50 protein-coding genes and 1 pseudogene (2 of these 51 running past the window's edge) are annotated in these 57435 nt (G+C 60.6%); 35 read left to right on the top strand and 16 right to left on the bottom strand.

From position 1 onward, the window contains the following. The 3 genes in view from avs1a to avs1c are tightly spaced (at most 14 nt apart) and all read left to right on the top strand, a layout consistent with a single transcriptional unit that may run on beyond the window. Positions 1–787 carry the 3' portion of an AVAST type 1 anti-phage system MBL fold metallo-hydrolase Avs1a gene (gene avs1a / locus ACP7DE_RS17430; protein WP_426073293.1) on the top strand. The gene continues 377 nt to the left of window position 1, outside the view, so only the last 787 of its 1164 coding nucleotides appear in the window; its start codon lies off the left edge, out of view; its stop codon occupies positions 785–787. After that, positions 780–6611, top strand: coding sequence for an AVAST type 1 anti-phage system protease Avs1b (gene avs1b, locus ACP7DE_RS17425; protein ID WP_426073292.1), 5832 nt, complete (start codon positions 780–782; stop codon positions 6609–6611). The genes avs1a and avs1b overlap by 8 nt, the downstream gene beginning before the upstream one ends. A 14-nt stretch (positions 6612–6625) precedes the next feature. Continuing rightward, positions 6626–6889, top strand: a complete 264-nt coding sequence (gene avs1c, locus ACP7DE_RS17420; protein ID WP_426073291.1) for an AVAST type 1 anti-phage system protein Avs1c — start codon at positions 6626–6628, stop codon at positions 6887–6889. A 518-nt stretch (positions 6890–7407) separates the two neighbouring features. On the opposite strand, the gene ACP7DE_RS17415 is transcribed toward avs1c, so the two are convergent. After that, complete coding sequence (locus tag ACP7DE_RS17415) at positions 7408–8070, bottom strand: SOS response-associated peptidase (RefSeq protein WP_426073289.1); 663 nt, start codon at positions 8068–8070, stop codon at positions 7408–7410. 1929 nt (positions 8071–9999) lie between these two features. Between ACP7DE_RS17415 and ACP7DE_RS17410 the strand changes: the two genes are divergently transcribed. Both ACP7DE_RS17410 and ACP7DE_RS17405 read left to right on the top strand, forming a co-directional pair. Further along, a complete protein-coding gene (locus ACP7DE_RS17410; protein WP_426073288.1) occupies positions 10000–11733 on the top strand; it encodes an ATP-dependent nuclease in 1734 nt (577 codons plus the stop codon). After that, positions 11720–13144: a UvrD-helicase domain-containing protein gene (locus tag ACP7DE_RS17405; RefSeq protein ID WP_426073287.1), complete on the top strand. Its 1425-nt coding sequence runs from the start codon at positions 11720–11722 to the stop codon at positions 13142–13144. The genes ACP7DE_RS17410 and ACP7DE_RS17405 overlap by 14 nt, the downstream gene beginning before the upstream one ends. 152 nt (positions 13145–13296) lie before the next feature. Here ACP7DE_RS17405 and ACP7DE_RS17400 read toward each other — a convergent pair whose 3' ends face one another. Further along, positions 13297–13701 (bottom strand): hypothetical protein, encoded by a 405-nt coding sequence (locus ACP7DE_RS17400; protein WP_426073286.1) that lies wholly within the window; start codon positions 13699–13701, stop codon positions 13297–13299. Positions 13702–13979: 278 nt separating this feature from the next. On the opposite strand from ACP7DE_RS17400, the gene ACP7DE_RS17395 reads away from it, so the two are divergent. Continuing rightward, complete coding sequence (locus ACP7DE_RS17395; RefSeq protein ID WP_426073285.1) at positions 13980–14201, top strand: OB-fold nucleic acid binding domain-containing protein; 222 nt, start codon at positions 13980–13982, stop codon at positions 14199–14201. A 5-nt stretch (positions 14202–14206) separates the two neighbouring features. Here the strand turns inward: ACP7DE_RS17395 and ACP7DE_RS17390 are convergent, their stop codons facing one another. From ACP7DE_RS17390 to imuA, 5 genes are all read right to left on the bottom strand, one after another. Next, a complete protein-coding gene (locus tag ACP7DE_RS17390) occupies positions 14207–15622 on the bottom strand; it encodes a cyclic GMP-AMP synthase DncV-like nucleotidyltransferase (RefSeq protein WP_426073284.1) in 1416 nt (471 codons plus the stop codon). Positions 15623–15624: 2 nt separating this feature from the next. Beyond that, entirely contained in the window at positions 15625–16638 is a 1014-nt protein-coding gene (locus ACP7DE_RS17385) for a CBASS cGAMP-activated phospholipase (RefSeq protein WP_426073283.1), read from the bottom strand. A 290-nt stretch (positions 16639–16928) separates the two neighbouring features. Further along, positions 16929–20093 (bottom strand): error-prone DNA polymerase, encoded by a 3165-nt coding sequence (locus tag ACP7DE_RS17380; protein ID WP_426073282.1) that lies wholly within the window; start codon positions 20091–20093, stop codon positions 16929–16931. 3 nt (positions 20094–20096) lie between these two features. Beyond that, entirely contained in the window at positions 20097–21566 is a 1470-nt protein-coding gene (locus ACP7DE_RS17375; protein WP_426073281.1) for a Y-family DNA polymerase, read from the bottom strand. After that, positions 21499–22242 carry a translesion DNA synthesis-associated protein ImuA gene (gene imuA, locus ACP7DE_RS17370; protein WP_426073280.1) on the bottom strand — a complete coding sequence of 248 codons (744 nt, stop codon included), beginning with the start codon at positions 22240–22242 and terminating at the stop codon, positions 21499–21501. Before imuA ends, ACP7DE_RS17375 begins: the two co-directional genes overlap by 68 nt. Positions 22243–22413: 171 nt before the next feature. Here imuA and ACP7DE_RS17365 point away from each other — a divergent pair, with 171 nt between their 5' ends. The 3 genes from ACP7DE_RS17365 to ACP7DE_RS17355 all read left to right on the top strand — a co-directional run bounded on the left by ACP7DE_RS17365 (position 22414) and on the right by ACP7DE_RS17355 (position 23948). Then, complete coding sequence (locus tag ACP7DE_RS17365; RefSeq protein ID WP_426073279.1) at positions 22414–22632, top strand: hypothetical protein; 219 nt, start codon at positions 22414–22416, stop codon at positions 22630–22632. 150 nt (positions 22633–22782) lie between these two features. Further along, positions 22783–23757 (top strand): RtcB family protein, encoded by a 975-nt coding sequence (locus ACP7DE_RS17360; protein WP_426073278.1) that lies wholly within the window; start codon positions 22783–22785, stop codon positions 23755–23757. 11 nt (positions 23758–23768) lie between these two features. After that, positions 23769–23948: a hypothetical protein gene (locus tag ACP7DE_RS17355; RefSeq protein ID WP_426073277.1), complete on the top strand. Its 180-nt coding sequence runs from the start codon at positions 23769–23771 to the stop codon at positions 23946–23948. Here the strand turns inward: ACP7DE_RS17355 and ACP7DE_RS17350 are convergent. Continuing rightward, positions 23945–24748, bottom strand: a complete 804-nt coding sequence (locus tag ACP7DE_RS17350) for a metallophosphoesterase family protein (RefSeq protein WP_426073276.1) — start codon at positions 24746–24748, stop codon at positions 23945–23947. The genes ACP7DE_RS17355 and ACP7DE_RS17350 overlap by 4 nt on opposite strands. A 46-nt stretch (positions 24749–24794) precedes the next feature. Further along, positions 24795–25700 carry a LysR family transcriptional regulator gene (locus tag ACP7DE_RS17345; RefSeq protein ID WP_426073275.1) on the bottom strand — a complete coding sequence of 302 codons (906 nt, stop codon included), beginning with the start codon at positions 25698–25700 and terminating at the stop codon, positions 24795–24797. Positions 25701–25818: 118 nt separating this feature from the next. On the opposite strand from ACP7DE_RS17345, the gene ACP7DE_RS17340 reads away from it, so the two are divergent. Together ACP7DE_RS17340 and ACP7DE_RS17335 are read left to right on the top strand one after the other, a co-directional pair. Next, positions 25819–26685 (top strand): pirin family protein, encoded by an 867-nt coding sequence (locus ACP7DE_RS17340; RefSeq protein WP_426073274.1) that lies wholly within the window; start codon positions 25819–25821, stop codon positions 26683–26685. A 65-nt stretch (positions 26686–26750) separates the two neighbouring features. Further along, positions 26751–27452, top strand: a complete 702-nt coding sequence (locus ACP7DE_RS17335) for an isochorismatase family protein (RefSeq protein WP_426073273.1) — start codon at positions 26751–26753, stop codon at positions 27450–27452. A gap of 6 nt (positions 27453–27458) precedes the next feature. Here the strand turns inward: ACP7DE_RS17335 and ACP7DE_RS17330 are convergent, their stop codons facing one another. Beyond that, positions 27459–28220, bottom strand: coding sequence for a substrate-binding periplasmic protein (locus tag ACP7DE_RS17330; RefSeq protein WP_426073272.1), 762 nt, complete (start codon positions 28218–28220; stop codon positions 27459–27461). A gap of 219 nt (positions 28221–28439) precedes the next feature. On the opposite strand from ACP7DE_RS17330, the gene pnuC reads away from it, so the two are divergent. Together pnuC and ACP7DE_RS17320 are read left to right on the top strand one after the other, a co-directional pair. After that, positions 28440–29042 (top strand): nicotinamide riboside transporter PnuC, encoded by a 603-nt coding sequence (gene pnuC, locus ACP7DE_RS17325; protein ID WP_426073271.1) that lies wholly within the window; start codon positions 28440–28442, stop codon positions 29040–29042. Positions 29043–29373: 331 nt separating this feature from the next. Further along, positions 29374–31941 carry a TonB-dependent receptor gene (locus tag ACP7DE_RS17320; RefSeq protein WP_426073270.1) on the top strand — a complete coding sequence of 856 codons (2568 nt, stop codon included), beginning with the start codon at positions 29374–29376 and terminating at the stop codon, positions 31939–31941. Between the two features lie 19 nt (positions 31942–31960). Here ACP7DE_RS17320 and ACP7DE_RS17315 read toward each other — a convergent pair whose 3' ends face one another. Both ACP7DE_RS17315 and ACP7DE_RS17310 read right to left on the bottom strand, forming a co-directional pair. Continuing rightward, positions 31961–32767 (bottom strand): response regulator transcription factor, encoded by an 807-nt coding sequence (locus ACP7DE_RS17315; RefSeq protein WP_426073269.1) that lies wholly within the window; start codon positions 32765–32767, stop codon positions 31961–31963. A gap of 12 nt (positions 32768–32779) precedes the next feature. Then, positions 32780–32908: a hypothetical protein gene (locus tag ACP7DE_RS17310; protein WP_426073268.1), complete on the bottom strand. Its 129-nt coding sequence runs from the start codon at positions 32906–32908 to the stop codon at positions 32780–32782. A gap of 273 nt (positions 32909–33181) precedes the next feature. On the opposite strand from ACP7DE_RS17310, the gene ACP7DE_RS17305 reads away from it, so the two are divergent. The 4 genes from ACP7DE_RS17305 to ACP7DE_RS17290 all read left to right on the top strand — a co-directional run bounded on the left by ACP7DE_RS17305 (position 33182) and on the right by ACP7DE_RS17290 (position 37816). After that, a complete protein-coding gene (locus tag ACP7DE_RS17305; protein ID WP_426073389.1) occupies positions 33182–33646 on the top strand; it encodes a Csu type fimbrial protein in 465 nt (154 codons plus the stop codon). Positions 33647–33658: 12 nt separating this feature from the next. Next, complete coding sequence (locus tag ACP7DE_RS17300) at positions 33659–34387, top strand: fimbrial biogenesis chaperone (protein WP_426073267.1); 729 nt, start codon at positions 33659–33661, stop codon at positions 34385–34387. A 64-nt stretch (positions 34388–34451) separates the two neighbouring features. Next, positions 34452–36812: a fimbria/pilus outer membrane usher protein gene (locus ACP7DE_RS17295; protein ID WP_426073266.1), complete on the top strand. Its 2361-nt coding sequence runs from the start codon at positions 34452–34454 to the stop codon at positions 36810–36812. After that, positions 36812–37816: a Csu type fimbrial protein gene (locus tag ACP7DE_RS17290; protein ID WP_426073265.1), complete on the top strand. Its 1005-nt coding sequence runs from the start codon at positions 36812–36814 to the stop codon at positions 37814–37816. Before ACP7DE_RS17295 ends, ACP7DE_RS17290 begins: the two co-directional genes overlap by 1 nt. On the opposite strand, the gene ACP7DE_RS17285 is transcribed toward ACP7DE_RS17290, so the two are convergent. Continuing rightward, entirely contained in the window at positions 37813–38049 is a 237-nt protein-coding gene (locus ACP7DE_RS17285; RefSeq protein ID WP_426073264.1) for a hypothetical protein, read from the bottom strand. The two genes, ACP7DE_RS17290 and ACP7DE_RS17285, sit on opposite strands and share 4 nt — an antisense overlap. 252 nt (positions 38050–38301) lie before the next feature. Here ACP7DE_RS17285 and ACP7DE_RS17280 point away from each other — a divergent pair, with 252 nt between their 5' ends. From ACP7DE_RS17280 to ACP7DE_RS17270, 3 genes and pseudogenes are all read left to right on the top strand, one after another. Continuing rightward, positions 38302–38859: a winged helix-turn-helix transcriptional regulator gene (locus tag ACP7DE_RS17280; RefSeq protein WP_010394680.1), complete on the top strand. Its 558-nt coding sequence runs from the start codon at positions 38302–38304 to the stop codon at positions 38857–38859. A 156-nt stretch (positions 38860–39015) separates the two neighbouring features. Further along, positions 39016–39453: a CHRD domain-containing protein gene (locus ACP7DE_RS17275; RefSeq protein ID WP_426073263.1), complete on the top strand. Its 438-nt coding sequence runs from the start codon at positions 39016–39018 to the stop codon at positions 39451–39453. Positions 39454–39553: 100 nt separating this feature from the next. Continuing rightward, positions 39554–40104, top strand: a pseudogene (locus ACP7DE_RS17270) (AEC family transporter). Here the strand turns inward: ACP7DE_RS17270 and ACP7DE_RS17265 are convergent. Continuing rightward, a complete protein-coding gene (locus tag ACP7DE_RS17265) occupies positions 40088–40741 on the bottom strand; it encodes an FMN-binding negative transcriptional regulator (protein WP_426073262.1) in 654 nt (217 codons plus the stop codon). The pseudogene ACP7DE_RS17270 and the gene ACP7DE_RS17265 overlap by 17 nt on opposite strands. Further along, the gene (locus tag ACP7DE_RS17260) at positions 40742–41203 is read right to left on the bottom strand and encodes an OsmC family protein (RefSeq protein ID WP_426073261.1); all 462 of its coding nucleotides are present in this window, start codon (positions 41201–41203) and stop codon (positions 40742–40744) included. It abuts the gene before it with no gap. A gap of 110 nt (positions 41204–41313) precedes the next feature. Between ACP7DE_RS17260 and ACP7DE_RS17255 the strand changes: the two genes are divergently transcribed. The 11 genes from ACP7DE_RS17255 to ACP7DE_RS17205 all read left to right on the top strand — a co-directional run bounded on the left by ACP7DE_RS17255 (position 41314) and on the right by ACP7DE_RS17205 (position 52615). Then, positions 41314–42810, top strand: a complete 1497-nt coding sequence (locus ACP7DE_RS17255; protein ID WP_426073260.1) for a PLP-dependent aminotransferase family protein — start codon at positions 41314–41316, stop codon at positions 42808–42810. A gap of 38 nt (positions 42811–42848) precedes the next feature. Next, positions 42849–43412 (top strand): DNA-3-methyladenine glycosylase I, encoded by a 564-nt coding sequence (locus ACP7DE_RS17250; protein ID WP_426073259.1) that lies wholly within the window; start codon positions 42849–42851, stop codon positions 43410–43412. Beyond that, positions 43412–45043, top strand: a complete 1632-nt coding sequence (gene mnmC, locus ACP7DE_RS17245; protein ID WP_426073258.1) for an FAD-dependent 5-carboxymethylaminomethyl-2-thiouridine(34) oxidoreductase MnmC — start codon at positions 43412–43414, stop codon at positions 45041–45043. Before ACP7DE_RS17250 ends, mnmC begins: the two co-directional genes overlap by 1 nt. A 117-nt stretch (positions 45044–45160) precedes the next feature. Then, a complete protein-coding gene (locus tag ACP7DE_RS17240) occupies positions 45161–45658 on the top strand; it encodes a rhodanese-like domain-containing protein (protein ID WP_426073257.1) in 498 nt (165 codons plus the stop codon). 19 nt (positions 45659–45677) lie between these two features. Further along, positions 45678–46664, top strand: coding sequence for a serine O-acetyltransferase EpsC (epsC, locus tag ACP7DE_RS17235; protein ID WP_426073256.1), 987 nt, complete (start codon positions 45678–45680; stop codon positions 46662–46664). A 7-nt stretch (positions 46665–46671) separates the two neighbouring features. Continuing rightward, on the top strand, positions 46672–46896 hold the full coding sequence (locus ACP7DE_RS17230; protein WP_034784364.1) for a helix-turn-helix domain-containing protein: 225 nt from the start codon (positions 46672–46674) through the stop codon (positions 46894–46896). A 104-nt stretch (positions 46897–47000) separates the two neighbouring features. Then, positions 47001–47930, top strand: coding sequence for a family 2A encapsulin nanocompartment shell protein (locus ACP7DE_RS17225; RefSeq protein ID WP_426073255.1), 930 nt, complete (start codon positions 47001–47003; stop codon positions 47928–47930). Continuing rightward, complete coding sequence (locus tag ACP7DE_RS17220) at positions 47905–49716, top strand: family 2A encapsulin nanocompartment cargo protein cysteine desulfurase (RefSeq protein WP_426073254.1); 1812 nt, start codon at positions 47905–47907, stop codon at positions 49714–49716. The genes ACP7DE_RS17225 and ACP7DE_RS17220 overlap by 26 nt, the downstream gene beginning before the upstream one ends. A 157-nt stretch (positions 49717–49873) precedes the next feature. Continuing rightward, complete coding sequence (locus ACP7DE_RS17215) at positions 49874–50593, top strand: sensor histidine kinase (protein ID WP_426073253.1); 720 nt, start codon at positions 49874–49876, stop codon at positions 50591–50593. An 11-nt stretch (positions 50594–50604) separates the two neighbouring features. After that, positions 50605–52335 carry a response regulator gene (locus ACP7DE_RS17210; RefSeq protein WP_426073252.1) on the top strand — a complete coding sequence of 577 codons (1731 nt, stop codon included), beginning with the start codon at positions 50605–50607 and terminating at the stop codon, positions 52333–52335. 16 nt (positions 52336–52351) lie between these two features. Continuing rightward, a complete protein-coding gene (locus ACP7DE_RS17205) occupies positions 52352–52615 on the top strand; it encodes a hypothetical protein (RefSeq protein WP_225317168.1) in 264 nt (87 codons plus the stop codon). Positions 52616–52636: 21 nt separating this feature from the next. On the opposite strand, the gene ACP7DE_RS17200 is transcribed toward ACP7DE_RS17205, so the two are convergent. Then, the gene (locus ACP7DE_RS17200; RefSeq protein ID WP_426073251.1) at positions 52637–53374 is read right to left on the bottom strand and encodes a PhaM family polyhydroxyalkanoate granule multifunctional regulatory protein; all 738 of its coding nucleotides are present in this window, start codon (positions 53372–53374) and stop codon (positions 52637–52639) included. 149 nt (positions 53375–53523) lie between these two features. Here ACP7DE_RS17200 and ACP7DE_RS17195 point away from each other — a divergent pair, with 149 nt between their 5' ends. The 4 genes from ACP7DE_RS17195 to ACP7DE_RS17180 all read left to right on the top strand — a co-directional run. Continuing rightward, on the top strand, positions 53524–54642 hold the full coding sequence (locus ACP7DE_RS17195) for a DUF3108 domain-containing protein (protein WP_426073250.1): 1119 nt from the start codon (positions 53524–53526) through the stop codon (positions 54640–54642). Continuing rightward, entirely contained in the window at positions 54643–55404 is a 762-nt protein-coding gene (locus ACP7DE_RS17190; protein ID WP_426073249.1) for a DUF3108 domain-containing protein, read from the top strand. 223 nt (positions 55405–55627) lie between these two features. Then, the gene (locus ACP7DE_RS17185; protein ID WP_426073248.1) at positions 55628–56998 is read left to right on the top strand and encodes a hypothetical protein; all 1371 of its coding nucleotides are present in this window, start codon (positions 55628–55630) and stop codon (positions 56996–56998) included. Continuing rightward, on the top strand, positions 56991–57435 hold the 5' portion of the coding sequence (locus ACP7DE_RS17180; RefSeq protein WP_070257725.1) for a hypothetical protein. The gene runs 302 nt beyond the window's last position; 445 of the gene's 747 nt are visible here — the first part of the coding sequence; its start codon is at positions 56991–56993; its stop codon lies beyond the right edge, outside the window. The genes ACP7DE_RS17185 and ACP7DE_RS17180 overlap by 8 nt, the downstream gene beginning before the upstream one ends.

Raw genomic sequence — 57435 nt, 5'->3', positions numbered from 1 at the left:
AAGCGCTCGACAAGGTAGTTCACTCGCCAAGCTCCTTCGAGAGTATGGCTACACCTGGAACTCGGGGAACTGCTCGACCTGCATCAGTGAAGGTGACACACTTTCTTTGCCAAATGATGTGACCATCCGCGTTATCGGGCCCACGACCGCCCGTCTCGAAGAACTGCGCAAGCTGTGGCTGAAAGAGCTCCGAAAGCTTGACTACAAGGGTTCATCTCAGCCCAGCGACCTCACTGACGATGCCTATGAGATGTGGTGCGCCAGCGTGCCGGCCCCTTCCTTTCCTCAGGCCACGCCCATAGCAGCCAACGCAAGTCGACGACTCGCAGAAGTCTACACGCCAGACACCTCCGCCTCCAACGGCAGCTCCATCACGTGCATCATCTCCACGGAAAACAAGCAAGTTCTCTTCCTAGGGGATGCTTGGGCTGAAGACGTCGTAGCAAAGCTGCGGTCGCTTCACGCACCGACTAAGCCCATCATCTTCGACGCCATTAAAGTCTCACACCATGGGAGCTTCCACAACACAAGCGTGGACCTTCTATCGGTTGCAGACTCGCCCTGCTTTCTCATCTCATCCGATGGGACCCACCATGGCCATCCAGACTTTGAGGTGCTAGCCGAAATCGTGGACCGACCGGCGCCATTCAAGAGGCACCTTTTTTTCAATTACGAAACTGCTGCGTCAAAGCAGCTTAAATCACATACATCGAAGTCCGGCACAGCCTTCAGCGTCCATGTAGCTGAGAACGACTGGATTCAAGTGAGAGAGAACTACTATGACTGAAGAGGAAATCAAGCAGGCCACGTGCCAAGTTATTGGCAAAGACGAATCAGGGACTGGGTGGCTCATTACGGCGGACTTCGTCCTCACGGCATATCACTGTGTCGAAACCGCAGTACGTGCTGGCGAGCCTGTCATTATTCGGTTTGGCGTTGGCTCATCTGCATCTGAGCACACGGTAGTCGTCGGCCCACATGACGAAGACCTTGATGTCTGCCTGCTGCAACTATCTACCCCGCTCAGCGTCGAGCCCATACCCATTGATTCCGATGGCCCGCGTCCGGGAGAGAAGTGGTTTGCATTTGGATACCCGGCGGTTAAGTTACAACTGGGTCATGTCGTCAGAGGTGAAGTTCAGCAAGTATTAGCCGAGCGGGTGCATGGCGTAGACCTAGACTTGTCTGTAGAGCCAGGAATACATCTGTCGAACTACCATGGACTCTCCGGCTCTGCGTTCATGGTGGGCGCCGTCTGCAAAGGTTTGCTACGACTCAACATAGATAATACCATCGGGGCATTGAGTTTCTCGATGCTGAAGCCTTTCCTTGAGGCGAATGACCTGCTACCTAACGAGTCTCCTGACAACGAAGACTCTGGACCAATCGGAGCACGGCCAGCCTTTGACGCACTCTTCGAGTCTGCCATCATCAAAAAGCGCAGTGGATACGCCTTTGTCGATGGCTCACACGGCGTCGGTAAATCTACGTATTGCCAACAATTTAGGCCAGAGACACCAAACCTGGAAAAGCTTGGCGTCTACCATTTTACTGAGCATTCCCGTGGCTCAACGCCAGCGCACCAAGCCCAACCAGAGGTTTTCTTCGACTGGATGAACTCCCTGCTCTCGGAAAAGGCGACAGGCAAGCCAGCTAGGTTAATGGAATTATCGTATAGCCAGCTCATTGAGAAGACCAACGAAGTACTGCAATCGTTGGCGAAACGCTGTGCAAAGGCAGGGCAGGTGGGTGTACTCTTCATCGATGGCATCAATGAGGCTGCTGGTGCAGGCGAAGATACCCTAAAACGATTCGTTAATCTGCTACCGCAAAAGATGCCTGAGAGCCTGGTAGTGGTCATCACCGGCGTCGGGATAGATTCGATTGCCAGCAGCCTAGGGGAAATTCTCCAGGGTGCCGAGCGCTTGACCCTCCCCAACCTGGACCGCGACACTCAATACGGGATTTGTGTCGAATTTCTTGACAAGGAAAAGGCCACTACGGAAATCGTGGGGGCCCTTTGCGACCGAGCGTTGGGACATCCGCTTTACCTTAGGTACTTGGCTGATTTAGTTAACAGCGGAGCCACTCAGGGTGACATTGCTGAGCTGCCCGTGTTCAGCGGCTCCATTGAGGACTATTACGAGACCATCTGGGTCAAGCTAGTACCCAACGCAGAAGTCGTCAATTTACTTGGCATTATTGCGCGCCTGCGTTGGGGCATCCCTGCCAATAATTTGACAGGCATGCTGACCTCTGCCGAATCGGGAGTGTTCCCTTCCACGCTCGTTCGCGTCCGGCATTTGCTTGCAAATCCCGAGAACACTGCGATATATCATCCGTCATTCTCAGAGTTCGTGGTTCACAAGACAGCAACCATCAGCGAATGGGTGCACGCGCGCCTCGAAGGCTTCTGCAGCGTAAGAGAAAGCGGCGACTATGGAGCTTTAAACAAGGTCTTCCACGGGCTGAGGGGCGGCCGGGAGTCCCGTCTGCGGGCTATCCAAGGCTGTCAGCAGGGGTGGGTTGACGACTCTGTGCTACTCGGCGCAGAGCCAGAGGTCCTGCTCGCGGATATTGAAGAGACCCTTGCTGCTGCTGCCGGTGTTGGAACAGCAACCGACATCATTCGCCTGCTGCTTCTCTCCCAGCGGCTTACCTTTCGGTACAACACTCTCTTCGTGCAGTCAGCAGAGCTCGTGGCTCTGGCGCTCATCTCACTCGGAAAAACTGATAGCGCCCTTCGGCACGTCGTCCGCAACGGTCGCCTCGTCGTCTCGGCGGATGAGGCTTTCGCCGTGGCAAATGCCTTGACGCAGCAGGGTAGCCCTGAGCAGGCTTTAGACGTTTTGGAGCTTGTTCAGCGTGAAGTAAATTCAGTCTTTGAAAAAATATACTCCGCCGACGGTGTCAGTACTCGAGAGCTGCTCAGTGCCGTGAACTGTCGACTGCATGCTTTTTCCCTTGCACGAGCCGCAGGTGCCGACCCATCGTTCAGCAGATTTCTTCGCGCCATTGTCGAAGGTATCCTGCACCACCCCGATAGTAACTTCACTCCAGGTGAGGGGGACGACGTACTTCGGCAGCTGACCGGTGAAATGATGGGGGCACGGCTATGCCTCGAAGGCACGTATTCACCTTTCCGAACCCTAAACGTACCGCCCGACGTTGACTTGCGTCACCAACTACTTATCTTCCTGCAGGCACTGACGCACGCCGAAATGCATTCAGAGCACTATGGAGTCGCACTCAAGCGCGAGACGGTTGACCTCATGCTCTCGGATATTGAAAGAGTCATCAGTGCACCTCTGCGTCCAGAGGACAGACGTTTCGTAATCACGGACGCCTTGATTGAAGCGGGCGCCGCTCCTTGCCTTATCGAGACATATTCCGCAGGCATGAATATGGGAGATGGGACACTGCCGTTCTACGAGAAAAATCGAGCGGCTCCTGACGAAGCCATCTTCGAAAGTGCGATGCTGAGCCTTCGAGCATCCTGGTTCCTTGAGAGCGGATATGCCGCGCCTTCCGTGCAAATGCCGACTAGCGGAAATTGGGAAGTATCGCTTGAGGACATCGCACGAGCCGTAGCATGGTGCGATGGAAAGGGCAGGAGGGCCACGGCGGCAAAAGACCCAGCTGGTTTGCAAGCCGTATGGTCGTTCCTGGCCGATGCACTTCTGCCTTGTTTCTCGTTCAAGCTTGAATCGCGTATCCACTGGGAGTCAAGTTACCTCATTCCCGAGACCCTGGTGCCGCAGTTATACCGACGTCTCGCCAAGCTGGTGCTTGACTGTTTTCCGACGAAAGCGATGGTCTTGCTCGACGCAATGGAGCGCGGGTTCGGCGTACAGCTTGGCCTGTACAACGAAGGATTTCGGAAGGTGCTCCAAGAAGTTCTGCGCCTCTTCATCGAGCGTGCCCCCGATGGAGCGAACACTAATCAGGTTTTCTCGCTCGTATTACTCTGGAGAGACTACGTCGCGGCGAACGTGGAGAACAGGTTTGAGCTCGTTCCAGAGCTTCTGCAAATTGTCCCACTATTGGCGAGGCTGGAAGCGCCCGAGGAAGCGCTTAGAACTTATAAATCGGTGCTATCGTTCTCGATGGGGCCAAGCTGGTACAAGGAAGACCAGTTGTCCATGATGGTCGGCACATTGGAGACGCTACCCGCAACTTCGCCCGTACAAGCTTCGTCGCTTGCCCAAATCGCTGGCCTATTGGAACGTGCCGCGGGCGAGATGACGTTCCAACGATTTATCCGTACCGACAAGGGAAATTTCATAGGACAACTCTGCCGTCGGTCGCTTTTCTTAGATGCCGTTAGATACTTCCAACATCAGAGTTGTGGCACCCTCGATGAGTTGTTCGCTCAGGCGACGAGCGGCAACCTCGACCGCGTTTCAACCCTTGTTGGCATGCGGTTTCCAGGAGCAGCGCTCGAGGAGCAGGCCGCTCTGCTCTCGCTACTACATCACACCCGTGAACAGGCGAACTGGCAGTTGCGTTGGGCACTACTGGAAGTGTACCAACATGGTGACGAGCGACACCTGACCGACTGGGGATGCGAGTACGCCGCCATCATCTCAGAGTTGGCAAATAATCCTGACGACCTAATACAAGTAAAGGCTCGGGTCCGTTCAATTGCAAACTCGTTAAACACTGAACGAGCCTGGTTGCTGTTACGAACCCTCGTCTCAAGCTTGCCGGCGGACCTTCGCCCCGACTTCGCTCGTCTCTTGGGTGAGGTGAGGTCCAAACTCGACGAAAGCCAAATTGAACAGTTGACATCGAGTTTCGGTCTCCGTGATGAGCAAGATGACGGCGACAAAACGCAAAGACTTGGAGCTGGTAACCAGGAGCCGAGCGATGACGTGACCGAGGAGGATGCCGAGGATGACCGCTTCTTTCTCCCTGGGACGTTTGGCAAGAGTTCAGCAGTAAGTGAAGCTCAGAATCAAATTGAGAGCGCGCGCAAACAGCTGAGTCGACGCAACTTCTCGGCGGCAACTCAAATGTGCATCGAGGCACTACAGACTCTGCAAGCGGCAGGATGGTCAGTCTGGTCGGACAATCATTCCGGCAGCGACGCCGACCGGCTCATCAACGCCCAAGTCAAGGACGCCGATGAGCTCGCCAGACTGTATGGACCACTGGCTATCGAGGAACGCCATACGCAACGCTGGGCGATTGCATCCCACCTTATATCTCTGGTTGGAAAAAAGGTTTGTGCAGACAAGCAAGCGGAACTGCTAGCGGTAGCCATCGACCACATCAGGCAAATCGTTGGCGACGCCTCACCGGCGCCGTTCGTATACATCGGTAATTCTGCGGCTGGTGATGCATCTGAGGCCCTACTTGAACTTTTGCTTTGGACACTAGACCATCCGGCTTGGGAACGCCGTGACAGCGGCGCGGCCATGGTGCTGTGGGCTGCCCGTGCGAACAGAGATTGGCTCCCAAAACTCGCCCGTCTCGCTATCTCGATGGAAAGGCGAAACCGGGCAGATATTGCTTCTGCAACGCTGGACATCCTCTCCCGTGAAGACTCTGAGGAATTGTGGCGAGGCATCGAGCCGCACATTGAACTTGCACCGGCTATCGAGCAGTGTCGGCATGTGGGCAGGCTCGCGACGTTTATGCGAATCGCTGAACGCGCGAGCAAACGTGGTGTCGATTCGGCCGCGACGGTCTTCAAGGCGCTGCAGAGGCGATTTCCAGAGGATTGCCCTATTTCCGCTCCCGCTCCAGACAAAGGACCGCCAAGTTTTGTGCCGCCGACGCTGCACAAGCTTTGGCGCGATTTGTCCCGACTAGGTGTTCTTACCGGAGACGCCCTTCAAGCGTTCGCGTCTCAGATGGACGACTCCTGTTTGCCACTGACCGTCGAAATGGCCTGTACGTTGGAATCGCTTGTCGCGGAGGGGGGACGAGAAGACGCGGGTCTCCCAACCGGTCGTTGGGCTTCAACCGTTCGCTATGCACTGAATACCGCACTCTTTCAGCCCATGCCTGTGACCAAGCTCAGGGATACTGAGGTCTTGCTCAGGGCTTACAACCCAGAGACGCTTCTGGAACCGGAGAACGGAAGAGACCTGTTAACAAACCTCGTGGCGTGCGTAGAAAACGGCTGGGAACGAAATTACCTGCCATCGTATGGGAATCTAGTCTTCCTGGATTTGCAATGCTTCCTGGAGAGGGAACGACGTACTATTTACGTGGAACTTACATCGCATCTGGTGCCTCCTGGGCAGCCACAGGCAGTACAGCCTACTGCACCTACCTTCAAGGTAACCGAGCTACCTAGGCCGGGGCCTGATGAACCCCTCGCTGTATGTGGCAGAGCCATGCCGACCATCGCGTACTTCGGTTCAGTTAGTCCGGCTATTCCAACGCCTCGATTTCTGCAGCTTTTGAGTATTCAGTCATCGAAAACTGTTCGGTACCATTGGAGAGATGGAGGTACTGTGACAAGTTTGGCTTCAAGTCGTCGACACGAGACCACATTACTTGCGATTGAGCGTGAAGCACTTGCATTACCTGAAGGTTGGGGAATGCAATGGATTCTGCGAATCAATGGTAAAGTCCAAGCGGTCCTTCACAAATTCTAGAGAGCAACAACTGAATGTTTACGCCTATGCACACGCCCTTAACTAGGGCCGAGTTTGAAGAGCGCATGAACTTTGCGCGGGAACAACTGAAAAACAAGAAGATGTATTTCGCCAAGGGCCTTCGAGGCCCGGATAGTTTGCTCAATGTGCGCCACCTTCCAAACCGCCGAATTGACCTTCTCAGTATCGACGAAATGGCACGGCTGACCGCAAACCAGTCCTATCAGATGCGCAATATGAACTTTGGCGGGACGCTCTTGGATAACAAGGGGCGATAAGTAGCTGCCTGTCGCCATAGTGCGGTCCTTCCGTTCAGTTCCGCACCCTTTTAATTTTCCGTTGCACTTCCGACCGAGTGGTGACCGAATGGAAGAGTATTCATCCGTAAGCGGTTGCCGCGAGCTAAACGAAAGCAGCCCTCGGGCGGCTTGTTTATTGCCACCTAGGCTCAGGCAACCCTCGTCTCCGGCATAGCAGTCTCGTTCAGCCACTTTTCGAAGGCCTTTTTGAAAGCACTCGGCATCCCGCACGGCCTTGGCAGCCAGCGCGATGTATCCACCGTAGCGCTTCACGACTGTGAGCTCAACCTGTGGGATTCCTTCTACTCTCGCCAGAGCATGCAGAACCGGGCCTGGAGCGACACGCAGCGGCCGGGCAAGTCGGCTTCTTTGGCGGTTCTCAGGAAACTGGCGATAGTCGACGCCGGCCGCCCGGTCGCTTCTAGCATCGCTTCGCCGCATGCCCTGCCAGCGCCACTTGAAAGACTCGGGTCTCCACTTTAGCGAGTACGTTCAGCTCAAAAAAGTTCGCGCTGCTTGAAAACAGGTGTTTTCGGTGCCGGCTCTCCACACATCAGGTCGGCCGGATACGGCTGAAGATATGTCCTCGCGCGTTCTGGGTCTTTGCAACCAAGCCACTCGTCGTATTCGCTGGGCGGAACAATGACTAACGAACGCTTCTCCTCGCCTGGTCGATGGAAGCGGCTCATGAAGGGATGGTCGTCGGCGTTAATGGTCAACTGGGTGAACGAAATTGCTTTCTTCCCATCCTCCTCGACCCATTCCCGGTAGAGGCCGGCGACGGCAAATGGTTCACCGGTGGCCATTCCAATAGACCATCGCACATGCGTTCGTTGTTCCCAGTTTGGCTCGAAGAAGCGGACCATTGGAACGAGGCAAAGTTGAGACTTGGCCCAAGCGGACTTGTACGTCCTCAGTTGGCCAACTGTCTCAGCACGGGCGTTCATCGTCGTGAGGCGTTGACCGGGTGGCATGTGCCGCTTGGGGACGAACCCATATGTGGCAGTCAGGCCTTTTCGATTGCCGGCTTCGTCATGAACGATGATTGGGCCAACGTTGTCCTGGTAGAGTTCATCACGCCAATCGTCGCTTTCCTCCATGGAAGTGCGGAAGAAGTCGAAGGCCAGTTGCCGTGAGACAGTTACGTAGTTGACGCACATGGCGCTCTCCGGGTTGAATGCAGATATTCGATTTTATCCAAGTATCTCGTCAGGAACTATCCATCTATGATGGCGCTCGTCTATTCCGGACTGGACCAGGCGACTACCACGAAGCATTTCGACAACCTATTGTCGTGCGGTACCGCGGAGCCGTTCCGACCGTCGGTTCCCTGCCAGCAGCAACCATTCATGTTGACGTGACAATGTGTGACTTTCCCCGCGTGGCAATTGGTTATCCTCATGGGCCGGGAGCGGCCATTAGCTGCCGTTGGCGTGAGAATCTGAATCCGCTTCAAGAAATTGATTATATGGAGTACGCAATGCGCGCCAAATTTTACTTCCTTTTGTGCCTAATGTTGTGCTTCTCACTGGCTTTCGCCGCACCAAGAGGTAGTGGCGCACCAGTCGCCGTCAGAGGGTATGTCAAAAAAGACGGAACCTATGTCCAGCCTCATATGCGGTCTGCTCCTGACGGTAACTTCTCCAACAACTGGAGCACGGTAGGCAACGTGAATCCGTACACAGGTGCCGCAGGTACGAAGACCACGCCGTCGAGCTCTTCTCCCGAATCCAATAGCGCTTCTGTGAGCCCGGTACCGGAAGCGCAATCAGGCATCAGTTTAGTGCCTGGCACATATTCCCCGAATGAAGAACCAATCTCTGGTAGTGCCTCGGCGGCCCAACCGGCAGGACATTCAAATAGTTCTAAACTGCCGCCCCATGCTAAGCTCAATTACGTAGGTAACGATTGGGAATGCGTGCGCGGATATTATCGGACTGCGCAGCAATGTGTCGCCGTTGCATTGCCCCCAAACACAAAACTGAACTACCTAGGCAACGGATGGGAATGTGTCCCTGGGTATCGCCAATCCGGTCAGGAATGTGTCGCGGTTAAGCTGCCTGCGAACGCGAAGCTGAACTACTTAGGCAATGGGTGGGAATGCCAGCGCGGTTATCGGCAGTCTGGGCAAGAATGTGTCATTGTTGGGTTGCCTATGAACGCGAAGCTGAACTACTTGGGCAATGGGTGGGAATGCCAGCATGGCTACCGGCAGAGTGTTGGAGAGTGTATCGCCGTTGCATTGCCCCCAAACACGAAGCTGAACTATCTAGGCAACGGATGGGAATGTGTCCGCGGATATCGCCAATCCGGTCAGGAATGTATCGCTGTAGAGTTGCCTGTGAACGCGAAATTAAACTACTTGGGCAATGGGTGGGAATGTCAGAGGGGCTACCGGCAGAGTGTTGGAGAGTGTGTCGCCGTACGCTAACTGGTGCAACATCTTTTTTTGTTCGTGACCAGCACCCAGTAGCATCCCTTTACCTCCTAACAACTTAGGCCTCATATGTTCCCGCGCATCCTGTACGTAGACGAAAAACGTTCCCTGGAGATGAATTGGTTCGGTTTGGGCGCGCTCCAAATGCGAACCCGACAGGGAAGTCTCCGGCGGGCCCAGCCTATTCAGAGGGCGCTATTTCTACGAGTGATTCAGGTCTTTGAGACCGCGGGCCAGCCTGTGCACCCATCAAATCCGAGATGCTCTATTTTAATGAAAGATTTTGCCGAGCTCTTGGAGCAGCCTATATCCAGTTTGACATGGCGAACAATGCTTGCGGCCGACCACACTGAAGTTGGCATGTCCTATGCGCAGGAATAGTTGTGCCAGGACTGATGGGCCGGTCGGGCGCCGCTAAGAGGTTTAGTGTCCACTTCGGAACGGAACCTGCCAATTACGGCAATCGGCCAAATGCAGAAGTTCGCTAAGTCAACTTTAACGTCGAATGTGGGCTGCTTGTGATGCGTGGACGACTGGACTCCCAGCGCCGGTTTTCCTAAGGGAGTTGCGTTCGGAGAATCTGACGAGTACTTGTGCCCCTTGAGCGGCTTTCGTCGCGTGGAATTACCTGTTCGACTACCAGAGAGAGCTTATGACGCGTATCCGCCGCATCGAAATTCAAAATTTCCGTTCGATACAGAAGTTCGACTGGAGACCATCCAACGGCGTGAACTGCCTTATCGGACCAGGGGACAGCGGCAAGTCGACCATCCTTGATGCTATCGACCTTTGCCTAGGAGCACGGAGGAGCGCCCCTTTCGGCGACACGGACTTTTTTGGCCTGGACGTAACTAGAACCATCATGATTGCGGTCACAATTGGTGCACTACCCGATGCGCTGAAAAATATCGACACCTACGGAGAGTTCCTTCGTGGGTTTGACTTCGGTACCGGGCTGACTGAAGACGAGCCGCGTGCAGGACTGGAAACAGTTCTGACGCTGAAGCTCGCGGTCAACGCCGACCTCGAACCGAGTTGGACGCTTCATTCCGACCGGGCCGCTCAGCAACAACTGGAGCGGTCTCTGGCCTGGAAGGACCGTAGCCTCCTAGCACCAGCCCGAATCGGAACCTATGCAAACACGAACCTTTCTTGGGCTAGGGGCTCGGTGCTGAACCGGCTCACGGAAGAGCGCGCTAATCTTGGCTCGGAACTCGCCGATGCGGCACGCGCCGCCCGGGCCACCTTCGGCGCACAAGCTGGCCCTCAGCTCGCTCAGACCCTGCAAGTGGTCACCCAGACAGCGACCGCTCTTGGCGTAGCTGTCGGTGCGAGCGCTCAAGCGCTACTTGATGCTCACTCGGTGTCGATTGGCGACGGTGCTATCGCCCTCCACAGCGAGACCGGCATTCCTTTGCGGTCGCTCGGTACCGGTTCGGGGCGACTCCTTGTAGCGGGTTTGCAGAGGGCCGCAGCGGCGGCTGCCACCGTCGCCCTGGTAGACGAAGTCGAATACGGACTTGAGCCTCACCGGCTAATGCGCCTGCTCGACTCACTCGGAGCGAAGGACGCGACCCAGCCGCTTCAGGTCTTTATGACAACCCATTCGCCAGTAACGCTCAGGGAACTCTCTGGCAACCAGCTTTTTGTCGTACGCCAGCGTGCGGGTATCCACACGGCCACATGTGCTGGTACCGACGACGGAATTCAGGGTACCTTGCGCAAATCGGCCGAGGCCTTCCTGGCCAAGTCTGTCATCGTCTGCGAAGGCGCTAGCGAGGTCGGATTCGCTCGCGGTATGGACCAGTGGTGGGTTCAATGCGGCGCGACATCATTTTTGGCCCATGGAGGCGCATACGTGGACGCAGGCGGAGGTAGCCCTGACCAATGCTTCACGCGAGGAGAAGCGTTTCTCAATTTGGGCTATCGCGTCCTCGTCTTCGTCGATGCAGACAAGCCGGTTTCAACTGTCGGACTCGTCGATAGATTCGTTGCGGCTGGCGGCCATTACCTTGCCTGGCGGCCAGGCTTGGCACTTGAGGATGAGCTCTTCCTCCATTCAAGCGATGACGCGGTAGATGCGCTGTTGAATAAGGCGGATGAGATGGTTGGCCGCGAGCTCATGGCTGAGCACATAAAGTCGAAGTCGAACGGCCAGACCACCTTGGACGCAATAGAGGTCGAACGGCTAATTGGGAGGTACACACCGGCTAGTAGAGCATTGCTCGGAGTTGCCGCCCGCAACAACAAGAACGGCTGGTTCAAGTCGGTGACAGGTTTCCAAGAAATCGCTAAGGATATCGTCGGCCCCAACATTGCGAATGCAGAGCCGGGCTTCATCGAAATCACGAATCAACTTGGGAGGTGGGCGAGTGCCGCAGCCTGAAATCGACATCTTTCAAGCGCGTCTGGGCTCAGTTACTGCCCCAGCCGGATGCGGCAAGACCCAACTCATCGCGGATGCGCTGAGTCAACATACGGGCAGCAAGCCAGTCTTGGTGTTAACGCACACCAACGCTGGAGTCACGGCGCTACGCGCCAGGCTCCAGCGTGGCGGCGTCCCGAGCTCGGCGTACAAAGTTTCGACCATCGACGGTTTCTCCATGCGGTTAGCGGCGAAGTTTCCGCTACGCGCTGGCCTGAACGCGCGCGTTCTCGAGCTAGCCAACCCGAACGCTGACTACGCAGTCATCCGAGTTGCAGTGCAAGGACTGCTGCAGGCCGGTCACATCAGTGACCCCATAGCCTCGACTTATTCGCGTTTGCTGGTGGATGAGTACCAAGATTGCAATGCCACACAGCATGCCATCATCTGTTCCATCGCGCAGACGCTGCCCACTTGCATTCTCGGTGACCCAATGCAGGCGATATTTGGCTTCCGCGACCCACTTGTCCACTGGGAACGTGAGGCTCAGACTGCGTTCCCGCCCATCGGCGCGCTGCAGACCCCTTGGCGATGGCGGCTGGCAGGCATGGATGAACTAGGCGCCTGGCTACTTCAAGCCCGAGTATCATTGCAGGCGGGTCAGCCTGTAGACCTGCGTGAAGCGCCAGATGGCGTCCAGTGGGTTCAACTAACCCAAGGCATGGAAATGCAGCAGCGACTCGTGGCCGCACGCACGGTGGCGCCAAACCGAGATGGCCGGGTTCTTGTAATTGGCGACTCCATGAATGTCAATGGTCGCCATCAACTCACCATGCAGACGCCGGGCGCTACCTCCGTCGAGGCGGTCGACCTGAAAGACCTATTGAACTTCGCGCGCCAGTTCGACTTAGCGAGTCCCAATGCGCTGCGGCTGCTGGCCGAGTTCGCCACTTCGTTGATGACCGAGGTGGGGACTGCAAACTTGCTCGCGCGGGTAGAAACAATACGAGGAGGCCGAGCTCGCACGCCCGCTACGCCTGCGGAAACCGCAGCAGTCACTTTCGTGACGACTCCCAACCACACGACCTCGATTGACCTACTCCAGTCGCTTGCAGACCAACGCGGTGCGCGTGTCTACCGCCCGGAAGTACTGCACTGCTGTATCTCAGCACTGAGAGCAGCTGGGGGAGAAGGCGGGTTTACTGGCGCGGCGATGCAGATGCGCGAGCGCAACCGCCATATGGGTCGGCCGCTGGGCCGGCGCGCCGTTGGCAGCACACTTTTACTGAAAGGGCTGGAGGCTGATGTTGCGGTCATTCTTGAGCCCGAGCGCATGACCGCGCAACACCTCTACGTGGCCCTCACGCGAGGCGCGAGGCGAGTCGTGGTTTGCTCGTTGACGCCTTTGCTAACTCCCGCCCCGGGCCGCTAGCGAAAGCTCATTCAACAACTGATGCATCCAGTGACGGTCGGGCCTCAACGAGCTGGATAAAAGCCGCCTGAGTGCGGCTTTCGTTAACTGGCGGCGGCTTGGTACGGATGTGGTCGGATTATCAACGCCATGTGCTGCTGGCACGAAGCAAGTCAGGGGGACGCGGATGGCGGCGCCGGCCATCCGACCAGTTCTGCGGTTCGGCGCATTACCCACTTGGCCTCTGGCTCGGATACCCAGCCCGTTGCAATCAGCCGCGGCAAATATTGGTCGAGAATCTCAGTCTCTGACATGTGCGAGCGTTTCCCGGCCTTGGAGTCAAGGGACGTTACGGCGAGTTGTTGCGCAAGGTCTTCGCAGTTGTTCCAGCGCTCGATTAGCTCCGGCGGCGAGCAGCCAGGGCTGTAGAAACGGCCTTGGTACCGATTCATTGAAAATTTAGGCTGGGCGCCTGAAACGGCCCCTAAGTTGCTTGGACGTGGGAAATCTAATGGCAGGGCGGCAAAGAGCGCCGCTTCCGATTCGTCTTGCGGCTCATCGCCGAGTTCAATATTCATAGTGCCTTTTGCGTCGATATTAGCCTCGCGCCATCATACTCCAGCGTCGAGTTGTCGGCCTAGAAGGCCGGCGATGAATATCCTCGAATGGTCATGCTGGGTACGGACTGTAAGCGTCTTGGTCTGACGCTGCGCAACCGTCCGCTGTCGTTTCTGCGCGCGACGCTGACTGAGCGGCGCTTCATTACAAGCGATGCGCTGGCTGGGTTCGCTGACCGTTAGCTCGCTCGCGCCTGCGGCATCGTCACCGTCCGGCAGCGCCCAAGTACAGCCACGGTGTGGTCTTTATCACGCTGGAAGATGAACACGGGACAGTCAACGTCATTTGTTGGCCAAGCCTCGTCGAGGAATACCGCCGGGAGCTTATGAGCGCTGAACTGTTGGGCGTCTACGGCATATGGCAATCTGACAGCTGTGTGAAGCACTTGGTCGCGAAGCGCCTGGTCGAACTAAGCCATTTACATGGTGAGATTCCGACAAAATCGAGGGATTTCCAGTAGAAAATTTAGCGCCGACGACGCAGCCGACTAACCAGCTTCGTGTAGGCTGGCTTTGGAGGATTTCGTTCTGCTCGGAGAATATTTTTAATATGGACCACTACTCTCCTTGCCGCATACACCTGCCCATTCACTCTCACGACACAGTCCATGTAGTGCTTGCCTGAATACCGGGTATGCTCACGCACAGTTAAAAGTCGCATGCCCATTTTCCGATGGCCAAGGTCTCCAATGCCATCTGCTTCATATCCGGCGTTACGTACAGTCCACTCGACCGTGGCGTAATCCGGGATAATGTGTTGATTCTTGATTCGGAATACTAACCAACAATTTTTCGCAACGCCGGGCACTTCGTTGTCATATATCACTTCAGGCTGTTTGCTATCTCCAACAAACACAGCTATCTCAATATCTGGAATCTGCATCACTGCTCTGCCAGACACTTCTTCCTGCATTTCCACCGCCGCTACGTCAGGAAGCGGCATAAGGAACGAAAAGGGCTGCGACCATATAAGCGCAGCAGCAGCCTCGTCGTTTGCGTCTATCGCTTGTTCAGCCGCGTCACGCAGGCCTTGCATATTACTTAGAAAGGCATCCCAAGCATCATCCGTCATGCGGTTCAGGTCTTCGTCCCTATCAACGGGGTTACGAACCTCTCTGACGGCGAACAGCCTGTTGTGGACGCGGGTGATGACGTCAACGAGCGCGTCGTCGTCATCCTTCAAGCCAAGTAGCCGTTCAAGCCATGCGGCCTGAAAAGCCTCCGTGACGACAACCGTAATGAGAATGGATGACGGGCGCGAGTCTGGCGTCTCTACAAAGGCGACCGCCGCCCAACCTTTCATATATCGGATTAGGCGCCGAAGTTGCTCACGTTCTGCGCCACTAGCTGCATCTCTGAACCATTTGTAAATTGGTTTGGGGTCACTCGATTCCCAGCCCTTAGCAAGGGTGGCTAAACGGCGCGTGTCAGTGGACCGGTCCAAGTGGTAGACGGGCGTATCGATATGAAATTGTCTCTTGAAAAGCGCACGCGAACAGCGTTCTTTCGCAGGTTCCTCTATTCGCTCCACATCTTCACATTCTTTTCCGTAGTCCGACAGCCGATTCTGCACCCAGGCGCGCAGTTGTTCTGGCGCCGGGTAGGCCTCCCCCACTTTCCCTACCCACTCAAAATAGATGCCGACATCAACGTCGTATTCCTCATGAAGATGAACGGGTTTTATAAGTGTTCCGTACTTGTAGGACCCTTGTAGCCAAGTAGAGATTGGGAAGCCTGAATCATCGCGTAGCTTCGGGCAGACGGCATCTCGCATCGTATTCCACTGCAATTGCAAGAACTCGCGTTGCGCCACACTAGGCGTCAGGCGATTTATTAACGAGTCTGGAGCGTTACCGCTAAAAAGTTGAGCTGCTTTACCCATATTCAGTCTCTAATAATCTTTAAGTAAGGAGCGTGCTTTAAAAAAGGCGTCAAGGTTGTGTTGAGTGTGTCGGACACAGCTTTCCTCGCCAAGCTAATGAGCGTGGCCCGTGCTCCGTCGGTCGCGACATCAAGCCCTAACTCTTCAGCCTGCTCATGCGATGGTTCTCGGTCTATTCGAACATACCGCGAACCCAAGCGGTGGGCCATAAGCTGTCCTACAAATTGCTGCTGCGCCGATATCATTACTGAAACCAAACGTGTGTCCTTCATCCAGCTACCAATACCGAACTGTCGGCCTGCAGAATGCGCGACCGAATAAGACTTCGTCGTCGTCCCGATGCTCAGTAGATGGAATGAAGCCGGCGACACGCCAAAGTAATGTTCGGCCTCGTGCAATGCAATCTGGTCCGGCGCATTTGCAAACAGGCCACCATCGGCATATCGGTCTCCTCCGATTTCAGCAAGTTCAAAGAAGGTTGGTGCCGCAGCGGTAGCAAGCGCAACATCAACTGCAGCGAAATTGCTGTCACGTTGCCACTCAATTTTGTGACGCGTCTTGAATACTTGTGGGCTTCCTTGAGTAAGGTTCACCGCAGGAATAGCAACCGGATGAATTGCGTCACCGAAAAGAGTGCCACGAGGAATGAGCTGCTCGATAGCATCTCGTAACGGAGCAGTTGAGTAGCGGGGCTTACCGAGGTGCCTAATCAAGTCTAATTTGTGCGCGAGCGCTCCGTGCGGCGCGCGTCGCTCTGGAGGAAAAATACTCGGCCCGCAAGAAGTAAAAACCTCGACAACTTTGGACATAGGGACTTCAAAGGCGGCGGCAATCGCGACTATCCCGCCAATTGAAGTTCCACAGATAAGGTCAAAATGACGCCCTATTGGTCCGCCAGTGGCTTCCTCGATACTTGCCAACGCCTGGGCGGTGAAGAGCCCACGGAAACCGCCACCTGTAAGTGCCAGTGCATGGAACTCTCGCTCTGCAGGCCACGCCGAAACATTTTCGTCCATCTGACCACTTTCTAATTAAACATGACAAATATACCACATTTAGTTGCATTAAAGAAAAAACAATTATGAAATGGAATTTAACATCGCACCTGAACGTTACTCACACCTCCGAACAATCGGGCGTAAAATTCTCTGGCTATTGGAAACGGAAGAATAGGCAGGTGCGTCTACTACATCACAGTGTCTCGGCAAATTTCATTCGACTGGTTCTGCACGCCTATCGAAGTAGACGACGAATGGCACGATGAAATCTACAAAGACCGTTTAGCAAGGTGGGTTCCCCCTCGCATTCAATGAAAATTCCGCGACTTGGTATCCAGCTCTCCAAGCATGTGGCTCAGGTCCACAAGCCTCTTTGCAACCAGATGCCGTACGTTGCGCTCACACTGCCACACACCGTAGACGCCAAGTAGCTTGGCACCCATCAGCTCCCTGCGCTGCTGCTCCACCAGGTTGGGCCAGCAAATGACGTTCACCGTACCGGATTCATCTTCAATGGTCACGAATATCACGCCCTTGGCAGTCTCCGGTCGCTGGCGAACCGTGACGATGCCGCAACCGCGGGCCAATCGACCATTGTCAAACTGGTTCAAGATTTCTGCGGGGAGGAACTTCATTGCAGCGAGTCGCGGGCGCAGGAGTGCAAGCGGGTGGCGTCCCAGTGTCAGTCCCAGGTGCCTGTAGTCGGCCACGATATTTTCGGCTTCACTCGGCGCGTCCATCTCGACCGGCTCTTCAATGACCGTGGCGGACCGCAGGAGACCTTTATCGGGCACGCTGGCCACTGCCTCCCACAGTGCCTGGCGGCGATTGCCTGAGAGCGACTCGAGGGCATTGGCGCTCGCCAGGGCATTGAGGTGGCCGGCATTCAGATTTGCGCGTGCCGCCAGGTCGGACGTGTTTTCGAACGGCTCAATGGCGCGCGCCTCCTCAATGCGCCAGGCCGCCTCCTGTTCGAGGCCCTTGATGTTGTTGAGGCCCAGGCGTACAGCCGGCGGCGAACCGTCGGAAATGGGTTCGAGCTGGGCATCCCAGTTGCTAACGGACACATCGACAGGGCGCACCACGACGCCGTGACGGCAGGCATCCTGTACGAGGGAGGAACGCGAGTAGAACCCCATTGGCTGACTGTTCAGCAGTGCGGTCAGGAACGCTGCTGGCTCATGGCACTTCAGCCAACTCGATGCATACGCCAGGAGCGCAAAAGAGGCGGCATGAGACTCGGGGAAACCGTACTCGGCGAACCCTCTGATTTGGCCGATGATTGATGTCGCGAACTCGGTGGTGTACCCACGTTCCGCCATGCCGTGCATGAGTTTGTATTCAAACTGCTCGAGACCGCCTTTGCGCTTCCATGCCGCCATCGCCCTGCGCAAGGCGTCAGCTTCACCAGGTGAAAATCCAGCAGCAACCATAGCGATTTGCATGACCTGTTCCTGGAAAATCGGGATGCCCAAGGTGCGTTCGAGGGCCGATTCTATTTCAGGGCTCGGGTACGACACCGGGTCGATACCCTGCCGCCGACGAAGAAACGGATGAATCATCCCGCCCTGAATTGGCCCTGGACGAATGATGGCGACCTCAATGACCAGGTCGTAAAACGTGCGGGGCTGAAGCCGCGGCAGCATCGACATCTGCGCGCGCGACTCGATTTGGAATACGCCTACCGTGTCGGCCTGGCAAATCATCTCGTATGTGGCAGGGTCTTCAGCCGGAACGTCGCCGAGTTCGAACCGCGCTCCACGCTGCTCAGATACAAGGTCAAGTGCGCGCCGGATGCACGACAGCATCCCGAGTGCGAGCACGTCCACCTTGAGAAGGCCGACGGCATCGATGTCGTCCTTGTCCCACTGGATAATGCTACGTTCCGCCATCGCAGCGTTTTCGATAGGCACCAGCCTGGACAACTTGGTGTGGGAGATGACGAACCCGCCCGGATGCTGTGAGAGGTGGCGCGGGAAACGCATTAACCTGTCGGCCAACTCCGCCCACTTCTCAGCGATGGGTGAGTTTGGGTCGAAGCCGCACGAGACCAGGCGCTCTTGAAGGTCCGATTTCCCACCCCAACCGTGGGAGGCCTTCGCGACCTTATCTACGACCGAGAGGTCAACGCCCAGGGCCTTTCCGACATCGCGTAGCACGCTGCGCGGTCGATACGAAATGACTACGGCTGTAAGGGCGGCACGCATCCGACCGTATTTCTTGTAAATGTACTGAATGACCTCTTCGCGCCGCTGGTGCTCGAAATCGATATCGATGTCAGGCGGCTCGTTTCTCTCCTTTGAGATGAACCGTTCAAACAATAACGTGCCGCGCGATGGGTCGACTTCCGTGACGCCCAGACAGTAGCATACAGCCGAATTTGCGGCCGAGCCACGGCCCTGACAGAGAATGTGCTGCGACCTGGCGAACCGCACGATATCGAAGACCGTTAGAAAATACGATTCGTACTGGAGTTCGGCGATGATGCCTAGCTCGCGTTCCAGTAGCGCCTGGACGTTCTCTGGGATACCTGCCGGGAAACGCCAGTGCGCGCCAATGTATGCCTCTCTGCGAAGGTACGACGTCGCCGTTTCGCCGTCAGGAACCAATTCTTGCGGATATTCATATCGCAGCTCATCGAGTGAGAATTCACAAAGCTGCGCGACCCGGACCGATTCGTCGAGCGCTTCCCGCGAGTAGAGGTTACCCAGGCGTACTCGGGAACGCAGATGTTGCTCAGCGTTTGGCGCCAGCCGGTACCCGCATTGTGCGACCGGTATGCCATGGCGGATTGCAGTCATCGTGTCTTGAAGGGGCTTGTATGAACGGACGTGCATGCAGACATCACCGGTTGCGACGACGGGCATCCCGAATTCCTCGGATATACCGGACACCAGTGCCCGATGCTTTTCGTCCTGGGCGCGGTGGTGCAAGGTGAGTGCGATGCGGGCGCGACCAGGTACACATTGAATCAGCCACGCAGCTTGGCGTTCCACCTCATCATAGCTGGCGTTGTATTTCGGCACGAGAATGAACTGACAATCTGGCAGGCTCCGCAAATGCACCAGGTCACCAACCGGCGAGGCGATATCGTGGGGCCGGACTAGGTAGGAACCTTTTTCAGTACGAGTCCGCGCGACGGTAATCAGTTCGCTGAGGTTCCCGTATCCATTTCTATTCGTCGCCAGGATGATGAGAGCGAAAGGAGAACTTCCATCCTCGGGAGTCACCGTCATTTGACTGCCGATGACCAGATGGATTCCGAACTCCTTGGCGGCGATGTGGGCCTTGACGACGCCGGCCAAAGTGCATTCATCCGTAATCGCGATGGAGGCGTATCCAAGTTTTGCGGCGCGTGCGACCAGTTGTTCAGGAGCCGAAGCGCCTCGCAAGAAAGTGTAGTGGCTGAATACCTGAAGCTCGGCATAGTCGGGTAGTACTGGGGCCGGCAAGGGTAGGGAAGTGGTGTTCATGGCTCAGGCGTATAGACCGTGCAGATACCAGCGGGCCTCCTTCGTTCGTTCGAGATAGACCCAGTAGCAGGACGCGTCGGTGCCCTGCGCAATGAAATAGTCGCGCGCCGCCGTTTTGTCGTTCCACCATCCGGCCTCGAGACGCTCCGGACCTTGAATAATTTTCAACGGGCTCCCGTAGAACGGCCGCTCGCCACGCATCAACAGTGGAATCGGTTTTGGCAGGAGCCAGAACGGGCGTCCTTCCAGGACTTCATCGCCATCCAATTTGCGATATTTTTCCGTAAGTGGCACCCATTCGTTGCAGACCTCGGGCCGGTAGTCCTGCATTGCGGCCGGCGTCAGTACGTTCTCAGCTCCGAGGCGTGCGGTAAGCAACTCCAGCAGCCGGTGGAAATCTTGGGGCGACCCACCGGGCTCTGGGAACAAGGACTCATTCGGCGGAAGCATCGGTTCGATTTTCTTGGCGTCGAGCCGCAATGCGATGACGGGCGCGATGAGCTCAACCTTGCCAAGGCGCTCCTTGAGTAATCGCACCAAGTGGGCCTCGTGCCAGGCTGGCTCCGCAAGCGCGATTTCGAGTTCAGTCGGAGTCATCGCCGCACGCCCGCGCTCATGCTCCAAAACGATAGTGAAAACACGAACCGCCTGTTGGAGCGACGTCAGCCAACCCACGAGTTGGAGGATAAGTCGTGTCGCGCCATGCAGCAGTGCATCAGCATGTTCGATACGGTCAAAGGTCTCAACCCGTTCTGAGAACGTCAACGGTACCTTAATCCACTCGAACATCTCCGGCGCCTGGCCATAAGCTCGGTCGAGGTCCGCAAGCAGGTCTTTGCTAGTGCGTCGAAGCAGGCCTGTGCGTGGCAGACGTTGCAATGCGCCGAGGTTCTTGGCTCCAATGCCGGCCAGCCATTCGTCGTATGCCGCGGCGCCAGGCAGCAATCCGCACGGCAGTCTGTCGAGCATGCGTTCCAGCGATTTCATAGTCAACGCGCGCCGGCGGAACACGGTACCTTTGCGGCGAAAACTCCTGGCAAGCAGCCACGCTCCTTGCGCGGTAGGCGCTGCCCCAAGGCGCGCGGTGAAACCCAGCGCAGCAATACTGCGAGCTATGGCCCCGCAGATGGCATGCGGCCCTTTGAACAAACGCAGGCTGGCGCTCACATCCATCAGGATAGAGAAGTCGTCTTGAAGCGTTACCTCTGGGGTGTACTGCAACAGAGCCATAGCGATGGCATCCAGCGCCAAGGCCTCCTTTTCGAGACTGCGCTCAAGTATCACCGTATCAGGTGCGATGGCCGATACGCCGCCAATGCGCATCCCCAAGCGCACGCCGCTGTGCGCGGCATCGGGCGATATCGCCGTGACCTGCTCCTGATGCATTACTGCATACGCACCTGGCTCAGACCAGGATGGCCGCAGCGTTTCTAATGGCAGTAGTGGAAGGTACACGCTTAACAGTAATTTCATGGTCTACATCCAGATGCTGACGACCAGCGGGCATGTCCGCAAGCGGTATAAAAAAAGGGTTCTCACAATGAGGCCCCCGACGTTTGATAATGTCGACCGATACACCGCCAAAAGCTGGCCGAAGCGCGATTCGAAGCGGTGATGGCGACGAGTCGACACTGCTGGAAAGCGGCCGTATCAGCCATAGCCATGTATCTGTGCTTTGGGCTGCCAGGTTCAACCGCCTCAAGGATTCTGAGCGGACGTTCGACTGCCAAAGCACGACGGCCCCGCACGAGCCGTTTTTCAAGATTTGTTCCGCAGACCAAAGCGCATCGGCCGAACTGCTCGGCCGAAGCCAAAGCAAGTTGCGGTCAACAAGCCCCCAGGACTTGCACGTCATGGCGTGCGGTAGATATGGTGGCTGAATCAATGCGATGCGTTGCGTAGTTGCTAACTTGGCGAGAGCGGGTTTGAGCAACTGCATCTCGCCGATGCCCGCCTGTTGAAGCAGTACCTCTACCAAAGCGGACCTAGGCCATCCTCCATTTGGCAGTTCCGCATCCAAAGCCGCGTGACCGGTCGTGCAGGTCGTCGACCTGGACAGAGCGAGTTCGCTCGCACGCCATACATCCTGTAGGGGCAGTTGCAACAGCTCGCGAGCGGAATCGCTTTGGATGAGGGGTGGGCACAGCATTGAATTTGGTCACGTGGTTAGGGTTGGAAGATTTCTTACAAAAAAATACTGTATATGCGTACAGTATAATTCATGAGGCGAAAAAAGACAGTCCTGATTTAAATTCCTAAAAAGTACCGCTGTCTAAGTGAAATTGTCTTGTGGTGATGAAACGCCATTTTCCAATGCGGATTGTCGGTCACCCACGTCGCCGACAACAAGGTTCTCGCTATAGACCAGTCACGGCTGGAGCAGACGTTCCGGCGACGCTTTGATGCGTGGCAGTTGAAGTATCCGAGGAAGTACGGAACTATCGACCGCAACGAAGGCAACAACATCTTCTACCTCACGATGGAGCAGCTGGATGGACAAATCTCTCAACGCATTTCCCATCTGAAGAGCGAATCGTAGCGTTACGTAGCGTTAGATACCGCTGGTGAGCATTTCTAAGGTCCCATCTGTCTACGTTAGCACCGATTTTTGTTACCTTCGGTCAGTACCCGTCCGTCATAGGTAAAACAGTGTTGGTAACAGTTACCATGTAGTATGAGCGGATGCGGCATGAACGCCGTGCGCACTACCCTGATGGCCAGCGACCTGCCCGACAACCTGGCGCGCCTGCGCAGCGCCATCGAAGCGGAAGTGCCCGTCGGTTTCGAGCAGCACGAATGGAGCCGTGTGCAAGTTTCGCGCCAGGTGCGGGCCGTGCGGCCCCTCGGCGACCGCCTGGCGCACATTGTCGAACGTCACCGCGGCATCGCCAAGATGCTGCGCCAGTTCGAGCGCACGTGGATCTGCCAGGCGGGCACCCTGGGCGGCGGCAACCACTTCATTGAAATTTGCCTCGACGAGGAACAGCGCGTGTGGGTCATGCTGCATTCTGGTTCTCGCGGTATCGGCAACGTGATCGGCCGCTATTTCATCGCCGCCGCGCAGAAGGATATGCGGCGCCACCAGTTGCAGTTGCCGGACGCGGACCTGGCGTATGTCAGCGAAGGCTCCACGGTGTTCGACGATTACGTGGAAGCGGTGGACTGGGCGCAGGATTACGCGCTGCTCAACCGCAGCGAAATGATGCGTCGCGTGCTCGACGTACTGGCCCGGCATGCGCCGCCGTTCCGTCTGGACGGGGAGGCCATCAACTGCCACCACAACTACATCGCGCGCGAAACGCATGGCAATGAAGAGTTGTATGTGACGCGCAAGGGCGCCATTTCGGCGCGGCAGGGCGAGCTGGGCATCATCCCCGGCAGCATGGGGGCGCGCAGCTTCATCGTGCGCGGCAAGGGCAACCCGGAGTCGTTCTGTTCCTGCTCGCACGGGGCGGGGCGCAGCATGAGCCGCAGCGAGGCGAAGCGCCGCTTCAACCGCTTCGACCTGGCCGAACAAACGGCGGGCATCGAGTGCCGCAAGGATGGTGGCGTGGTCGACGAAATCCCGGCCGCGTATAAAGATATCGACGCCGTCATGGCGCATCAGAGCGATCTGGTGGAAGTGGTGCATACCTTGCGCCAGGTCGTTTGCATCAAGGGCTGAGAGGAGAAGACATGAAGATCAAGCTCAAGCTCAAGCCTGTATCCAAGCCGCGCAACCCGCTGGTGGCGGCCGCCAGGCTGCGCGGCGGCGCCGGCGCGCACCAGTCGGAGGCATCGCCACGGGCGGCGCGCCGGGCCGGCAAGCACCGCCTGCAGCAATGGCTGGCGGGCCGCCTCAAACCTGATGATTAGCGGGCCGGCAGTTCGACGATGAAGTTCGGGTTGAACTGGGGATTTTGCGGCGTGCCGCTACGCGTCCTGTAGCCGCAAGGGTTAGCTACGACGCGGCACTGGCCGATCAGGTAGTCGCGCGAGATGTGGAGGTGGCCGTGCACCCACAGGTCCGCCTGCGCGGCCAGATCGTCTAGGCGCGAGGCATAGGCGGGCGAACATCCGTCGCTGCCATACGCATCATCGACCGACAGCAGCGACGGCGCCATGTGGCTGATGACGACTGTCGCGCCCTCGAAGGGCTGCGCCAGTTCGCGCGTCAGCCAGGCTTTTTGCTGTGCGTGGAACATGGCCGTGTCGGCCGCGCGCAATTTGCGAAAGCCCATGTTGGCCAGGCGAATGCGTTTGTAGTCGTTCATGACGGCTTCCGCGTCGCGCATGGCCGCTTGCCGCGTGTCGTCGCCCAGCAGGCGGAAATCCGTCCACAGCGTGGCGCCCAGGAAGCGCACGGCGTTGCCTGCCTGGTCGGTGATGACGTGGCTATCGGCGTCGAGAAAATGCACGTTGGCCGTGGCGGCGCAGGCGCTGCGCAGCTCCTGGCGCACCTTGTCCAGATGGTGGCCATAGCCTTCGTGATTGCCATGCACGTACAGCACCGGCAGTCCCGCAAACGTGCTGGCGGCCCAGGCGACGGCGCGGGTACCCGTGTCGATGTCGCCGGCCAGGATCACGGCGTCGGGACAGCTGAGCGCAAGATCGCCTTGCGGCGCTGCGTCGCGCCATAATTCATGATGCAAGTCCGATAAAATCAATAAACGCATGCGGTATCCAGGCGATTCGAGAGTACGCCATCGTACCTGAAAACCCTCACTCTTCCTCCAGCGCGGCGAAGCTGTGCGCCAGATAGTCGATCAGCGCGCGCACTGCCGGCAGCAGGCCGCGCCGCGAGGGAAACACGGCGTGGATGATTTCACGCTGCGGCCGCCACTGCTCCATCAGCGGCAGCAGACTGCCATTGGCTACCTGCTCGGTGATCATCATGGTCGGCAGCTGCACCACGCCCACGCCGGCCACGGCCGCGTCGCGCAAGGTCAGCATGTCGCCCGTGACGAAGCGTGGCACGTGGCGCAGCTGGGCGCGCGCGCCGTCCGGGCCGTGCAAATCCCATTGGTAGTGCTGTTGCGGCATGCCCAGGGCCAGGCTGGGCCAGTCGGCCAGGTCGGCCGGTGCGATTGGCCTGGCGGCGTCGCCGAAAAGCAGCGGGCTCCCCACCATGCACTGGCTGCGCTCGGCCAGCACGCGCAGCACCAGGTCGCTGTCGGGCAGCGGCGGCGGACGCACGCGGATGGCCACGTCGATGCCTTCGGCCACCAGGTCGACGCGGCGGTTGCTCGCTTCGAGCAGCAGGGTCACCTGCGGATGCTCGCGCATGAAACCAGCCAGCATGGGCGCCACCAGGGAGTGCAGCAGGGCGATGGGGCAGGACAGGCGCACCGTGCCGCGCGGCGCGGCCCGCGTCAGTTCGATCGCTTCTTGCGCCGCTTCCGCTTCCACCAGCATCGCCTTGCAATGTTCGTAAAACGTCTGCCCTACGTCGGTGACGGAAAAATGCCGCGTCGTGCGCTGCAGCAGGCGCACGCCGAGGCGCTCTTCCAGCAGCGCGATGCGCCGGCTCAGTTTGGATTTCGGCATGCCCAGCGCGCGCCCGGCCGGCGCGAAGCCGCCATGGTCGACCACCTGCACAAAGTAATACAAGTCATTCAAATCCTGCATGCTGCCTCCTTGATCGTTCTATTTTTAGAACGCTGATGGCGGATTTTACCGTCTACCGCCTCCATCGTTGCAAGCGTATTCTGTCTCCATCGTCATGCACACCCCACAGGAGATCGAGATGAACACAGTCACAGGTATCTATAGCGCACCGCGCCAGCACTGGGTCGGCGACGGTTTTCCCGTGCGCTCGATGTTTTCGTATAACGGCCATGGCAAGCAGCTGAGCCCATTCCTGCTGCTCGACTACGCCGGCCCCGCCGATTTTGCGCCCGGCACGCATCCGCCCGGCGTCGGTTCGCACCCGCACCGCGGCTTTGAAACGGTGACCATCGTCTACAAGGGCGAAGTGGCGCACCGCGATTCGACGGGCCAGGGCGGCGTGATCGGCCCCGGCGACGTGCAATGGATGACGGCCGGCGCCGGGATCCTGCATGAAGAGTTTCACTCGCCTGCCTTCACGCAGTCGGGTGGCACCCTGGAAATGGTGCAGCTGTGGGTCAACCTGCCGGCAAAGAACAAGATGACGGCGCCCGACTACCAAGCCATCACCAGCGGCACCATTCCCACGGTAGCGTTGCCCGATGGCGCCGGTGCGGTGCGCGTGATCGCCGGCGACTTCGATGGCCAGCACGGCCCGGCCCGCACGTTCTCGCCGATGCAGGTGTGGGACTTGCGCCTGGCCCAGGGCAAGCTGACGGAACTGCCCGTCACGCCAGGCTGGAGCACGGCGCTGATCGTCCTGCATGGCACGGTGCTGGTCAACGGCCAGAGCGTGGTGCGCGAGGCGCAGATGGCGCTGTTCGAGCGCGATGGCGACAGCATCACCGTCGAAGCGAACAATGACGCCGTGGTACTGCTGCTGAGTGGTGAGCCGATTGACGAGCCCATCGTCGGTCATGGCCCCTTCGTCATGAACACCGAAGCGGAAATCGTGCAGGCGTTCGAGGATTTCAACAGCGGCCGCTTTGCCCGCATCGCGACGTAATTTGTGTAGTTAATTTGTGCAGTACCCATGCCGCATCCCACGGCATGGTTTTTCAGGAGACCACTATGAGCACCCCCGCCAACTTCCAAGGTTTGCCACCGATGATTGATCCCGACGACGCCGTCATGCTGCTGATCGACCACCAGAGCGGTTTGTTCCAGCTGGTGCGCGACATCGAACAGCATGTGCTGCGCGGTCACGTCACGGCGCTGGCCAAGCTGTCGCGCCTGGCCAATATGCCGACCTTCACCACCGCTTCCGTGCCCGACGGCCCGAATGGCCCATTGATCCCGGAAATCCACCATTTCAATCCGGACGCCGTCTACATCCCGCGCACGGGGCAGATCAATGCCTGGGCCAATCCGGCCTGGGTCGAGGCGATCGAAAAGACGGGCCGCAAGACCCTGCTGATCGCCGGCACGCTCACCAGCGTGTGCATGGCCTTTCCCACCATCAGTGCACTGGCGGCCGGCTACAAGGTGTTTGCCATTATCGACGCCTCGGGCAACTGGTCGAAGATGGCCACCGACATCACCATGGCGCGCGTGACGCAGGCCGGCGCCGTGCCGATCGACACGTATGCGGTACTGGCTGAAGTGATGAGCACCTGGAACCGCGCCGACGCGATGGAGTTCGCCGCCATCATGACCGACCATATCGTGCCGCCGTACCGCGCGCTGATCGAAAGCTACGACAAGGCGCAGGACGTGCAAAAGCATGGCCGGGAAACCAAGCTGGAGATTCTGGATGCGGCTGCCAAGGCTTGAGCGCCGCTACGGCGCTTCGTAGCTGCTGCGTATCGCCGCCAGCGTGCCTCGCTGCTCCAGGCGCGTGATGGCAGCGTTCAGGCGCGCCAGGTCGGCGGCGCTGGTCGTGCGCGCATTGAGCATGAGGTGCACGGGGGCGCGCAGGGCCAGGAACGGCAGGGCGGTCAGGGGGACGCCCTGCTGGCGCGCTTCATGGCGCACGGCCAGTACGTCGCCCAGCAGCAGGTCGGCGCGGCCCGCGTCGAGCATGCGCACGCCTTGCTGGAAACTGCCGAACGCATTCATGCGGCCGGCCTTTTCCAGTGCCGGCCGGACCGCCGCATAATCTGCCCCATACCAGCCGACCTTGGGCGCCAGCAGGGTGGCCGTGCTGCGCGCCAGCTGGCCGAAGCTGCCGACAGGGCGCTGCACGGCGGGCGTGCCAGCCTTGCCGAAGATGCCCACGGTTTCGTCGCGGTAGCGCATGCTGAAACGTGCATACGCATGGCGTTCCGAGGTGTCGGAGGCGGCGGGCAGCAGGTCCAGCTCGCCCTTCTGAAACAGCAGTTGGCGCCGCGCCGTGGGCAGTTCCGGCACGCTCAGCAAGGTGCAGCGTGCTTCTTTAAAGATGGCGCGCAGCAGCTCCAGGTCCAGCCCCGTATATTTGCCTTGCGCGTCACGATACAGGTAGGGCGGCCATTGCTCGAGCGCCATCGTCATGCGGCAGGCCAGGGCGGGCAGGGCGCAGAGGCCGAGCACTGCCAAAAACAGGAAATGGCGCATATGCATACGGGAGGTGTTTCCATGGTGTGTCACTGATGTTCAATTTGCCAGAATACCCGTGGAAGTCAAGGGGGCTGGGTCTCCTGGGCAGGTGCGGCGGTGCTTTTCGTGGATTTTCGCACGCTTTTTGCCGATTCCCTGCGCCGCCGTCCGGCGCCGTGAACACCGTGCAGTGTAATCGGCTATAGTGGCGCGGTGCACTATCGCCCCGCAAAGGAAGACCGCTTGACTGCCCCGCTCGAGATTGCCGCCAATGTACTGATGACTGCCTCCATCATTCTGGCCGGACGCAATAATATTCATTCCTGGTGGATCGGCATGCTCGGCTGCGTGCTGTTTGCCGTGCTGTTTTTCCAGGTTAATCTGTATGCCGACGTGATGCTGCAGCTGTTTTTCATCGTCACCTGCGTCATCGGCTGGCTGCAATGGCGGCGCGGCGCCGGCGGCAAGCCGTTGCCGATCACGCGCATGGGCTGGCGCAGCCTGGCCTGGGTGGTGCCTGCCGGCATCGCCTCCGTGCTCATCTACGGCATGCTGCTGCACCGCTTGACGAATGCCTACGCGCCCTTCATCGATTCGGCAGTGTTGGTATTTAGCATCATCGCGCAATTCTTGCTGATGAGCCGGCGCATCGAAACCTGGGCCTTCTGGCTGCTGGTCAACACCGTCGCGGTGCCGCTCTACTACAGCCGCGGCCTGCACCTGACGGCCGTGCTGTATGCGGCCTACTGGGTTAACGCCCTGATTTCCTGGTACTGGTGGAGCGTGCAGGCACGCCGTGCGGCACTGGCGCCCGCGGCGCCGTCCGCGGTGAGTGCCGACGCCTGATATTGCCAAACGCCATGTCCTTAGATTCAAATCGTATATACAATCAATTTTTAATTCGTTCACGCCATAAAGACACCGAGATATAGTGGCTTTTCCCCGCTTACCGGTGTTTTTTATGTTGCGCATTAGTCTTTCTACCTATTTTTACGCCGCCCCGCATCAACTGACCATGCAATGCATGGCGCAGTGGATGCCGATGCGTGCCCGTCCACGCATCCCCTAAGTCATTCCCATCCGTTTCGTTGTCGTTTGCCCGCTGGCCCACCCGGTCCGCGTGCCCCTGCTCGGCCTTTTTATCTGATAAAGGCTGCAATCCCAATAAGAGGAAACCATGTTCAAACCACTCGCCATCAGTCTTGCCATCGCCGCCGCCTTTCCCGTTTTCCCCACCCTTGCGCACGCCGAGGACGACATGCTGCGGGTTAACGTCACCGGATCGAATATCCGCGTCAGCGAAAAGGAGGGCGCCAGCGCCGTGCAGGTCATCACCGCCAAGGAATTGAAAGCCAGCGGCAAGACCAGCGTCTCGGAGGTGCTGCGCGCCATTTCCGCCAACAGCGGCAATAGCTACAACGAACAATATACGGGCAGTTTCTCGGCCGGTACCTCGGGCCTGTCGCTGCGCGGCATCGGCCAGCAAAATACCCTGATCCTGGTGAATGGCCGCCGCGTGGCCAGCTATGCCACGGCGCAGGATTTGCAGCAAACCTTCGTTGACCTGAACAGCCTGCCGATGGCGGCCGTGCAGCGCATCGAGGTGCTCAAGGATGGCGCCTCGTCCGTGTATGGCTCGGACGCCGTGGCTGGCGTGGTCAACATCATCCTGTACAAGGAATTCACGGGCACGGACATCACGGCGCAATGGGGTGGCTCGACGCAAGGCACGGGCCAGCATGAAAAGAGCGCGGCGTTGCAAACGGGTTTCGGCAAGATCGAGCAAGATGGCTACAGCGTGGTCTTCTCGGTCGATGCGCAGCAGCGCGACAAGCTGCAGCAAAGTGACGTGGCATGGCTGCGCGATGCCGATTACCGCCAGCAGCAGCGCGGCAGCCTGGGTTGGACCGCCACGAATTATGCCGGCAACGATCCCACGCAGACGCTCGGTGGCGTGCGCGGCCCGCTGCAACTGGTGCCGTACAAGGACATCAATCCCGATCGCAGCGGCCAGGTGCTGGCCTACAATCCGGCGCCGTATAAAACGCTGATCCCGGGCATCCAGCGCATCCACTCGTCGCTGCGCGGCACCCTCAAGCTGAACGCGGACACGGAAGCTTATGTCGACTTGCTGCACAGTTATTCGCGCGCCGACCAGACCTTCAGCGCGCCTTTGAGCGTGAATAACGCCACGCGCGTGTGGAATAACAGCACCAAGCTGCTCGACACCATTCCCGTGGTGCTGCCCGTGGGCCATCCAAACAATCCGGGCACCACGCCCTTGCCGTTCACGGCCACCCTGTTCGACCTGGGCCCGCGCCTGAAGCAGGACCGCGTCACCTTCTACCGCGCGCTGGTCGGCGCCAAGGGTACTTGGGCGGGCTGGGACTGGGACACGGCCGTGGCCCATTCCAGCAGCAAGCTGGAAGAAACGGTGCAGAACTTCGTCAACCGCTATGAATTCCAGAAAGTGCTGGCCGAGGGCAGCTACAATTTCTTTGATCAATCGCAAAACAGCGAAGCGGTGCGCAAGCGCCTGCGCTTGTCGACCCTGCGCCCGGCCGAATCGACGCTCGATACGCTCGACTTCTCGGCGGCCAAGGAGATCTGGGACTTGCCCGCCGGTCCGCTGGGGTTTGCCGCCGGCTTTCAATGGCGCCGCGAAAAGATGGATTCGCAAACCTCGACAGCCGTGCTGTCGGGCACGGAATTGCGCCCCGCACTTAATATCATCGACGGCTCGCGCAATGTGTCGGCCCTGTTCGCCGAATTCAATGTGCCCGTGGTGAAGGACCTGTCCGTCAACGTGGCGGGCCGCGCCGACCATTACAGCGACTTTGGCAATGCGTTTTCACCTAAAGCCAGCGCCCGCTATCAGGCGGCGCCATGGCTGCTGCTGCGCGGCACCGTTTCACGCGCCTTCCGTGCGCCGTCGCTGCCGGAAATCACCGACAGCACGGCCGTCAGCTATACCGGCGTGATCGATGCCCGTGATCCATTGACGCCAACGCAGTCGCGCGGCGTGACGGTCATGACCATCGCCAATCCGAACCTGCGTCCCGAGCGCTCGAATAACCTGAACCTGGGCGTGGTGGTGTCGCCCACCAGCAGCTCGAGCATCGGCCTCGATTATTACCGCATCAAGCAAGATGGCGTGATCGGCACGGCCAGCGCCACCACCATTCTCGAGAATGAAACCACGGCGCCGCAACAGATCACGCGCGGTGCCGATGGCCGCATCACGACGCTGTACCGCCAGTTCCGCAACCAGGGGAAGCGCGAAGTATCGGGTATCGATATCGACCTGCGCCAGCGCTTCGTCGACAAGGACTGGGGCAAGCTGACCCTGGCCGGTCAACTGAGCCGCGTGCTGCGCTTTGCCGAGCCCTTGTCCGATGGCGCGCCGCTGACGAATGGCGCCGGCACCAATTATTTCGGTTCCATCCCGAAATGGCGTGGCGTCACCTCGGCCACTTGGGAGCAGGGCAAGTGGTCGTCCACGCTCACATGGAACTACGTGGGCAGCTATGCGCAGCAGAAGCATCTCGATGAATCGGTGGCTGCCTTCAGCACCTTTGACGTGACCAGCAGCTGGCAGGTGACACCCAAGGCGAACGTCACTTTCGTCGTGCAAAACCTGGCCAACAAACGTGCGCCCTGGGACTATGCCTCCACCGGCTTTGACTTTACCCAGGCCGATCCGCGTGGACGCGTTGCGGCACTCAAGCTGAACTACAAGTTCTGAGCGCGCGGCAGATTTACCACTAGCGCCCGCCCGCCGCCTGCCGCTGTCCTGTCTGCTCCTGCAGGCGCTGGCGGTAGGCGCTGGGCGTGACGCCCATGCGTTCACGAAAGGCGGTGGCGAAGTTGCCCGCGTTGTGAAAACCGATCAGCAGGGCGATATCCTGTACATCGATACCCGTCTGCTGCAGCAATTCCACACCGCGGGCGATGCGCGCTTCGCGGATGAAGGCAAACACGGTCATGCCCGTTTGTTCGCGGAACATCAGGGTCAGCTTTTCGCGGTAAGTGCCCACGCTGCGGGCGATGTCGGACAGGTTGGGCAGGCTGCCCAGGTTGTCGAGAATGAGCTGTTTGACGGCATTCACGAACACCAGGTCGGGATGCTGCAGCTTGTCGCTGATCGGCATCGCGGCTGGCAAGGTACTGTTGCTTTTACGCATCAACCCCAGGTGGATATGGATGCGCGCGGCCAGTTCTTCCGGCGTGAACGGCTTTGAAATGTAATCGACGCCGCCCACCTGCAAGCCCATGATGCGTTCCTTGGCGGCATCGGCGCCGCTGAGAAAGATTACGGGTATCTGTTCCGTTTCAGGGTTGGCCTTGAGCAAACGGCATGCCGTGTAACCATCCATCTCGGGCATGCGCACGTCGAGCAGGATCAGGTCGGGAAGCGTGGCCAATGCCAGCTGGTAGCCCTGGTAGCCATTGAACGCGATGCTGAAACGGTAGGGCTGCTCGCTGAGCAGCTCCATCAGCATGCGCTGCTCGAACGCGGAATCGTCCACGATCAAAATGTTTTTTCTGATGGTTTCGCTGGTCAATGGCATGGTTTGGATGACTTAACCAAAAAGCAAGTTGTGGCTTATTATGCCTCGCTTTTTCTTTTTTTTCTGCTTTTCTCGCGTTTCAAAAGAGCTTTCTCCGCCAGAAGAAGCGGCGATTTCCCAGATCGCTAATAATTCACTCATGCATTGACTTGAAGCAATGTCGATTGCTAAAAAATCTGCTTTGCGAATGCGGCAAAAGAGCTGTAGGCCACAGGTTCCTGGCTCTCAGCGCTGATGTTTTGTTGTCCTGGTTTGCGTGCCCCAGAAAACGCCGGCAATACCGTGACTATCCTCGACGCCCCTCATATTGACGGGCTCATTAATGATGTTTCATCATCAGGAGGTATCATGTTGCGAGTTATTTTTCCCCGCTTTATCGTTGCCGCCAGCGTTGTTGTGGTCAGCACGGCGCTCATGCCTGGCGTTGCCGACGCAGCCGTGTATTTGAACGGCAGCAACACCGCGACCTTTGATGTCACCCTGAAAATCATCGCCAATTGCACCATTGCGGCGGCCAATCTCGACTTTGGCCAAAGTCAGGGTGTACTGGCTACTGCCGTGAACGTCAATACGACCGTGAGTGTGATCTGCACCAATACCACGCCGTATAACGTGGGCCTGACGGCGGGCACGGGCACGGGTTCGACCGGCACCACGCGCTATCTGAGCGGCACCGGCGGCAACCTGGGGACGGTGCAATTCAATTTGTACCAGACAGCCGGCGCCACCTTGTGGGGCGATACGCAGGGCACGAATACGGTCGGCGGCACCGGCAGCGGCGCATCGCAGCCGATCACGGTGTACGGCAATATTCCGCCGCAAGCGACACCGGCGCCCGATACCTACAAGTCGACCATCACGGCCACCGTTTACTTTTAAGTCAGGCGCTGCGTGAAGGCCGGTGTTGCTTCCCTGATCAAAAGCGTGCTGGCGCTGCTGGCCTGCTGCGCGGCGGGCGTGCACGGCGCCAATCTGCAGATTTCGCCGGTGACGCTGACCCTGCGCGCAGCACAGAGCGCGGCCGGGATCAATCTGCAAAACCTGGGCGACCAGCCCATGTATGGACAGGTGCGGGTGTTCGCCTGGGACCAGCGCGATGGCGAAGAAGTACTGGCACCCACGCAGGAACTGGTGGCCAGTCCGCCGATCGTGGAAATCGCCGCCAACAGCCGCCAGGCCATCCGCCTGGTGCGTGCCCAGGCCGGCTCTGTCGCGCAGGAAAAAACATATCGCGTGCTCATCGATGAAGTCAGCCGCGACGATGACCTGGGTCGCAGCGGCGTCGATATCCGCCTGCGCTACTCGGTGCCCGTGTTCGTGCTGCCGGCCGGTGCGGCGGGCAAGGAAATGCTCGACTGGCACATCTTTCGTGAGCGGGGCGAGTGGATGTTGCGTATCAAGAACAGCGGCAATGTCCATGCGCAGATCGGTGCGATGGCATTCACGAACCAGGCAGGCAAGGAGTTTGTTATCAGCAAGGGGCTGTTTGGCTATGTCTTGGCGGCACGCATGCGTGTATGGCGCCTGCCCGTCGCCAGGGAGGCTGAACTGGATGGGCCGTTGAGTATTGCGGTGAATGTGAATGCAAAGGCGCTCGTTGCCACGAATTCGACACCTTGAACTGAACCGCCATGGCGGGCGAGCTTGCCGCGCGCCTTCGGCATGGGCGCAACCGGGTTAAACCATGAGACGCGCACTGAGCTGGCGGACCTGCTGGACCTTGCTGCTGCTGGCCATGGCATCACTGGCCAGGGCCGATGGGTCGGCTGCCGTGACGGGCGCCGATCCGGGGCCGGCCAGCTTGCCCAGCGATCCGATGGCACCGAATGAACTGTATCTGGAGGTCACCGTGAATGCTGTATCAACCGGGCTGATCTTGCGTTTTACCCAGGTGGGTAAATCCTTGCGCAGCAGTGTGGCGAACTTGCAGCAGCTTGGGCTGGACCCGGCGCGCCTGGGCGCGCCCGCTCGGGCCGACGTGGCGCTCGATGCGATTCCCGGACTCAGCTATGACTATGATGCGGCGCGCCAGAGCGTGTCGCTGCAGGTGGCGGACGACTTGCGCTCGCCGTACCGCATCAACGCGCGCCTGGGGGCGCAGACACCGCCGTCGCGCGTCACGCCCGGCGCCGTCCTCAATTACGAAGCCTATGCGGAACTGGGGAAAACGCGGCGCGCCGCCATCTTTAACGATGTGCGTTATTTCAATGACAGCGGCGTTTTTAGCAATACCGGCACCGTGAACCTGGGCGCGGACCAGCGCAAGTACATGCGCTTTGACACCTTCTGGAGCCACGCCGACCCCGAGACCCTGCAAACGTGGCAAGTGGGCGACCTGATTTCCTCCTCGCTCAGCTGGAGCCGCGCCGTGCGCGTCGGCGGTGTGCAGTGGCGCAAGAATTTCCAGCTGCGTCCCGACCTGCTGACGTTTCCCGTCGCCTCCGTCGATGGCACGGCGCTGGTGCCTTCGTCGCTGAGCTTGTACGTCAATGGCGTGCAGCAATATGCTGCCAGCGTGCCCAGCGGTCCGTTTGTGCTGAACCAAGTGGCCGGCATCAATGGCGCCGGGCAAGCCACCGTCATCACGCGCGATCCGCTGGGGCGTAGCGTGACGACCGTTCTGCCCCTGTATGTCGATACGCGCATGCTGGCCCGCGGCTTGAGCGATTACTCGGTCGAGGCGGGCGCCGTGCGGCGCGAGTATGGCCGCCGCCTGTTCGGCTATGAACGGCAACTGCTCGCCAGTGCGTCCGGCCGCCACGGCATCAGCGACAACTTCACCATCGAAGGCCATGCGGAACTGACTGCCGGCCTGTATCAGGCGGGGGCGGGCGCGCTGCTGCGCCTGGGCCAGGCGGGCGTGCTGAGCGGTTCGCTGTCGGCCAGCACCGGCCGCAGCCGTGGCGTGCAGCTGGGCGCCGGCTACCAGTACATGGGGCCGCGCTTCAGCGTCGATGTGCAAAGCGTACGCGCCAGCGCCGGTTTTGGCGACCTGGCCTCGCGCGATGGCAGTGCCGTGGTGCGCGCGGCGGATAGATTCACCGTCAGCTTGCCATTGCCGGCAGGAAGCAGCATCAGCAGCAGCTATATCAGTTACCGCACGCCCGGCGCGCCACCGTCGAAGCTGGCCACGGTGGGCTTTTCGGCCACCCTGTTTCACGCCCTGTTCTTCAACGCCAGCCTGTTCCAGGACTTGCGTCAACGCGGGAAGCGGGGTTTTTACTTCGGCCTGAGCATGGCTTTCGACAACAATCTGGCCATCAGCACGAACAGCAGCCGGCAAAACGGCGAGAGCGGCCGCAGCATCAGCGCGCAGCGCGCGGCGGACTTTGGCGGCGGCTTTGGCTGGGGCTTGCAGGCGGGCACGGTGGGCGGCAACGCCTACCGGCAGGCGCAACTGGAATACCTGGGCAATGATGGCCGCCTCAACGCGCGCACGCAAAGCAGCAGCATGGGCAATGCTTCTTCGCTGGGCGCGGCCGGTGCGCTGGTGCTGATGGATGGCCATGTCGAGGCGGCGCGCCAGGTGGGCAACGGTTTTGCGCTGGTCTCCACGGGCGGCGTGGGCAATATTGCTGTGTTGCATGAGAACCGCCAGATCGGCCTGACGGGCAGGAGCGGCTATCTGCTCGTGCCGAATCTGAATCCCTATGGCAATAACCAGATCAGCATCGCCACGGAGGAACTCGACGTCGATGCGCGGGTGCCCGTGACGAATATCAATGTTGTGCCGCAACAGCTGGCTGGCGTGCTGGCCGCCTTTCCCATTGAACGCTACAGCGCGGCCACCGTCATCGTGCAAGGCGCCGATGGCAAGCCGCTGGCGACGGGCTTGCCCGTGCTGCACGTACAAAGCGGCAAGCAGACGGTGGTGGGATTTGACGGCATCGTTTTCGTCGACGATCTGCTGGAGCAGAATCAGTTGCAAGTCGGCGAGGGCGACAGCGCGTGCACGGTGCGTTTTGCCTATGCGCGTCCGGCGGCGGGCGGCTTGCCCGTGCTCGGGCCGCTGCGCTGCAGCGCCGGCGCCGGGGCAGACCGCTGATGCGCCGCCTGCTGCTATGGCTGACCATGCTGCTGGGATGTGCCTGGGGCAGCGTGGCGCAGGCCGATACCTGCACGGTCAGCATGACGAATATCGATTTTGGCCCCGTTAGCCCGATTTCCGGCACCGATCACGTGGCGCAGGCAACGGGCACCTTTAGCTGCGTGTTTTCATCGCTGAACCTGGGGCAGTTGCTCACGCCGAATGCGCAAGTGTGCATCTCGCTGGGGCTGGGCACGAATTCCACCTCGGCCTTGCCGCGCAAGCTGGGCAATGGCAGCAATCGCATGGAGTACAACGTGTATGTGGACAATTCGTATGCGACGGCGAAGATCTGGGGCGGCGCCGGCGTGACGGGCGCGCCATCGACCTTCGGCATGATTTTGTCGGCCGGCGTGCTGGCGCCGCCCGGCACGTATTCGATGACGTTCACCGTGTATGCGAAGATCCCTGCCGGTACCGCGCTGGCGGCCGTGCCCACGGTCGCTAACGCGAATACCGTGTATACCTCGAGCTTTGCCGGCCAGGGTACGTACACCTACACCACGTATGGCCTCGTCAATTTGTCTGGCTGCACTGTCAATAGCGGCAGCTTCGGTTTTACGGTGAATGCCACGGCCGTCAACGACTGCACCATCACGGCCAGCCCGATGGCGTTCGCGAACGCTTCCATCCTGACGGGTAACTTGCGCAGCACCAGCACCTTGTCGGTGCGTTGCGTGAATAACAATGCATATCAGATTGCCCTGAACGGCGGCAGCGTGGCGGCCGATGTGGCGAATCGCCAGATGAAAAATATCTTAACGACGGACAAGGTCAGTTATCTGCTGTCGTCCACCCTCGATGGCCCGCTCTGGGGCGATGGCACGGCTGGCAGCAGCATGGTGACCGCTACGGGCACGGGCGCCAGCGTGCCGCTGACGATTTACGGCCGCGTGCCGGCGCAGGTGTCGCCGCGCCCCGGCGACTACAAGGACACGGTGACGGCAACGATTTATTTTTAGAACGTGACGGTGACGAGGCCGGCACCTGATGGTGTTGCCTGCTGTAGCAGCAGATACGGCGTGTTGTGCTGGCAGCGCACCTGGGCGCTGTTGCGCTGTGCAACGATGGTGCAGGCTTCCTGGACGACGAAGGTGGCCTGGAACGAAGCGGAAGACACGGTACCGGCGGTGGTGGTCTGGCAAAGGGACAGGGCGAGCATGGCGGGCAGTACGGCAAGTTTCAAAGGGGTCATCGTGAATGTATCGCGTGAAAAACGGGCGTCGGCAGCAGCGCTGGAAGGCGTGGCGGACACCGTTTTTCGCACCGGGATTGGGGGAGCAGAACCAGCCATGATTGTACTTGAACGAGGAAAGTGTGAGTTTTTGCGTATTTTCAAGCCGCTACCGTGGCATCAAGGTCACTTGCAAAATGATAGTAATTAAGTTTTCGTGTTGCAACTGAAATATTTTTGATTGTTGTGTTGAATCAACGTGAGGAGATGGTCATGAAACATACCAACTTTAATAATTTGCCCTGCCCGATTGCACGCAGCCTGGGCAAGGTGGGAGAATGGTGGAGCATCCTCATCCTGCGTGAAGCGTTTTACGGCAAGACGCGCTTTGACGAATTTGAAAAAAGTCTCAAGATCGCGCCCACCATCCTGACGCGCCGGCTGGCCGACCTGGTGGAAGGCGGCTTGATGACGCGCCGCCTGTATTGCGCCAAGCCGCCCCGCTATGATTATGTGCTGACCAAGTCCGGGCGCGCCTTCAAGCCTGTCTTGCTGGCTTTTATTGCCTGGGGCAATGAAAACTTCGCGCCGGAAGGCGCCAGCCTCGTCATCGCCAGTCGCGACACGGGCCTGGCCGCCGATCCGGTGCTGGTCGACGCCATGACGGGCTTGCCCATCAATGACGAGTACTACGCGTTTGCGCCGGGGCCGGCCGCCAGCGACAGCATGCGCAGCATCATCCTCGATGCGGAGAAAAGCAGCGGTATCGCGCCCAAGCCGAAGGCCGCGCCCGCCAACCGCGGCTGGGTGGCGGAAGGCCATCTGGCCTGAGGCGCGCGGGCAGGCGAGCATCAAGTTTGGCGAAAAGCAAAGCGGGCGGCGCGGCCTGGCGCTACTGTCGCACTATGCAACACAAGTGCGGCGTACGCCCGGTTGTGTGGGGCAGGGCGCCATCCGTGATCCGCTGTCCGTTGAAGGAGTACTGCGATGAGCACATTGCAACAACACGCGCGCCGCGCCGCCGGCGTGCTGGCGCTGGCCGCCCTGCTGGGCGCCTGTTCCCATGGTCCGCATCACCCGGGCGGCCATGACGTCACCCTGACAGGCGCGCAGGAAGTGCCGGCCAATACCAGCACGGCCAGCGGCAGCAGCACTATCCGCGTTGCGCACGACCGCAGCGTCAGCGGCGGCGTGCGCTATACGGGTATGCTGGCCACCGTCGCGCATATCCATGAAGCGCCCGCCGGCGCCAACGGTCCTGTCATCATGGCCCTGCTGCAGACGGGCGCCGGCATGTTGGCCGTGCCGGCCGGCACCCTGCTCACGCCGCCCCAGTATGCGAGTTACCGGGCCGGCAACCTGTACATAAACGTACACAGCGCCGCCTACCCGGCCGGCGAAATCCGCGCCCAGCTCAAGCCCTAGCCGGCTCAGCGGCGTTTTCCCTGAAACCTCCTTGGGCCGCGCGAGCGGCCTTTTTTTGCGCCCTGCGGCGGCGCGGCGCAGCGCGCTACAATGGCGCTCCATGCTGACCATCCTCGCCATCACTTTTCCCTTCTTCGCCCTGGTGCTGTGTGGCTACCTGGCCGTGCGCCGCACGCTGCTGCCGCTGGCCGCCATCGGCGGCTTGAACAGGTTTGTCCTGTACTTCGCGCTGCCCTGCATGCTGTACCGCTTCGGCGCCGCCGCGCCCATCGCGCAACTGCTCGACGCCAGAATGCCTTGAAAGGCATGGCGGGCAACCCGATGCCGTGGGCGATTGTGCTCGGGGCCTTGTCGTCTTGGCTGGAACTGGCCTTGCCCAAGCCATTGATGCAGACGGTGGGCTTGCTGGCCGACGCCGCCTCTCCTGTCGCCCTGTTTACCATCGGCCACGCGGCCATCGCGCTGGGCGCGCCGCTCGATCCATTCGCGCTGACCTGCATGGTGCTGGTGGCTTGCCTGCCCAGCGCCAGCAATGTCTCGCTGCTGTCCGAGCGTTTCGGGGCCAACACAGCGCGCATCGCCCGCATCATACTGGTCTCGACGGCGCTGTCGTTTTTGACGTTTTCGGCGGCTGTCAGCTGGCTGGCGTGACGTTGGCGGCGATCAGCGCGCCCAGCGCCCGGGCCGCGCCCGGCTGGGTATCGAGCGCCAGGCCGTGCGCCATGCTGGCCTGGTCTTGCAGGCTGCGGTTCTGCCCCAGCTTCCATTTTCCCGTCAGACGCGTGAGCGGGATTTCGATGCCGACGATGGCTTTCAAAAGCTTGCCGATGTAGTCGGCCGGTGCATCGGCGATTGTCCACGGCATCGCCCGGCCAGCCTCATGGCGTGCCGTCAGCCGCTCCAGCAAGTCCATCAGCCACGCCGCATCGTCGATGGCGCGCAGGGGGCCGTGGGCATGCACGACTGTGTAATTGAAGGTCGGCACTTCTTTGCCGCTGCGCTGCTTTTCCGCATACCAGGCGGGCGTGATGTAGGCGTGCGGTCCCTGGAAAATCACCATGCAGTCATCGTTTCCGCCAGCGCCGCGCCACAGCGGGTTGGCGCGCGCCACGTGGGCGCGCAGGATGCCGAATGGTGCATCAGGCGTGGGCGCGGCGATCTCGAACGGCAGATGGTCGGCGCACAAACCATAGTCGCCATGGCGCACCAGCGCGCCCAGCGGATGGGCCTGGATCAGGCCATGCAGCACCTCAAGGCGCTCTTCGCGGAAGCTGGCGGGCGTGTACATCTAGGCCGCTCCTTCCACCACCACGTCGGCCGTCAGCGAATTGGCGATGTAGCAGCGCGCGTGCGCGTCGTGGTGCAGGGCGGCCAGCGCCTCGGGTGATGGCGCTTTACTTGCGAAGGCGATGCGCGGGCGCAGCACGATGCGCGTCATGGCCGGGCGGCCCGCAGCATTTTTTCCCAGTTCGCCGACGGCTTCGTCTCTGTAGTCGTCGATGACGTAGCCGCGCTGCGCTGCCAGCGACAGGAAGAACAGCATATGGCAGCTCGACGTGGCGGCCACCAGCGCTTCTTCCGGATCGATATTTTCCGCCACCGACATGGGGTGCGGCACGGACAAGGGCGACGACGAGGCGGGTACCGTCAGGCCGCCGTCGAACTGCCATGCATGGCCACGGCTGTAGCGCTGGTCGGCGAAATCCTGGCCGTCGCGCTGCCAGGCCACGGTGGCGAAAAACTGATGCATGGATGCTCCGCAAGAGTAGAAGGGGATGCGTCATCTTAGTCTCAGTCTTGGCTATTTAAAACAACCAATAAGTGCTATCTTTAAGCTACCAATTTAATGGCCATCCCACCATGCCAGCCTCTCACCTGAACCAGATCATCGCCGCCTTGCCGCTGCAGCGCGGCGCCATCGAACCGCTGTTTCGCCAGCTGTATGCGGCCATCAAGGCCGCCATCCTCGATGGCCGCATGAGTCCCGGCATGCAGTTGCCGCCCACGCGCGATTTTTGTAGCCTGCTGGCCGTGTCGCGCCAGACGGTGCTCAATGCGTATGCGCTGCTGGTGGCCGAAGGCTATCTCGATGGCGCCGTGGGGCGCGGCACTTTCGTCAGTCGCGACGTTCCGTTGCCCGTACCCATGGCCGGGCCGGTTGGCAAGGTCGAGGCGCCCGGCCTGCTGCGGCCCTTGTCGGCGCGCGGCCAGGGCGTGGTGGCGGCCATGCGCCAGGTGGCGTTCCACCGGGGGCCGCTGCGCGCTTTTCGCGTCGGCATGCCGCGCATCGACCATTTTCCTTTCGACGTGTGGAACCGCCTGGAAGCGCGGCGCTGGCGCCGCCCCGACCACCAGTTCGGCTACAGCGACCCGGCTGGCTACCTGCCGTTGCGCGAACTGCTGTGCGTGTACCTGAAGGCCTCGCGCGGCGTCCAATGCACGCCGCAGCAGATCGTGATGACCTCGGGCTCGCAGCAGGCGCTGTTCTTGCTGTCGACCATACTGCTGGCGCCGGGCGACGCGGCCTGGATGGAGTCGCCCGGCTACCGTGGCGCCAGCGGCCCGCTGCGCGCGGCCGGCGCGCGTGTCTTTCCCGTTCCCGTCGATGCGCAGGGACTGGACGTGGCGTATGGCGTGGCGCACTGTCCGCAGGCGAAGCTGGCGTACGTGACGCCATCGCACCAGATGCCGCTGGGCGTGAGCATGAGTTTGCCCCGCCGCCTGGCCCTGTTGGCCTGGGCCGCGCACAACAAGGCCTGGTTGGTGGAAGACGATTACGACAGCGAATACCGCTACGCGGGCGCGCCGTTGGCGTCCCTGCAAAGTCTGGACCGGGCCGGCTGCGTGGTCTACGTGGGCACCCTGTCAAAAGTACTGTTCCCCGGCCTGCGCCTCGGTTACATGGTGGCGCCGCCCGCGCTGGCCGAGGCACTGGTGCAGGCGAAGGCCGTAATGGACCGCCACACGGCCATCGTGCCACAGATGGCGCTGGCCGACTTCATCGCCGAGGGCCACTTTGGCCGGCATATCCGTCGCACGCGCGACAGCAATGCCGAACGGCGCGACCAGCTGGTGCGGGGGATTGCGCGCGAACTCGCCGACCAGCTCGCGTGCGGGCCGGCCGACAGCGGCCTGGAATTGTGCGCGTATTTTCGCGGCTGCCACGATGAAGAAACGGTGTCGCGCGCAGGGCTGGAGCGGGGCATCGAACTGCGTCCGCTGGGCCACTACGCCGATCCGGCGGCCGGCCCGGAGTGCGCCACGCCGGCAGGGCTGCTGCTGGGCTTTGCCGCCATTCCCCCGGCAGAGATGCAGCACGGCCTGCTGGAACTGGGACGCATCCTGCGCGGCCGATAAACTATACTGGTGGTTGCCCGCACATGAAGAACACGACCATGACCACTATCCGCTGCTCCTGGGCCAATCCGGCCAATCCCCGCTATCTCGATTACCACGATACGGAGTGGGGCGTGCCCTGCCACGACGAGCGCCGGCTGTTCGAGATGTTGAACCTGGAGGGCGCGCAGGCGGGCCTGAGCTGGGAAACCATCCTCAACAAGCGCGACACCTACCGAGCAGCCTTTGACGGCTGGGACGCGGAAAAGATCGCCGCCTATGGCCCGGAGAAGGTGGCGCAGCTGCTGCTCGACCCCGGCATCGTGCGCAACCGCCTGAAGGTGGCGGCAGCCATCACGAATGCGCAAGCCTACCTGCGCCTGCGCGCGGAAGGCCAGACCCTGGACAGCTTCTTGTGGGCGTATGTCGATGGCCAGCCCATCGTCAACAGCTGGCAGCCCGGCGCATTTCCCGCCAAGACGGCCTTGTCCGATACATTGTCGAAAGACTTGCTGAAGCGCGGTTTCAAGTTCGTCGGCTCGACCATCATCTACGCCTACATGCAGGGCATCGGCATGGTCAACGACCATGCGCCTGCCTGCTTTTGCCGCGCGGGGCACTGATGCGCCGCGCCCTGGTCCTGCTCGACACGGATTTCGACGGCGCGCGCTTGCGCGCCGCCTGTGCGGCGCATGGCGGGCGCCGCCTGCATTACATCGCGCTGGCGCCGCGTCCCGTCGACGCCAGCCACTTGCCCGAAGAGTGGCGCATGCAATGGCCGCCTTGCGTGCCTGGCTTGCACCGCATGGTTTCGCGCGATGGCTTGCTTACCCTCGATGTGCTGATCGGCGAGCCCGATGCCTGCCTGGCGCAGATATCGGCACGCATCGATGAAGTGCTGCTGGCGTGGGTGCCTGCCGCCGTGACGGTGCTGGCGCGCCTGATGATGGACGGCGCCCGCCTGCAGGCCGTGCACCTTGACGAGGCGCAGCGCGTGGCCCTGCAACAGAACGGTTTTGTCTTCGACGAGAGCCGTTTGCGCGCCGTGTTTTATGCGCGGCGCGCAGAGCACGTGGCTGCCGTGGCGCCCGAGCGTCGCGCCATCGTCATCGGCGCGGGCGTGGCTGGCGCGGCTGCCTGCGAACGGCTGGCCGCGCGCGGCTGGAAGGTGACCCTGGTCGAGCGCCACGCGCAGCCGGCCGGCGAAGCGTCGGGCAACCTGGCCGGCATCTTCATGCCGCTGATGTCGAAGGATGACAATATCGCCACGCGCCTGGTGCGCGCCGCCTACCTGTACTCGCTGAGCCGCTGGAAAGACCTGGGCGGCATCGGCGCCGCCATCGAGGGTGTGCAAAGCGGCGTGCTGCACCTGGCGCGCGACGGCGCGCATGCGCAGGTGCAACGGCAGATCGCTGCCAGTGGCCTGTACCCGCGCGAATTCGCCCGCTGGCTGGAAGCGCCCGAGGCGACCGCCATGCTGGGCGCGTCGGCGCCCGATGGCGCCTGGTGGTTCGAACAGGGCGGTTGGGCGCGACCGTCTTCCGTCTGCGCGGCCATGCTGGACGCCTGCGGCGCCTTGCTGACGCGGCGCTTTGCCAGCAGCGCCCTGCGCCTGGAGCGCGGCGATGAGGAATGGCTGGTGCGCGATGCGGACGGTGCCTTGATCGCGGCGGCACCCACCGTCATCCTGGCGGCAGGCACGGGTGCCGTGGATTTCGAACAGGCGGCCGGTTTGCCGCTGGATGCCGTGCGCGGCCAGGTCACGCACCTGGCCGAAGGCAGTCTGCCCTCCTTGCCGTTCGTCGTCTGCCGCGAAGCCTACATGACGCCGGCGCACCAGGGCGTCGTGTGCGTGGGCGCCAGTTACGATGCGGACGCGGATGCCGAGGTGCGCGCATCGAGCCAGCACGACAATATCCACAAGATCGCCGCTATCTTCGATGTGCCTGCATTTGACGCGCCGCTGGCCGGGCGCACGGGCTTTCGCTGCATGGCGCCGGACCGCCTGCCGCTGGCGGGCGCCTTGCCCGACCCGGGCGTGCCGGGCCGCTGCGAACGCTTGCGCGATGTACCCCGCTGGCCCGGCTTGTTTGGCTTGCTGGGTTACGCCTCGCGCGGCCTGATCTGGGCGCCGCTGGCAGCCGAACTGCTGGCTTGCCAGCTGGAGGGCGAGCCGCTACCTGTCGAGGCACAATTGGCTGCTGCACTCGATCCAGCGCGCTTCCTGCTGCGCGAACGCCGCCGCACTTCATAAATCTCCCATATACGTTTTTCAGCTTTCCAAACTCTTTTAAATTTGTTTTCCGAACAACATAAGTTCGCTACAGTGGACTCGTGCTGGTTTTTGACGACGTAATTAAGAGGTGGAACGATGGCTGCTGCAGAACTGATTTTCGATTCCCGCGCCGCGCACGGCGAGGCGGCGTTTGAGGAGGTGCTGAATAACGCACGCGCCCACGCGCAGGCGCAAGGCTTGCCGTATGCGGGCATCGTCAGTGCGCAGGATGCATGGCAGCTGGTGCAGGCCGGCAAAGCCGCGCTGGTCGACGTGCGCACGAATGAAGAGCGCACCTTCGTCGGCTACGTGCCCGCCTCGCTGCACGTGGCGTGGGCCACCGGCACGGCCATGCACCGCAATCCCCGCTTCGTGCGCGAACTGGAATCGAAGGTGGGTGGCAAGGATGCCGTCGTGGTGCTGCTGTGCCGCAGCGGCAAGCGCTCGGCCGCAGCCGCCGAAGCGGCCGCCAAGGTCGGTTTCACGCACGTCTTCAATATCGCGCAAGGCTTCGAGGGCGACCTCGACGCGCAGCAACAGCGTGGCCATAGCGGCGGCTGGCGCTGGCATGCGCTGCCTTGGCTGCAAGATTAAATCTCTTCCCGGGACCACCATGAACCAGCGAGCCCTTCCCCCTGCCTCCCTTGCCGCGCAGCCGCAATGGGAACTGCACCAGATCGTCGATGAATTACGCGCCGTGCGCGCGCAGTGGCGCGAAGGATTGGCCGGCAGCCAGGAGTGCGGCGCGCGCGAATTTCCGTCGCGCCAGCATTTGCGCGATATCGTCGGCGCCCTGTGCGCGGCCCTGTTTCCCATGCGCCTGGGGCCCCTCGACCTACAGCAGGAGAGCGAGGATTTCTTTGTCGGCCATACGCTCGACACCACCCTCACGGGCTTGCATGAACAGGTGCGGCGCGAACTCAGTTACCACGCGCGCCAGCATGGCTTGCAGCAGACGGTCTCCATCGAACAGCAGGCGCTGGCCATCGTGCAGCGCTTCGCCCGCGCGCTGCCGCGCATCCGCGCCCAGCTCGACACGGACGTGGCGGCCGCCTTCCATGGCGACCCGGCCGCGCACAGCGTCGATGAAGTGCTGCTGTGCTATCCGGGCATCCTGGCGATCATCCACTACCGCCTGGCCCATACCTTGTACGCACTGGGTGCGCCGTTGGTGGCGCGCATCATCGCCGAAGTGGCCCATTCGCAGACGGGCATCGACATCCACCCTGGCGCCATCATCGGCAGCAGCTTTTTCATCGACCATGGCACGGGCGTGGTGATCGGCGAGACAGCCATCATCGGTGAAAGGGTGCGCATCTACCAGGCCGTCACCCTGGGCGCCAAGCGCTTTCCCGCCGGCGCTGACGGCGTGCTGAAAAAGGGATTGGCGCGCCATCCCATCGTGCAGGACGACGTGGTCATCTACGCAGGTGCGACGATCCTGGGACGGGTGACCATCGGCCAGGGCTCCGTCATCGGTGGCAATGTCTGGCTGACCCGCAGCGTGGCGCCGGGCAGCCATGTCACGCAAGCGCACAACCAGCAGGAGGCAGCGGAGTTGCCGACGCCATCCCACCCCGCTTTTGCCCATCACCCATGAGGACAGCATGTTGATCAAACAGTTTGGACTGGCCGTGCGCCAGTTGCGCGAAGGGCATGGCTGGTCGCAGGAGCGGCTGGCCGAAGCGGCCGACTTGAACCGCTCGTTCATCGGCGAAATCGAACGGGGCGCCGCCACGCCGTCGCTGCTGACGGTGGAAAAACTGGCCGGCGCGCTCGGTATCGGCCTGGCGGGATTGATGGCGCGCTGCGAACCGGAGCTGGTGGATTAAAGCGCCGCGTTGATGGCGATAGCATGTTGAGAGAAGAAGGGAGACGTCCGATACTTTATTCGTTTTTCAGATAAGCATATTCACTTTTCTCATCAGGAGTAGTCATGGCAGAAGCAACAGAGAGCCAGTTTGCGCTGGGCGATAACGCCGCGCGCCAGCTGGCCAATGCAAGCAAGAGCGTCCCCCAGTTATCCACGATCACGCCGCGCTGGCTGGTGCACTTGCTGCAATGGCTGCCCGTGGAAGCGGGTATCTACCGCCTGAACCGCGTGAAAAACCCGAAGGATGTGCGCGTGGCCTGCTCGCAGCGCGACGAGTCGGAACTGCCGCAAACTTTCGTCGACTACGATGAGCAGCCGCGCGAATATTTTCTCAATGCCGTCAGCACAGTGCTCGACGTGCACACGCGCGTGTCCGACCTGTACAGCAGCCCGCACGACCAGATCAAGGAGCAGCTGCGCCTGACCATCGAAACGATCAAGGAGCGCCAGGAAAGCGAATTGATCAACAATCCCGATTACGGCCTGCTGGCCAGCGTGCATGACGACCAGCGCATTTTTACGTTGACGGGCGCGCCTACGCCGGACGACCTCGACGAACTGCTGACGAAAGTGTGGAAGGAGCCGGGCTTTTTCCTCGCCCATCCACTGGCCATTGCCGCTTTTGGGCGCGAATGCACGCGCCGCGGCGTGCCGCCGCCCACCGTCAGCCTGTTCGGTTCCCAATTTTTGACGTGGCGCGGCGTGCCGCTGGTGCCGTCCGACAAACTGCCGATCGAAGACGGCAAGACGAAGATCATCCTGCTGCGCGCGGGCGAACAGCGCCAGGGCGTGATCGGCCTGTTCCAGCCCGGCCTGGCGGGCGAGCAAAGCCCGGGCCTGTCCGTGCGCTTCATGGGCATCAACCGCCACGCGATTTCGTCCTACCTGATTTCGCTGTATTGCTCGTTGGCCGTGCTGACGGACGATGCGCTGGCCGTGCTGGAAGACGTGGAGATCGGTAAATACCATGACTACCCAGATACCTACAAGTAATGGCGCGGCGGCCCTGGCACCGTCGTCCCTCTTGCCTGACGAAGCGACCCTGAACCGGCTGGCGGGCGAGTTTTTCGCGCGTTTGCCGGGGCTCGCGCCTGCACTGGATAAATCGCCCAGCCTCGGTGGTTACGGCAGCGTGCTCGATGCGGCGCCCCGCTATGCGAATCGTCCGCCGCCGCAGCCCGGCCCTTCGTTCGCCGCCATCGCCCCCGGCGTGGCGACGGCCCAAGTGCCGCCTGTGACGGCGCCTTTGGCGCCGCCCATCGCGCCGGCGCCTGCTTCCGTGCCGACGCCACGCGCATCAAGCATCGGTGCGCCGTCGCCCTACTATTTTGTCGGCGGTGCGCATGGCTACCCCGCGTCGAACGGCAAGCTCGATGGACTGGCGCAGCAAGGACTGGGGCAGGGGCCGGCAGCCCCCGATGATTTGCGGGGACTGTTTGCCACACCGCAGCGGTCACCTGCGCGCCAACTGCCCGTCACGCCCGCCGCCGGCCAGCCCGCGTTCTATTTCCAGACCGAGCTGCCCGCAGCGACGCAGCCGGGTCACAGCCAGGCGCCGGCGCCATTCGATGTGCATGCCGTGCGGCGTGATTTTCCCGTGCTGGCAGAGCGGATCAATGGCAAGCCGCTGGCTTGGTTCGACAATGCGGCCACCACGCACAAGCCGCAATCGGTAATCGACCGTATCGCGTATTTCTATGCGCACGAGAATTCGAACATCCACCGGGCGGCGCATGCGCTGGCGGCGCGCGCCAGCGATGCGTACGAGGCGGCGCGCGCCAAGGTTGCCAATTTCCTCGGTGCTGCCTCGGCCAATGAAATCATCTTTGTGCGCGGCGCCACGGAAGGCATCAATCTGATCGCCAATACCTTCGGGCGCAAGTACATCGGCAGCGGCGACGAAATCATCGTTTCGCAGCTGGAGCACCATGCCAATATCGTGCCGTGGCAGCAGCTGGCGGCGGAAAAGGGCGCGACACTGCGCGTGATTCCCGTCGACGACAGCGGCCAGATCATCGTCGATGAATTCCGCAAGTTGCTCAACGGGCGCACCAAACTGGTGTCCGTGACGCAGGTGTCGAATGCGCTGGGCACGGTGACGCCCGTGGCGCAGATCATCGCGCTGGCGCATGCGGCCGGCGTGCGCGTGCTGGTCGACGGCGCGCAGGCCGTGTCGCACCTGCGCGTGGACGTGCAGGCGCTGGACGCGGATTTTTACGTGTTTTCGGGGCATAAAGTGTTCGGTCCGACGGGTATCGGCGCCGTGTATGGCAAGGCCGACTTGCTGGAGCAACTGCCACCGTGGCAGGGCGGCGGCAATATGATCGCCGACGTGACGTTCGAGCGCACCGTCTACCAGGGCGTGCCGAACCGTTTCGAGGCGGGCACGGGCAATATCGCCGATGCCGTGGGCCTGGGGGCGGCCATCGATTATGTGCAGCGCATCGGCCTGGACAACATCGCCGCCTACGAGCACGCGCTACTGGAATACGCCACGCACCATTTGCAAGCCATACCCGGCGTGCGCCTGATCGGCACGGCGCTGGACAAGGCCAGCGTGGCGTCGTTCGTGCTGGCCGGCTACGAGCCGGCGGAAGTGGGGCGCGCACTGAACCACGAGGGCATCGCCGTGCGCTCGGGCCACCACTGCGCCCAGCCGATTTTGCGCCGCTTCGGCGTGGAAGCGACCGTGCGGCCATCTTTCGCTTTCTATAACACGTATGAGGAAATCGACCGGCTGATCGCGGTGGTGCGCCGCCTGGCGGGCGCGCGCCGCTGACCTTGCCGGTTTGCCAAGACTATGCCGTCCTTGCGCAAGCGGGGGCGGCATTGTTGCTTCAGATCACGGTCTTTGCGCGCGGCTGGCTGGCGTCTGCATGCTGGCGGTATAATTTATCCTTGGCAATACTCAAGCTGCGGCCCCAAGGAGATATTCGGTGGAAGATCAACACAGCTCGCCCGAGCTTTTCCTGTTCCTGGCGTCGACCGTGCACGACATGAAAAACTCGATCAGCGTGGTCAGCGGCACGCTGGAATCCTTGCTGGCGGCCGAGCAGGCCAAGCCCGCGCCGCAGGCTGACCCCGCCTACCTGCAGATGGCGCAGATGCTGTACCAGACCAAGCGCCTCAACGATAACCTGATCCAGCTGCTGGCCCTGTACAAGGGAGTGGGCAAGCCCGGCTATCCCTTCGATGTGCAGCCGCAACTGGTGAGCCAGGTAGTCGACCAGGTGGTGGACCAGGAAAAGATCCTGCTGGCCTCGAAAGGCATCCGCCTGGAGACGGCTTGCCCGCCGGAGCTGATCTGGACTCTGGATGAAGACCTGGTCATCGGCGTGCTCGCGCATGCCATCAACAATGCCATCCGCTACACGAAGGACACGATCCGCCTGTCCGTACGCCAGGTGGACGCCTTGCTGGAGCTGCGCGTGGAAGACAATGGCGAGGGCTACTCGCAGGCGCTGCTTGACGCGGGCAGCGCGGCCATGGATGGCATGGCGGCCGGCGTGAACTTTTCCACCAACAGCACGGGGTTGGGGCTGTATTTTTCCAGTGTCGTGGCCAAGATGCACAAGCACCGGGGGAGCAGCGGCAGCATTGTCCTGGAAAATGGCGGCGCGCTGGGCGGCGGCTGTTTCATCCTGCGCCTGCCCTGAACGAGGATGCCATGACGACAGACAGCCACGCCACCGCCGCCGAAGCGGGCAGCACCGACTGGGCCGACAAGCATTATTTGCTGGTCGATGACTTCATCGGCATCCGCATCCTGCTGCGCGAATCCTTGCGCAACCTGGGCGCGCGCCATATCGATCAGGCGGCCAGCGGTGGCGAAGCCATGAAGCTGCTGGCCAAGACGCGCTACGACGTGGTGCTATGCGATTACAACCTGGGCGAAGGCAAGAATGGCCAGCAAGTGCTGGAAGAGACGCGCGTGCGCAACCTGACGGCGCCATCGAGCGTGTGGCTGATGGTATCGGCCGAGAAAAGCGTGGAATCGGTGATGGGCGCGGCCGAGCACCAGCCCGACGCCTACCTGATCAAGCCGATCACGGAAGGCGTGCTGCTGACGCGTTTGAACCGCGTGTGGCACAAGAAGCAGGTATTTCGAGAAATCGACCAGGCTTGCATGGAAAAGGACTACCTGCGCGCGGCCAAATTGTGCGACGCACAGATCGAGGTCAACAAGCTGCACGAGCTGGAATTGCTGCGCATGAAGGCATCCCTGCTGCTGAAAAGCGGCGAGCCGGAAAAGGCCCGTGCCGTGTACGAAAAAGTGCTGGCCGAGCGCGATTACAGCTGGGCCAGGGCGGGCCTGGGCAAGATCCGCATGAATAACGGCGAGCACGAGGCGGCGCGGCAGATATTCCAGGGCGTGATTGTCGAAAACAAGTATTACATCGACGCCTACGATCAGATGGCCGTCGCCTACCAGCTGATGGGCCAGCACGAGGAAGCCTGCGGCGTGCTGGAAAAGGCGGCGCGCCTGTCGCCCAATTCCGTGCCGCGCCAGCGCAACCTGGGGTTGGCTGCCTTGAAAGTCGGTAATGTCAGCATGGCGGAAAAGGCTTTTCGCAAGTGTATTTCCATCGGTGAATTTTCCGTCATGAAGACGCCCGACGCCTACCTGGGACTGGCGCGCGTGTGCGGCTTGAAGAAGGATGCCAAAGAGGCGCTGCAATGGCTGCTGCTGGCGCAACGTGAATTCCCGCCCGAGCAAATCGGTTTGCGCGCGAAGATCACGGAAGGCATGGTGCACCACGAAACGGGCGATTACCGGCGCGCGCGCAAGTGCGGCGATGAGCTCGAAGCCATGCTGCTTGAAGACCCGGCGCGGCCCGAAAAAAGTATCTGTATGGAACTGGCCACCTTGCTGTTCGCCGTCGGCGTGAAGGATGCGCCGGCCGGCCTGCTGTCCTATGTGGTGAAGAACAACCACGACAATCAGGTGGTGCAGGACGAGGTGCAAAAGATATTCGACAAGGCCAAGATGGGCGACGAGGGCACCAGCTTGATCATCGCTGCGCGCAAGGAAGCGTCGGACTTGATGAACAAGGGCGTGCTGCTGTGGAAGACGGATAAGCTCAACGAGGCGGTCGCCTGGATGCGCGCGGCGCGTGAAAAACTGCCCAACAACCTGCGCATCCTGTTCAATTCCGCGCAAATCATCGTGTCTTTCCTGGAACAGCGCGGCTACCAGGCGGAATTGGCGGCCGAAGCCATGGAAGTGTTGTTGTATGTAGACAAAATTGCACCAGGGCAGCAGCGCTTCGCGCAATTGATGGAGCAACTGGTGCAGCTGACGCCGCCGCCCGGGCCGGAATTGGCCGTCGAGGTGCCGGAAAAAGCGCCGCCGGCGCCGGAAAAAGGGGGAAAATCCGTGCGCGAGCGTGCCGGATGATAAACTAGGGGCCAGCGTGGGTTCGCCCGTGCTTGAGTTGCTTTACAACAATAAGGAAGAAACTATGCGTGATGTGGTCAATGAAGTGTACAAAAAAATGAAAGTCGGCAGTATTGCCTGGGTACGCCCGGTCGCCGCCAAGGGAGACACGCTGGAAACATTCCAGTCTTCGTACGAGCACGCCAAGGCGCTGGCCGACGAAGGCCTGATCACGATCGGTGACGTAAAACGCCAGGCCGACAACATGATCGAGGCGATCCGCATTCATCGTATCGCCTGATCATATTGCCGGCTTGCAGCATCAGGCCTTGCCTGGTGCTTTGGACTTGGGCGCTGCGCGTTTCGCGGGCGCCTTGCGCAGCGGGGCCTTGGCCTTGGCTGCCGTGCCGGCTTCTGCCGGCTTGGCGGACTTGCTGGCCGCTGGCTTGGCCGTCGCTCCAGCCGCTCCACCGCCAAAACTGGCCGTTGCCGCGCTGGCGGCGTCGGGCGACATGGCCGTCGACACCGCCTGTTTGAACTGATCTTGTAACAAATTCCACCAAGCATTTGGATTGGCCAGCTGGGCTGCCGCCTGGCTGCCGGCATCGGTGGGCGCCGCCGCAGCGGGTTCCGGCGCGGCGGCTGGTGCAGGTGCTGGTGCAGGTTTCTGTGCCGGCGCGGGTGCCGCAGGCGCTGCCTGCTGGAAAAACGCGGAAGCATAGGGCACCGATTCAAATACGGTTTTCTCGCTGGCGCCTGGCTGGGTGATGGCCGCCGCCAGCGAAGCACCCATGGATTTCAGGGTGGCGATGGTGCCGCGCTGTACTTCCAGCGCCTGGATACTGCCACGCAACATGCTGGTATTGAGGTTCAGCCATGCTTCGACGGCTTTCAAGTCGCTGATTTTCTTGTCCAGCTCTTCCACCGACATGGTGGGCGCCGTGATGCCTGGCATGCCCATGCCGGGCACGCTCATGCTGCCCCACAGGTTCTTGACGAAGTCGAGGGTATCGGTCACAACTGCTGCGCCCGGTATTTGGGGCATTTGCGGATTTGCCATGCAAAATCTCCTAGAAGGTGGATGTCTCTAGCGTAGCAGATATCAGCTTGCAACTGACGCAACGCTGCCAACATTTTCTTACATAAAACATCAGGAGTTGAGCGCGGGCAAGAAGCGGGAAGTGGGGTGAAAGCGTTACACTACGGCCTATGATGCCAGACTCCTTCTTTTCGCCACCGCGCCGCCGTACCGTCATCTTTGTCGCGGTCATCGGCGCACTGCATTACGTGGCGCTGCAGTGGCTCACCTCGCAAGCGAGCATGGTGCCGCTGGGGCAGGATCATGCGCAGGTGGTCAGCATGGCATTGCTCGCCGAGCCACTCAAGCCCCGGCCGATGCTGGCGCCACCACCGCCGCCCGAACTGCTGCCCGTGCCCAAGCCCAGGCCGCCGCCACCGCTGCCACCGACGGAGCTGGCGTCGAGCGAAGCGCCCCAGTGGACGGCGCCCGCCAGCGACGTGCCGGAAGGCCCTGCCACCTCCGAGCCGGCCGCGGCGGCTGCCCCGGCCATGACGGCGCCCGCGCCAGCCGTGGCGGCCGCGCCCGCGCCGGCCAGCGCGCCGCCAGCGGCCATCGAGCAGGCACGGCACTACAAGACGAATGCGCCTGCCTCGGCCCAGTTCGACCTGCATGTGGACCGGCGTGATGCGGATGGCACCAAGTGGCAGGGCGTGGCCGCCATGGCGTGGGAAAACCGGGGCGACACGTATCAGTTGAAACTGGAAGTGGGCTTGAGCATGCTGATCACGCGCATCAACCTGCTGGTGCTGACCAGCGAGGGAATGATCGATGCCAGCGGCATCGTGCCCGTCACGGCCACGGAGAAACGCAAGGGCCGCGCGCAAACGGCCACGCATTTCAAGCGTGACGCCAAAAGCATCACGTTTTCGGCCTCGACGGCCACGGCGCCATGGCAGGACGGCGCGCAGGACAAGGCCAGCGTGCCGTTCCAGCTGGCCGCCATCGGCCGCGCCGACGTCAACCAACTGGCCGGCAATATCGATATCCTCGTCGGCGAGGAAAAGGAAGCGACCGTGTTCCGCTTCCAGCTGGTGGGCGAGGAAGAACTCGACACCAAAATGGGCCGCCTGGTGACCTGGCATTTGCGCCGGCCACCAAAGCCCGGCACGTATTCGTCGCAGCTCGATATCTGGCTGGCGCCGTCCATGCAATGGTATCCGGTACAAATACGCAATACCGAAGCGAGCGGGGCGCTGACCACGCAAACCGTGACCCAAATTCGCGTCAATGACGCTACAGGAAAATAAATGACTACTTTGACTACTTTGAAACGCGTTTTGTTCGCCAGCTTGCTGGTCGCCGCTTTGCCTCGCGCAATGGCCGACGCGCCCGTGGAGCATCCCGTCATCAAGCGGCCGTACAAGCTGGCGCCATCGGCAGACCTCGTCTACTCGATCAAGGCCAAACAGCGCGGCATCGGGCTGTCCGGCGAATCGGTCAGCAACTGGCGCGTGGGCGACGGCAAGTATTCGCTGCTGGCCGAAACCAAGGCTGCCCTGTTTGGCAAGATCCTGGAGCAGCGCAGCGAAGGCATGGTCGACGATTACGGCCTGGCGCCTGTCCAGTTCGTAGAAAAACGCTTCCGCAAGGAAGCGGCCACGACCACCTTCAAGCGCGACAGCAAGACCATCGTCTTCAGCGAAGGCGATGACAGCTATCCGCTGAAAGGCGGCGAGCAGGACCGCAACAGCACCGTCTGGCAATTGGTCAGCGTGGCGCGCGCCGCCCCCGAGAAATTCACGCCCGGCTCGGAATGGAGCTTCTTCGTTGCCGGCCGCCACGACGCCGAACCATGGACCTTCAAGGTCGTCAAGCAGGAGATGGTGGCCACGGGCATGGGGGAGGTCGCTGCCATGCACCTGGTCAAGGCGCCGCCGCCGGACAAGAAGGGCCAGCAAGTGGACCTGTGGCTGGCGCCGTCGCTGGAATGGTATCCCGTGAAGGTGACGTTCGCCGATGAAGACGGTGATTATGTCGAGCAAACCTTGCAAAAGATCGTCAAAAAGTAAGTGCTCACCAATGCGCGGAGCAACACATACTGGGTTTGCTTCCCTGTTTTGCCATTCTGGCCCAGCACGGCGCCGCCGCTGTGTTGCGTCGCATCCGCAGCGCCCCCTCCCGCAGGCTAAATTGCATGTCAGAACTGATATACTGACGCCCCCGCCCCGCAGTGCCGCGTTAGCCCGCAGCGCCGCCCGCTGAACACTCATCCGGAAAAGAATGATTGATATAATGGCAAGTGCAGCCGTGGCTACGGATGCACATCAGACAGAGCAAGAGCATCACGATTCCTTGCAGGCGCATTTCCAGCCCAATATTTCGGCCGATGAAATCGAGCAAGTTTTTCATTTGAAGCGGGCGCAGCCCTTGCTGCAAGTGTTTACGGCCCTGTTTCATGGCGGTTTCGATGGCGTGCTGGTGCGACTGCTGGTGTTGCGTGAGCTGGCGTCCGATGCGGCCACGTCCGCCTACACGCGCGCCGATATCAACACGAAACTGGCGTATCTGTTGCCGGAAAGCCTGGAAACGGTCTTGCTGCGCTTGCGTTCGAACCAGTTGCTGGCCTGGGATGCGCAGCAGGGCGTGTACCGCGTCACGCCCATGGCGCGCAATGTGCTGTCCGCCATCGACAGCTTGCTGGGCCTGGGCCAGACGGAAGACGAAGCGGAAATGGGCTTCTTGCTGTCGCAAGTGGCGGGTGCGCAAGCCGTCGGTGGCGTGTCGGTTGAGCAACTTCAGCATTTGCTGGGGCGCCTGGTGGACTTGACGGAAGAATTCTCCGACGCCATTGCCTCCGGTTCCGAATTTCGTTTGCGCACGGCGCAAGCGAAGTGGAACATGGCTTGCGACTGGGTCGAGAAGGGTTCCGAGATTCTCGTGGCGATCACCTCCGATGAAAATGCGGACAGCGCCACGCACAAGGCGGCGCAGGCGATCGGCCGCGCGCAAAGTAAATTGCTGAACATGCAGGGCATGTTTTCGCGTGCCCTGAACCAGATCGAGCGCCAGCGCGTGCACCTGGGGCAGTCCGGCCTGTCGACCACCGACATCAAGCGCTGGCTCTTGTTGCATGAAGACCTGGCCAGCCTGGCCGAGGGCGCCATCGATCAGCCCGTCGTGCCCCTGTTCTCCACGCCGGCCGAGATGATCGACGTGGCCGAAACGGAACTGCTGTCCGAACGGGCCGCAGGCGTGACCAACACGGGCTTGCCCAGCGGCGAAGATGCCCCTACCACTATCAGCGACGGACCCGTCATGCAGCTTGAACTCGATGACTTGCTCGAACGCCTGTCGAACTTTGCCAGCCTGGGCAATTTCCCCAGCATCGGCGAAGAAGGGCCGAAGTCGGTGCCGGTGCAGGATTCGTTGCTGCCGGCCAGCTTTGCCGTGGCGTCCTACCGCGCTTCCATGCTGCCGCTGCTGGGCGATGTATCCGAAGCGAGCTTGCAAGGCTCGACGGCCGAACTGGCCCGCTTGCCGATTACCTTTACACCGACCGACGAGATGGTCCAACTGACCGACCCCCACGTGGCGGCCATGTCGATCGCCTCGCTTTCACTGAATGTTTCACTTGATTTAGATAGCGGCACAGCCGATGAATGACGATTCCCAAATCCTGATTGCGCGCCTGCTCACGCATCAAACCCTGCGCCGCGACGATAAGCTCGTCAAGCGTGTGCTGTCCGACGAGCTGTTCCGCGCCGAGATCGATGCGCGCCTGCTGGCCTGCGGCTTGAAATTGCTCGACAACGTGTATGCCGACCATGTGACCCTGGCCCTGACGCGCACCATCGAGCCGAAGATTTTTGGCGCGCGCGATGTGTGGCAAAACAATAATTTCGGTCTGGCGCGCGATGGTGTGGCCTTGCTGGTGGTGCTGTGGGCGCAGATCATCCTGCCCAAGCGCGAACGCCAGGAAACGCACCAGCACGCGGACGATGACCAGAACGATATGTTTGGTACGGAAAAGCCGCTGCCGCGCGCGGAAGACGCGTCGATCGGCATTTCTTACAAGGCGCTGCTGTCGGACTTCGGCGACA

It is taken from the genome of Janthinobacterium sp. DSP2-3-3 (assembly GCF_049897325.1).
Lineage (GTDB): Bacteria > Pseudomonadota > Gammaproteobacteria > Burkholderiales > Burkholderiaceae_D > Janthinobacterium.
The sequence above is the reverse complement of the archived record's forward strand: the minus strand, read 5'-3'. Positions and strand labels throughout refer to the sequence as shown.

Excerpts from the sequence above, each read along its gene's own strand:
- ACP7DE_RS17315 (WP_426073269.1), bottom strand. The coding sequence starts at position 32,767 with ATGCCATTGACCAGCGAAACCATCAGAAAAAACATTTTGATCGTGGAC.
- epsC (WP_426073256.1), top strand. The coding sequence starts at position 45,678 with ATGAACCAGCGAGCCCTTCCCCCTGCCTCCCTTGCCGCGCAGCCGCAA.
- ACP7DE_RS17305 (WP_426073389.1), top strand. The coding sequence starts at position 33,182 with ATGCCTGGCGTTGCCGACGCAGCCGTGTATTTGAACGGCAGCAACACC.
- ACP7DE_RS17345 (WP_426073275.1), bottom strand. The coding sequence starts at position 25,700 with ATGCAGGATTTGAATGACTTGTATTACTTTGTGCAGGTGGTCGACCAT.
- ACP7DE_RS17185 (WP_426073248.1), top strand. The coding sequence starts at position 55,628 with ATGGCAAGTGCAGCCGTGGCTACGGATGCACATCAGACAGAGCAAGAG.
- ACP7DE_RS17275 (WP_426073263.1), top strand. The coding sequence starts at position 39,016 with ATGAGCACATTGCAACAACACGCGCGCCGCGCCGCCGGCGTGCTGGCG.
- ACP7DE_RS17220 (WP_426073254.1), top strand. The coding sequence starts at position 47,905 with ATGACTACCCAGATACCTACAAGTAATGGCGCGGCGGCCCTGGCACCG.
- ACP7DE_RS17380 (WP_426073282.1), bottom strand. The coding sequence starts at position 20,093 with ATGAACACCACTTCCCTACCCTTGCCGGCCCCAGTACTACCCGACTAT.
- ACP7DE_RS17375 (WP_426073281.1), bottom strand. The coding sequence starts at position 21,566 with ATGAAATTACTGTTAAGCGTGTACCTTCCACTACTGCCATTAGAAACG.
- ACP7DE_RS17290 (WP_426073265.1), top strand. The coding sequence starts at position 36,812 with ATGCGCCGCCTGCTGCTATGGCTGACCATGCTGCTGGGATGTGCCTGG.
- ACP7DE_RS17350 (WP_426073276.1), bottom strand. The coding sequence starts at position 24,748 with ATGCGTTTATTGATTTTATCGGACTTGCATCATGAATTATGGCGCGAC.
- avs1c (WP_426073291.1), top strand. The coding sequence starts at position 6,626 with ATGTTTACGCCTATGCACACGCCCTTAACTAGGGCCGAGTTTGAAGAG.
- ACP7DE_RS17210 (WP_426073252.1), top strand. The coding sequence starts at position 50,605 with ATGACGACAGACAGCCACGCCACCGCCGCCGAAGCGGGCAGCACCGAC.
- ACP7DE_RS17230 (WP_034784364.1), top strand. The coding sequence starts at position 46,672 with ATGTTGATCAAACAGTTTGGACTGGCCGTGCGCCAGTTGCGCGAAGGG.
- ACP7DE_RS17225 (WP_426073255.1), top strand. The coding sequence starts at position 47,001 with ATGGCAGAAGCAACAGAGAGCCAGTTTGCGCTGGGCGATAACGCCGCG.
- ACP7DE_RS17260 (WP_426073261.1), bottom strand. The coding sequence starts at position 41,203 with ATGCATCAGTTTTTCGCCACCGTGGCCTGGCAGCGCGACGGCCAGGAT.
- ACP7DE_RS17355 (WP_426073277.1), top strand. The coding sequence starts at position 23,769 with ATGAAGATCAAGCTCAAGCTCAAGCCTGTATCCAAGCCGCGCAACCCG.
- ACP7DE_RS17265 (WP_426073262.1), bottom strand. The coding sequence starts at position 40,741 with ATGTACACGCCCGCCAGCTTCCGCGAAGAGCGCCTTGAGGTGCTGCAT.
- ACP7DE_RS17360 (WP_426073278.1), top strand. The coding sequence starts at position 22,783 with ATGAACGCCGTGCGCACTACCCTGATGGCCAGCGACCTGCCCGACAAC.
- ACP7DE_RS17195 (WP_426073250.1), top strand. The coding sequence starts at position 53,524 with ATGATGCCAGACTCCTTCTTTTCGCCACCGCGCCGCCGTACCGTCATC.
- ACP7DE_RS17400 (WP_426073286.1), bottom strand. The coding sequence starts at position 13,701 with ATGAATATTGAACTCGGCGATGAGCCGCAAGACGAATCGGAAGCGGCG.
- ACP7DE_RS17280 (WP_010394680.1), top strand. The coding sequence starts at position 38,302 with ATGAAACATACCAACTTTAATAATTTGCCCTGCCCGATTGCACGCAGC.
- ACP7DE_RS17240 (WP_426073257.1), top strand. The coding sequence starts at position 45,161 with ATGGCTGCTGCAGAACTGATTTTCGATTCCCGCGCCGCGCACGGCGAG.
- ACP7DE_RS17385 (WP_426073283.1), bottom strand. The coding sequence starts at position 16,638 with ATGGACGAAAATGTTTCGGCGTGGCCTGCAGAGCGAGAGTTCCATGCA.
- ACP7DE_RS17250 (WP_426073259.1), top strand. The coding sequence starts at position 42,849 with ATGACCACTATCCGCTGCTCCTGGGCCAATCCGGCCAATCCCCGCTAT.
- ACP7DE_RS17295 (WP_426073266.1), top strand. The coding sequence starts at position 34,452 with ATGAGACGCGCACTGAGCTGGCGGACCTGCTGGACCTTGCTGCTGCTG.
- ACP7DE_RS17190 (WP_426073249.1), top strand. The coding sequence starts at position 54,643 with ATGACTACTTTGACTACTTTGAAACGCGTTTTGTTCGCCAGCTTGCTG.
- ACP7DE_RS17335 (WP_426073273.1), top strand. The coding sequence starts at position 26,751 with ATGAGCACCCCCGCCAACTTCCAAGGTTTGCCACCGATGATTGATCCC.
- ACP7DE_RS17310 (WP_426073268.1), bottom strand. The coding sequence starts at position 32,908 with ATGAGTGAATTATTAGCGATCTGGGAAATCGCCGCTTCTTCTGGCGGA.
- ACP7DE_RS17320 (WP_426073270.1), top strand. The coding sequence starts at position 29,374 with ATGTTCAAACCACTCGCCATCAGTCTTGCCATCGCCGCCGCCTTTCCC.
- ACP7DE_RS17255 (WP_426073260.1), top strand. The coding sequence starts at position 41,314 with ATGCCAGCCTCTCACCTGAACCAGATCATCGCCGCCTTGCCGCTGCAG.
- ACP7DE_RS17415 (WP_426073289.1), bottom strand. The coding sequence starts at position 8,070 with ATGTGCGTCAACTACGTAACTGTCTCACGGCAACTGGCCTTCGACTTC.
- avs1b (WP_426073292.1), top strand. The coding sequence starts at position 780 with ATGACTGAAGAGGAAATCAAGCAGGCCACGTGCCAAGTTATTGGCAAA.
- ACP7DE_RS17410 (WP_426073288.1), top strand. The coding sequence starts at position 10,000 with ATGACGCGTATCCGCCGCATCGAAATTCAAAATTTCCGTTCGATACAG.
- ACP7DE_RS17390 (WP_426073284.1), bottom strand. The coding sequence starts at position 15,622 with ATGGGTAAAGCAGCTCAACTTTTTAGCGGTAACGCTCCAGACTCGTTA.
- ACP7DE_RS17200 (WP_426073251.1), bottom strand. The coding sequence starts at position 53,374 with ATGGCAAATCCGCAAATGCCCCAAATACCGGGCGCAGCAGTTGTGACC.
- ACP7DE_RS17340 (WP_426073274.1), top strand. The coding sequence starts at position 25,819 with ATGAACACAGTCACAGGTATCTATAGCGCACCGCGCCAGCACTGGGTC.
- ACP7DE_RS17330 (WP_426073272.1), bottom strand. The coding sequence starts at position 28,220 with ATGCATATGCGCCATTTCCTGTTTTTGGCAGTGCTCGGCCTCTGCGCC.
- imuA (WP_426073280.1), bottom strand. The coding sequence starts at position 22,242 with ATGCTGTGCCCACCCCTCATCCAAAGCGATTCCGCTCGCGAGCTGTTG.
- ACP7DE_RS17285 (WP_426073264.1), bottom strand. The coding sequence starts at position 38,049 with ATGACCCCTTTGAAACTTGCCGTACTGCCCGCCATGCTCGCCCTGTCC.
- mnmC (WP_426073258.1), top strand. The coding sequence starts at position 43,412 with ATGCGCCGCGCCCTGGTCCTGCTCGACACGGATTTCGACGGCGCGCGC.